Raw genomic sequence first — 57,671 nt, 5'->3', positions numbered from 1 at the left:
CGCTCAGGCTCTAGCATCTCGCCCTTACTATCGCGGCAAAAAACATAAGCACGCAGATCGATAAACTCACGGTGCGCTACCAGTCGCGCTTCGTCATCGTTATCTAGCACCACTGTCATGCGCTCAATTTCATCATCCGTATATTGACCACACTTATCGGTCAGAGCACCTACTGACCCAAAGCTTTTAGATTCTTTAGCGCGCGTCTTAGTCAAGTGTAGACGCTGAACGTGATAGATGAATTGCGGTATCTCAAGGCTGGCAGGGAGCGGTAGATAGTCAGGTGGCATATTGGCCGCTGGATAAAAATCCTTTGCCCGCTCAAGCAGATTTTGCCAACGTTGTTGATAGGTTTGGATTTCGGCTAAGTTGCCTTCATAAATAGGCATATCACGAATTTGGCGCAAAATATCAGGTGGAAACTGTTCATTACGAAAGTTTGCAATGTCTTCTTGCAGCGTTGATAACAAAACTTTGGCGTGTTTTTTGCCATCTTTTGATGCAGGATCATCGATATAGTCTGGGGCGACAAAGGGTGCTGAGCGTCTAGACATAGTGTTGTATCATCAATAGATAGAGTGAAAATACCAAAAAGTATGATTATAAAAATTAACTGGGGTGCTAAACAAAACTTTATAATAGTTATTATAACCACATAAGCCGATTTGAACTTAAGTTTTTTGAATGGAATAAAGCAAAAGTTTGTCGCAAATCACGACTGTCTTAATGTGATCTAGATTCTAGTTCTAATTCTACGTAACTTTTAGTATGAACCAGTATCAGATGCCTATACTTGTATTTTCTAGGTCGTGTTTCAAGTTATTGACTTCTTTATTCAATCACTTAGCTGAAAATGTATCGTTAATGATTATGACCAATATGACTATTACCATCAGGTAGATGTCCCGAAATATCACAGACCAATGCATCGCTATGTGAGTTATTCTGCGGATGAGACGAGCTTTCGACCTGAATAGTAGCATGGTGAATACCAATCTCTAGCAGTCTTTGCTCGAGACTGGCAATTAGAATATTTGATTCATGGATACTCATTTCACCATCGACCACCACGTGACAAGAGAGTGCATTGAGACCGCTAGTAATACTCCAGACATGTAGGTCATGTACTGTTTGTACTTTAGAGTCTTCGAGTAATTTTTGCTCCACATCGACGAGCGATATATTGGCAGGCGTTCCTTCCATCAATATATGTACAGAATCACGTACGACGCGGTAGCCACTGATTAAAATAAGTACGGCAACGATTACTGATGCCACCGCGTCTGCCCATACCCAACCAAAACCCATCATAAGTAGCGCAGCGATAATCGCAGCCACTGACCCTAATAAATCGCTCAATACGTGCAAATAGGCGCTTTGCATATTGAGGTTAACGGGTTCTGCATTATAAGGTTTCTGCTCTGCGACCTTGGCATCATCCGTACCATGATTATGGCTGTGTGGCTCGCCACCTTGACTACCTCGATGCATTAGCCAAGCGACCAAAATATTGATCAGCATACCGATAGTCGCCACGATAAGCATGCCTTGGGTCGCAATTTCTGGCGGTGAGTTAAAGCGTTTAATCGCTTCATAAAAAATCATCAAAGCAATTATGACAAGTGTCGCGCCATTTACCGTAGCAACTAATATCTCAAAGCGCTTGTAGCCGAAGGTTTTCTGGTGAGTGGCCGCTTTTTCGCCGATTTTAAATGCGACCAAAGTGGCGCCAAGCGCTATCGCATCGCTTAACATATGCCCTGCATCGGACAGCAAGGCCAAACTACCGGTAAGCCAGCCACCAATGGCTTCGATAAACATATAACCGGTAATGATAATAAAGCTGAACAGCAACGTACGCTGATAGCCCTTGGTATCTCGTGCTGTAGTTGTCTGCTCTAGATGCTCATCATGATCGTGATGGCCTTGGTTTTCTTGAGTGTAGTTATTTTCTTCATCTTCGCGAACGTACTTAGGCACATTCGTATTATCATGCTGTTGGCTATGATTGTGCTCGTCAGAGTTTGGATTATTTGAATTCATAATAATACTCAAATTCGCTGATAGTTGCGTTCGATAGATGATGTTTACTGATAAGTGACGTTTACTGATAAGTGATGCTTGCTATGGGTAGAGTAGGCATAGAGCCTTGATCGCATATCATTTGATAGTTATAAATTTAACATAGCCAAGCATGAGAAGCTGTAACGACGAAGTAAACATGATGAGGAGATGAGTAGAAAGATATGCACCCATTTGTTGAGAGCTGCGTGAGAACTACCAACCGACAGGATCAATGTCCAAAGTAAGCTTAAGGTATTTAGCGCTTGGTAGGGCAAGCACTGGCTGCCACCACTGTCCCAACACATGGTGCAATTGACGACGGTCTTTGGCCAGTAGCAAAAGCTGTGCATGGTAGCGGCTGTTCTTTTTACTCATGGGCGCATCAATAGGACCGAGAACAGCGAGGTTATGAGCATTCGGCAAATGCGCGATAGCATCCTTGAGCGCTTGAGTAGTGGCTGCCAATGTTTTGCCTTCACAGCGTATCAATGCAGCATGTCGATGAGGAGGTAAGCCCATCATTTGACGCTCTTGCAGTAGCTCGCGTGCAAATGACAAGTAGCCGTCTTTGACCAGTTTCAATAGTAACTCGTTATCAGGTTGCAACGTTTGAATCAATACGCGGCCAGCTTTGTCACCTCGACCAGCACGGCCTGCCACCTGAATCATGAGCTGTGCGGTATGCTCTGGTGAGCGAAAATCTGCTGACAGAAATCCACGATCGGCATTGGGTAAGCAAACCAGCGTGACATTGGGGAAGTGATGACCTTTAGCAACCATCTGTGTGCCGACCAATATGGCAGGGTTGCCTTTATTGATTTGCTCATAAATATTTTCCCAGCTGTCTTTGCGTCTTGTGGTATCACGGTCTATTTGAATAATCGGATAGAGCTCTTTGCTGGTTTGAGGATTGGCAAAGATTGCGTGTAGATTCTCGCTGAGCCTTGTCGTTCCCATACCTTTGGCGTCTAGGTTCTGACTGCCACAATCAGGGCATACGGTAGGGATATAGGCTTGCCAATCGCAATGATGGCATTTTAAGTAAGAGTTGCTTGAATAATTGTTTCGCTGGGCTTGGCTATTATAGTGAACGGTCAGATGAGCGTCACAGCGTGGACAATCTGCTTGCCAGCCACAAGCCTCGCACAATAGAACAGGCGCATAGCCACGACGGTTCAAAAATATTAGTACTTGATCACCAGCTTCTAGCGTTTGCCGTATCGCCCCGATCATGGCATCCGTCAGCCCTGTATCATAGCGCGCACCGTCATCTTGGGCTTGTTGATGGGTGCTTTGCAAGCGAGCATCGATCAGTTGCATGGTTGCAGGCTTGGCATTACCTGGACGAGTAAGCAGTTGGTATTCTGATAGCTTGCCATCATCGACCAGTTTTAAATGCTCAAGAGAAGGTGTGGCAGTGCCGAGTATGACAGGGATTTTGTACTGCAAACCTCGATAGAGAGCGACATCAGCGGCATGATAACGCAATGTGTCTTGTTGCTTGTACGAGCCATCATGCGCTTCGTCAACGACAATCAGGCCTAAGTCTGCGAAAGGATATAGCACAGCCGAACGTGTACCGATCACGATTTGTGCATGACCCGTGCGGCAGTCTTGCCAACCTTGCAAGCGATGGGTATCAGTCATGCCAGAGTGTAATAGCACAATGTGGGCTGCGAACCGACTGGCAAATCTTGCCCGCGTTTGCGGTGTTAGTCCAATCTCTGGTACCAAAATCAACACCTGTTTGCCAGCCTCTAGTACAGCTTGCATCGCTTGCAGATAGACTTCGGTTTTACCACTCCCAGTAATACCGTTGAGCAGAAAACCAGTATAAGTATCAGATTCGTGTGCAGCAATAATAGCGTCGACAGCAAGTTTCTGCTCATCATTGAGATCAAGTGGCATTTTTGCCAGTTTAACTGGAGTAGGCGCTTGTTTTGGCTGAATATAGCGCTCGACTAACCCTTTATCTTCTAGCGTCTTTAAAAAGGCTCGTTGCATCCCTTCTAGTAGCAATACATCTTCACTTGCGCCATGCTGACCATGTAGCTTTAGCATGTCGAACTGCTGCTTTTGTTTCTTGGCATTGGCTCGAAAATCATCATCAGTGATATGAGGCAAAATGCGCCAATGGGTAATCAGCAAGTCTAATGGTTTGCCTTGACGGACAAGGCTTGGCAAGATAACTGCTAACACGTCGCCAAGTGGATAGTGGTAATAGCGCGCCAGCCAGTAGGCCAGCTTGAGCATGTCCGAGTCCAAAATAGGCTCAGCATCTAGACATTTATTGATGGGTTTGATCTTGTTAACAGGTACGCTGCTATCGTCTTGTGAAATATGAGCAATCACAATACCAATCAGAGTCTGACGACCAAATGAAACCTCAACACGGCTGCCGATTTGCGGTATCGCACTGTTTGGCAAAGCAAGCATATCAGCTGGTAATCTATAGTCAAACACCCGATAAAGGGGTACGGGCAGCGCAACTTGTACCAACATAAACGGCTTCGCAGTCTTATCAGATTAATATTGATGTGAAATAAAGAAAAAGAGGCAGAGACCAATAAGCTTAGCATGATGCTAAGCTTATGATGGATTGACTGTTATAGGATTATCTAAATAATAGAACTATATAAACAAAAATTACTATCAGTTTTGGTCAATATATAAGATAGATTCGATTTCGACCACGCCACCTTTAGGTAGGGCTGCGACTTGTACTGCAGCACGAGCAGGATATGGCTCGTTTAAGTTCGACACAAATACTTCGTTTAAAACCGCAAAGTCACTTAAATCAGTCAAAGACACATTAAACTTAACCACGTCATTGATACTACCACCAGCCGCTTCACAGATCGCTTTAATGTTTTCGAACACTTGCTCAGCCTGTGCTTTAAAACCTTCTCTTAATTCCATGGTTTCAGGGTCAAAACCAAGCTGACCTGAAATATAAACGGTGTTGCCAACTTTTACGGCTTGTGAGTAAGTGCCTACAGCTGCGGGAGCTTTATCTGTTTGGATCGTTTGACGAGTCATATTATGTCCTTTTCGTATTTTATTGGTTGGTCTGTTGCTCACTGACAAGCAACAGTGCCTATTATTGTTTTAGAGGTTGTCAAAACCTCAGCGCGATGCGTTCAAATCTGACTAGACAAAGAGTTTGCTAGACAGGCAGGGTTATTATAATTGATATAGCCGTATGATGTTAGGGAAGCCGAGTAATGAACGCAGCTCACGAATGCCTTGAGCCAAGTGATTGCGACTGCGTACGATGATATGGATGATAGTATCACTATTACGCACGTCAACGGTCTCAACCCCCATATGCAGCTGGCGCAAGTGATAGATAACTTCACTGATTTGCTCATCACTAAGCGCAATAGAGAGCTTCAAATAAGCAGGAAAACGAATCTTGCCGCTGTTTTTCAGGTCATGCTCGCCGATGTCACCTTGTTTGACCGCATTGTCATTGCGCCAACGTAATTGGATCACCTGATAAGGATTGTCCTTACGGATATCATCCAGTGAAAAACATTTATGACGATGAACGACCAAACCATGACGTGATAAATGCCCTACGATAGGGTCGCCATATATCGGATGACAACAGTTGGCAAAATCAAGCTCGACGCCAGCAGCATTTGCAATCAGCTGTTGCGGTTGGGTCATATCATCGCTATGTACTTTTGCCTGTAGATCGCTCAGTTCATCGCTAAACAAACGTGTCACGACTAGCTGAGGAAGTAGCATACCTGAGCTTATTTGTTCAAATAACGCATCTTTTTCTGTCAGACCGCGCCATTCAGTCAGGTCTTTCCAATCAGCATCTGTCAAGTCATCAAAACTTTTCTGATGCGTTCGGAGCGCACGATCCAATGCCTGTCTACCATGGTGTTGTTTGTCAGCGACAGATAAATCTTTGAACCAACGTAAAATTTCTTCACGGGCTTTGTTAGTCACTACAAATCCTAACCACTCCGCTTTTGGTTCTGAGTGGCTGTTTACTTCTATCTCAACGGACTGTCCATTTTTTACCACGGTGCCGAGCTTTGCAGCTTTACCATCGATATTTGCACCAACGGCAACGTTACCAATCATAGGCCCGACCGCGTAGGCAAAATCTAGCGCCGTTGCACCCTGTGGAAGCTCGTAAGCACGCCCTTGAGGACTGTAGCAAATGATTTTACTAGAGTGCAGATAATCCATCAGCTCATTAATGGTAGAGACTGCTGCTGAGAAATCAGGACTGTTTTCATTCAGATTGTCTTCGTCGACCAAATCTTTCATGTTACGCAAAGATGCTTGGATGACCGATTGACTCACATCAGATGCGTGCTCTGCCCCGATGACACCAAGTCTCGCAGCGCTTTGCATTTGCTTAGTCAATATAGTGACTTTTACCACGTCGTTGTCACGCTCATAGATGAGGGTGAGGGACTGGTTACCGCCTGGTAGCGGACGACGAATATTATCCGCAATATGGGTATCATCAATCTGATATTTTTTGATTAGATAATAGGCCAGTTTGTCACAGGCTTCGATATTATCAAGGACGATTTCAAACGCGTAGTGACGCAGTAGCGCGTTAATCTCACCGCGATTGCGGAAAAACTGACGATATATGACCACACGATTGTCTAAGACTTTGACCAGACCATTGAGATCCAAGTTGTTTAGCACGATACTCAAATAACGATGAATCGACTCTCTTTGAAAGTTTCGTCCAAGCCCATGTTGTAACAGTTTATCAGACAGCTTGTTGTACATATCAGAGTCTAAATTGCGATAACACAATACTTCGATATAGTCAGCAATATCATTCAGACCCATTAATCGTGCAAATGGCACATAAAAATCCAAGGTTTCTTGAGCTGTGGTGCGCTGCTTCTCAGGACGTACCGCGTCTAGCGTAGACATATTATGTAGACGGTCAGCAAGCTTGATAATAAGTACACGCGGATCAGCGAGAGTGGCGGTCAAAATCTTATGAAAGGTGGCCGCTTTATTTTGCTGCTTGTTATGTGAAGAGGACTTTAGCTTGGTCACACCATCGACCAATCTTGATACAGTTTCACCATAACGCTGCTTGATTTGCTCATCACTAACTTCGGTGTCTTCGACCGTATCATGCAGGATTGCTGCAATGATGGTATCTCGATCTAAGCGAAAGCCCGCTAGTATCTCAGCGACAGCGATTGGATGCGTGATATAAGGTTCCCCTGATTTGCGCTTGTCTTTAATGTGCGCAATATCTCCGAACTCACAAGCATCAACAATATCACGGCGCTCAGCAGCAGTGAGATAACCTACCGAACGTAGTAAATTATATTGAGCATCATCGACGAGGTGATGACTGAGTTTGGGTAGGGTTTGACTCATAAAATAATGATCCTATTTTCCATGACCTACTTGTTGGGCCACTTACCGAAGCAAATGGAAGCTAAATAATGACCTACCATACAAAACTTAAGGATGAGTACGCCATTCTCTAATTAATCGCAAATCGCTTTCAATGTCAACTGATAAGCGTGTGGGCGATGAAAAAATTTCACTCAGTGGTCTATTTTGGAGATAAATGGTGACCAAAATAGCCAATACATTATTATTACAACCAAAAAACCACAGCCTATGCTGTGGTCTCTATAGTTGATCAAGATGTGTATTTATTTTATAAAAACACGATTGGCTTTATAAAATACATCTTACCAAAACAGCTTATTAGAAGCTGTGGTCGCCTGACAGTGCTAAATCTAATGAGCTAGTAGCAAAATTATGCTCTGGCTGATTTAGGATGTCGCGTGTGATTTTGCCAGCGGCAATTTCACGTAGTGCCAATACTGTAGGCTTGTCGTTATCAACGTCAACCAACGGCTCGGCAATACCTTTGGCCAATTGACGGGCGCGTTTGCTTGCGACCAAAATTAGCTCAAAGCGATTATCAACATTATCCAAACAATCTTCAATCGTCACTCGTGCCATAAATAGCTACCTCGGTTGTTTCTATTAGTAACGGACCTTGCCCGCCACTCAATAAAAATAATATCAAAAATATAAAGGGGGATAGCTAAATATTATAGCATTTTTTGCCAAGTCGCGTAGTTGCTTTTTATATCTACTTACGAGATTAGCTGCTTGTGCTTAGTTTACTCTTCTACTTGAGTGTTTAGCAAGTTGCTAATCGTGCGATGATAGCGCTGCTGCTGACGACTAAGTGTCTGCCTGTCGGCCACGATGATGGCTTTTAGCTCAGCTAAGGCTACATCAAAATTATCATTGATCACTACATAGTCAGCATTCACATATTGTGCCATTTCGGTGACCGCGCCAGCTAGACGGCGCTCTATAACTTCTACAGAATCCTGCGCGCGGGTTGAGAGACGTTGACGTAATGTCGCAATGCTGGGTGGTAGAATAAAAACCATAGTAGCATCGGGAAAGATATTTCTGATTTGCGTCGCGCCTTGCCAGTCAATCTCCAAAATCACGTCAATACCCGCCGCTAGCTGGGTACGGACACTTTCCTCTGACGTGCCATAATAGTTACCAAATACTTCAGCATGCTCTAGAAATAGACCTGCATTGATACCATTGGTAAAACTATCGGTATCTGTGAAATGATAGTGCTGACCATCAATCTCGCCTGGACGTGGTGCGCGAGTGGTATGAGAGACGCTGACAGTCAAGTCATTGGTGGTCGCAAGCAATTGCTTGACCAGTGAGGTCTTGCCAGTACCTGAAGCGGCAGTAACGATGAATAATGAACCTGTCATACAATTTATCCTAATAGAAGGTGTCTTAGTAACTCGTAAAATGTATTGTAATAAATGCGTGTTGATAAAAAGTTAAGCAGTGCCTCAGCCAAAAACAAAGACTGGAAAAAATAAAAAACGCCATCATGTATGGCGATAGAAATTATAATAGATGCATTATTATAAACTGCTTTTATACAAGTTAAAGCTGGTTTTGCAATATGTCGTAAGTATGCTGAGGTTTGCCTATAAAATATTGCTATGAGTAGACAGCTATTTTAGAGAGCGATAAAAGCAAATTATGCTAAAGTAGAGCATTGATTTCGCCCCAACTTTTGAATAAAAAATTCAAAAATACGTTTTAACTATAAATTATCCAATGATAGGCCTTTTTATGCAAATTTATCTTGCCAATCCCCGTGGATTTTGTGCTGGTGTGGACCGTGCAATTGCGATTGTTAATGAAGCATTGACACGTTTCGAGCCGCCTATTTATGTCCGTCATGAAGTTGTGCATAATAAGTTTGTGGTGTCAGACTTGGCCAATCGTGGTGCGGTATTTGTTGAAGAGCTTCATGAAGTACCAGACGGCTCTATCGTTATTTTCTCCGCTCATGGGGTTTCTAAAGCAGTCGAAGATGAGGCTGAGCGCCGAGATTTGACAGTGTTCGATGCAACATGTCCGCTGGTAACTAAAGTACACATCGAAGTGGCAAAGTTTGCGCAAGATGGGATGGATGCAGTGTTAATAGGACATGCAGGACATCCAGAAGTCGAAGGCACTATGGGACGTTTCAATCGTCGCCATGGTGGGCAGATTCATCTGGTCGAAGATGAAGGTGATGTGGCCGCATTGACTGTACAAGACGCCGAACGTTTGGCATTTGTGACTCAGACAACTTTGTCGATGGATGATACTGCGCGAGTCATCGATGCGCTGCGTGAAAAATTTCCTAGTATTCAAGGCCCTCGCAAAGACGACATTTGCTACGCCACTCAAAACCGCCAAGATGCGGTAAAAGATTTGGCCAGTCGCTGTGAAGTAGTCTTGGTAGTCGGTTCGCCAAACTCATCAAACTCTAATCGCTTGCGTGAGCTGGCTGAGCGTATGAATTGCCGAGCGTATTTAATCGATAACGCCAGTGAGATGGACAAGTGTTGGTTAGATGGCGTGCAAAGTATTGGCGTGACCGCTGGTGCGTCCGCACCCGAAGTATTAATCCAAGAAGTATTGCAACAGTTGCAAGACTGGGGTGGCGATCTACCTAGTGAGCTATCTGGTATTGAAGAAAATGTGACGTTTAGTCTGCCAAAAGCGTTGCGGATACCTGTTACTCAGGTTGGTAAGTAACTAATATTCGTGTTTATATTTGTATGAACCATCATTGATATGGATAAGGTCGCATGAAAGAACCAAAAGCCAGATTTGTATTGGCAGAGGCCACGCTCGCTGAAGTCAACAAGCAACTAAAGCTCAATATGCTAGTGATGGCAGCAGTAGTTTTTGTATTGTTTATGAATATCATGAAGTTTATGGCAGAAAAAAGTTTTTTCTATGCGATGCTCGCAGTAGTTATGATCTGTTTACTATTTTTCTTACAAAAAGCTCGCCGTATTCTTACGCTAAGAAAACAAGAGCTTATCCATAAATAGAAAGTACAAGCCTAAATAAAAAATACAGATGAAGGTACCAAATATAGGATAGCTATGACTGCTTATTACAAATTTATTAAACGAGAATTACAAGAAGACGGTGTCAGTGTGGCGCATTATCAGCCAACCAAGCATGCTCAAGGTGCTTGGAATGAGCATGAGCAGCACATGGCGCCAGCAACAGGCCTATTATCAGCCGAGATTAACAGCTTCGCGCCACAACCTAATACTCGTATCGCACGTGTGAGCCTCGATATCTTAGGGCTAATACCGCTTGACGATTTTACTATCACTACTCGCTGTATCCGACCGGGTAAGACTATTGAGCTGGTCGAAGCGGTCATGAGTAGCCGTGGCCGCGATGCTATCATTGCAAGAGCATGGCGACTTATTACTCAAGATACCAGCGAGATTGCCGGACTTGAAGATCAACCAGCAGAGTATAAACCTGAAGAGTTGCCAGTTTGGGAAGGTATGAAAGGCTGGCCGGGCGGCTTTATCGAAAGCGTAAGTCTAGTAGCGACAGAAGACCGTCGCTCTGGTCGCGGTATGGTATGGATTACTAATGATCTCGACATGATTGAAGGCGGGCCGACTGATGACTTGGTGCATCTGTTAGGTATGGTCGATACTGCCAACGGTGTTGTACCAAGATTGGGTCTTGGTTTATCCAAGTTAGAATGGATGTTTCCCAATACTGATTTGCAAATCCATATGCATCGCTCGCCAAAAGGTCGCTGGCTCGGTATCGAGGCTGTACAACAATATGGCGATGATGGTATCGGACTGACCAGTGCGGTATTGCACGATGTACATGGGCCATTTGGTCGTAGCGAGCAAATTCTCACCATTCGCCCGATGCCACGTTAAGAAACTAAGAGTCAGCCAGCCTATAGTTTTGAAAAATGAAATGATACGTTGTAATCAATTAATTATACAAATAATAGAGAAATAGTTTTAATAGTAGCTAACAAGACAATATTACTAAAAAGATAATATTACTAACAAGCCGATGTTAATCGACATAGAGGTTACTATGAAAACCCATACTCAATTTTCAAAAAAGCTGACGACTCTCTGGGATATATTGATAGAAGCATATTCAGAGTAGTTGCTGTTGTTTGCACTTTGATTGCTATATCAGAAAATGACTGAGCAAATAAATAACTGATACCAGAACACCGCCTTGGTAAACAAGCGCGGTGTTTTTTATTGAATAGGGCTTTTGAGCTTGAATTTTTTCTCAATGCCCCTATTAGTATAGACAGTTTAACGGTATTGCATACGGTAAGTTCTCTAACATTATGAGAACGGCTTTAGTGAGTATATCGTTATCTGATAATAGGTCTTTCATAGAATTTAAAGGAGTTTTTATGAGTGAAGCAACTCAAGCTGAAGGTCTGAATCCAGAATTAAAAAAACATACGTTTGAAGCGGAAGTGGCGCAATTACTGCATTTGGTAACGCATTCACTATATTCTAACGCTGATATTTTTGTCCGCGAGTTGGTATCTAATGCGTCGGATGCTTGTGATAAGTTGCGCTTTGAAGGCACAAATGATGATAGCCTCTATGAAGATGATGGCGAATTAAAAATCCGCATCGCCGTCGATGAAGCTGCCAAAACTATTACCTTTACCGACAATGGTATTGGTATGAACGAAGTCGATGCAATCGAAAACTTAGGTACGATTGCTAAATCAGGCACCAAAGCATTTTTAGACAAATTGTCTGAATCACAGAAACAAGACGGTCAATTGATTGGTCAGTTCGGTGTTGGTTTTTACTCAGGTTTTATCGTGGCTGATACCATCAGTGTTGAATCGCGTAAAGCGGGCGAGCCTGCGGATAAAGGCGTGCGCTGGGTGTCAGATGGTACTGGTAGCTTTACTGTTGAACCTATTACCAAAGACACGCGCGGTACGGCGATTACTTTGCACTTAAAAGAAGAATATAGCGAAGGCGAAGATAACTACTTGGATCGCAGCAAAATCAAGCGCTTGGTTAATAAGTACTCTGACCATATCAGCTTGCCGATTCAGATGCGTAAAGAGATCTGGCAAGAAGATGTAAAAGAAGACGAAAACGACGACACGCCTGCTAGTGGCGAGATGGTACTCACTGATGAGTGGGAAACAATCAACAAAGCCAGTGCACTATGGACTCGCTCTAGCTCTGAAATTGAAGATGATGAGTATGTCGATTTTTATAAGAATATCTCTTATGACATGGATGCGCCGCTTACTTGGACGCATAACCGTGTAGAGGGTCGCGTACAGTATACGCAGCTACTATATATCCCTAAAAAAGCGCCAGTTGATCTATACACTCGTGAGCAGCAGCATGGTCTAAAGCTGTATGTGAAGCGCGTCTTTATCATGGACGAAGCTGAGCAATTGCTACCGATGTATTTGCGTTTCGTGAAAGGTGTGATTGATTCAGCAGACTTGCCATTAAACGTGAGCCGTGAGCTACTACAAGAGTCACGTGATGTAAAATCTATCCGTGATGGTAACGCTCGCCGTATCTTGACGCTGCTTGCAAGCCTTGCGAATAGCGAAGACAGTGACAAGCAAGAGAAATTTGCCCAATTCTATGCAGAGTTCGGTGATGTCATCAAAGAAGGTTTAGGCGAAGACGCAGGCAATCAAGAACGTATTGCTAAGCTATTGCGTTATGCAACTAGCACCCAAGACGGTCTGGTAACAAGCTTTGAAGATTATAAAGGTCGTATGAAAGATGGCCAAAAAGCCATCTATTACCTCACCGCTGATAACCTAGCCGCTGCGAAAAACAGCCCGCAACTTGAGCTATTCAAGAAAAAAGGCATCGAAGTTATCTTGATGACCAGCCGTGTTGATGAATGGGCAATGAACTTCTTGACCTCATTCGATGAGACACCGCTGCAAAACATCGCCAAAGGCGCAGTAGATTTAGGCGACTTGCAAGATGATGAAGAAAAGGCGGAAGCAGAGAAAGCCCAAGAAACGCTCAAGCCTGTTGTTGATAAACTAAAGGCTGCATTGGGCGAACGTGCTAAAGACGTCAAAGTGTCTACTCGTTTAGTCGATAGTCCAGCTTGCTTGGTTGTTGGTGAAGGTGAGCTATCACCACAAATGATTCAGATGCTACAGCAAATGGGTCAGGACGTACCAGCAAGTAAGCCAACGCTAGAAGTAAACCCTGACCATCCACTCATCAAGAAGCTTGAGAGCAGTGAGCAATTCGATGATTTAGCGCAAGTCATTTTTGATCAGGCATTATTGGCAGATGGCGGTCAGCTAGACGATCCAGCCGCTTACCTAAAACGCGTCAATGAGCTATTGATGAGATAATGTTTAGTAATTAGCAAAAAAGGGAGGCTTTATATAAGAGGCCTCCTTTTTTATTTGAATTTTTAGTCAAATTTAAGTGAATTTTACAAATCAGCCTTATCCTCTTAACCGACAATCCGTTACAATCGCGATAGATTAGCGAGCTAGAATATTAGGCAGTGCTAGTCATCTTCTATAATCACTCCATCGTGAATTCAATATAAATCGATGTCTGCATGCTGTACAAAAAATCGTCAATTGATTGCACCGCGCGGCTGTTACATTAAGATAATTATCATTGAGTCATTTTATTTTTCTCGACTGGCTAGAGGTCTAAGTCTTTGTCACTTACGTCGTTAAAAACCGTCTCGCTTCAGCGTTTTTCGCTCAATTTCGCTGCCAATATTATTGCAACCTTGTGGATGCTAGTGGGCTCAACACGGGCTTTTTCTTGGGTTAAACCCACTTTTGTACAGTTTGCCGTATTTGCACTATTGGCGCTTGGTAGTAATGTCTTATTTTCATGGTTAGCTGCTGAAAGTGGCAGCATATTTAATGAGCAAGGATTGGTCAGTTATTTGATCTGGCCGATGATTATTTTGCTTGGTGGTATTATTTTGGCTCGGCGAGCGAGCAACCAAGCATTGGTATTTGTACCAGTAGTATTGTGGTTGGTCGCTGATACATTATCAGCCCTATTGCAGAGCTTAGTGCAGTTTTTTGGTAGCTACGGTTGGTTGCCAAATTGGAGTTATTCGTTTTTACCAGTACTGTTTTTAGTATTGTTCTTATGGCAGACGCTAGCGTTACTTTGGATTTTCTCCCGTCGTCTGCGTATACCATGGTGGGAGCGAATCATTGTATTGGTTGGCGCGGTAGCGTTGCTGACTATTTGGCAACGTAATGTCGCTGACCAGCCAATCTTTAAGCAAATACCTGTAGAGCCTGTATTAGAAGAGGCGGCATTGTATCAGCAGCCACGCCTATTACAGCAAGCATTGGATAGTATAGACCCAAGTATCGATGGCAAAACCGACTGGTACTTTATGGGAGTTGCAGGATTCTCTGATCAAAACGTTTTTCGTTCCGAGATTAATAAAGTGCGCGAGCTGTTTGATGTACGTTTTGGTACCAGCGGGCATTCACTATCGCTGATTAATAATACTTATAGTTGGCTCGATGAACCAATCGCTACTAAGACCAGCATTTTGCGCGGTCTAAAGAAAATCGGTCAGCAGATGAACGCTGATGAAGATGTGTTGTTCCTGACGTTGTCTTCACATGGTAACCAAGATATCGTCCAATTAGCAAATCCACCGCTTGCGATGGATAATTTAGATGCCACCTGGTTGCGTGAGGCGCTAGATGCATCGGGTATTCGCTGGCGTGTGATTGTGGTGTCTGCCTGCTATTCAGGTTCGTTTATTGACGAATTGGCATCGCCAACCACGGTAGTGATTACTGCATCAGCCGCTGACAAAGCATCGTTTGGCTGCACCAACACAGCTGAGATGACCTATTTTGGTCAAGCGTTTTTTGCTGAAAGTCTACGAGGGAATACCAGTTTTGAGTCGGCTTTTAAGGATGCCAGTATACGGGTCAATGAGCGTGAGAGCGCCATGGGCTTTGAGCCATCAGAGCCGCAAATGGTGATTGGTAGCTTAATGGAGACAGCATTGCCTGCGTTTGAGCAAGTATTGTTTGATAAGGCGCGTCCATCCGTTGCTAGTATTACAAATAATGCTACTTCTACAACGGTTAATATTCTACCTGACAGTGCTACTAATCTGTCAGTAGACGAAGTAGAGATAGCCGCTGAATAGCTAAATAAATATAAAGTATGATTTGGCATTTTATAAATGCCAATATTAGATTTACTATTAGATGATGAGCATTTATTAAACATCGTCATTGGTTCTATTTTGAATAAAAGGATATCACTCATGCAAAATTCCTATAGTCATAGTTTATCTACCAATAAACAGCTTACTCAAAAAAGTGTGAATCGTTGCTTTAACGGTGAGCAGCATTATTATAGTCACGAGTCGACGTCTACCAAAACCTCTATGACGTTTAGTATTTATCTACCTGACGAAGCCTTGGCTGGACGACGTTGTCCTGCGATATTGTACCTATCAGGTCTGACGTGTAATGCTGATAATGTCACTCATAAGGCGCATTTTCAGCAAAAATGCAGCGAGCTTGGTATGATACTTATCGCACCTGATACTTCGCCCAGAAGTAGTGAAGACAACGATGTTCCAAACGACGATCGCTATTTTGTCGGTCAAGGTGCAAGCTATTATGTTGACGCGACCCAAGCGCCTTGGTCAGACAACTTCAATATGCAAAGCTACATCGTTGATGAGCTATATGACTTACTACGTTCAGAGTTTCCCATCCACAGTATCGGTGTCACAGGACATTCAATGGGTGGTCATGGCGCACTGTTGCTAGGGTTTAAGTTCCCAAGTAAGTTTGTCAGCGTATCGGCTTTATCGCCAGTATGCGCAGCCAGTGAGTCTGCATGGGGGCAAGCTGCTTACACAGAGTATTTCGGTGATGATAAGTCTCTATGGGCACAAGCGGACGCTTCACAGATGATTGAAAAGGTCGGTCAGCAGTATTCGAGCATTTTGGTTGATCAAGGCGCGGCTGATAACTTCTTAGCAGAAGGTCAGCTACAGACTTCTAAACTACAAGACGCTTGTGCAAGAGCCAAACAGCCCTTAACATTACGCTACCAAGCGGGGCATGACCATAGCTATTATTTTATCCAAACGGTGATTAATGACCATATCGAACATCATTGGCACATGGCTCAAATGAGCTAAGTTGTCATTCAGATGATCGTGATACATTTTTCGATATTCCATTCATGCTTAACAGGTGATTTTTATGGCAAGTTATCAAGATTTGACCGCTTCTAATCCAAAGAATAAGTCAGCAGATACGAGCTCTACAAAAGCGACTATGCAGGCTGATATGGATGCTGCTCTACAAAACAAACAACGTAACATTGATTGTAGTGATGAAGTGTCTCAAGTTAAGTCAGACGAGCTGATTGCAAAAACCGTCAACGACGCTGGCGATAGAGTACTTGATGACGTGCAAATATCTCGCGTGATAGAGATGGCGTGGGAAGATAGAACGCCATTTGGTGCTATAGAGCATAGCTACGGTCTCGATGAGACTGGGGTTATCAAACTCATGCGCCAAGAGCTAAAGCCGTCATCTTTTCGCTTATGGCGTCAGAGAGTGAGCAATCGCGCTACCAAGCATGAAGCAAAGCGCTCTTTTGAAGTTGGCCGTGCTTATTGCAAAACTCAATATAAGCAACGTTAAATAATTAAGTATTTAACATCATTATATAAAAGGCTCTCAGCATATGTGAGCCGATTAGAATTTTCTTTTTAATCTATCCATATCTTATATAAACATGAATTAGGTAGCTCAATTATGAACAGTCCTGCTAAACCTTATCTTATTGCACCGTCGATACTCTCAGCTGATTTCGCGCGGTTGGGCGAAGAAGTGGAGAAGGTACTAGAGTCGGGTGCCGATGTGATTCATTTTGATGTAATGGACAATCATTACGTACCCAATTTGACGTTTGGTAGCATGATTTGTAAGGCGTTGCGGGACTATGGTGTTAAAGCGCCAATTGATGTGCATCTGATGGTTTCACCTGTCGATAGTATGATTGAGCAGTTCTTGGAAGCGGGTGCTAGTATTATTACCTTCCATCCAGAAGCCAGCGCTCACATCGATCGCTCACTTCAACTGATCAAAGATGGCGGTGCAGAGTGCGGTTTGGTATTGAACCCAGCGACCCCGCTGCATTATCTTGATTATGTCATGGATAAAGTAGATCAGATTTTATTAATGAGTGTGAACCCGGGCTACGGTGGACAGTCGTTTATCGATAGTACTTTAGATAAAGTCCGTCAGGTACGTCAGCGTATCATTACTAGTGGTCGAGATATTCGATTGGAAGTTGATGGCGGTATCAAAGCCAGTAATATACGTGCGATTGCTGAAGCGGGCGCTGATATGTTCGTTGCGGGTTCTGCAATCTTCAATCAAGAAGATTATAAAGCGGCTATTGATGAGATGCGCGCAGAGTTGCTATTAGCCAACAACAGCTAGCTAGTGTTGTATGGTTAATAAACGCTATTAGCCATACAATAACAATATTAGAATGTGCTGTATAACTTATGACTAGATAACGGTCAGTCACGTAAAGGTGAAATATGGACACAAACAATTCTAGCAGTTCAACAGAACCTTCTGAGCAAATAAACTCTCATGAAGCGTTGAATCAGCAGGCTAGGCAAGCACTTGAAAGTGAAACACCGCAGCGCAGTTTGGTACCTAAAGGTATCACCATTGGCTTAGCGATGTTTGCACTTGTACTTAGTTTGGCAGGTTATGGCTTTCGCCTGATGGTGGGTGATGATGTTGAAACAGTGCTACGTCATGCTGCAGTCATTGTGCCTGCATTTATGCTAGGCATTCCGCTGTTCTTTTGGGTAGGCTCTCGCATACTTAATAAAGTTAAAGGCCTGCATATCGAAAGTTGGAATGCGATTAGTTTGGGTTATTTGACCTCTTGTATATCGATGCTATGGCTGATGGGTACTTACAGTTAAGTAGTTTCGCTGTAAATATAAGTCTTTTTCGCGCCTGTATCGTTTATTCGCATCTATATTGTTTATTCACGCCTATACAGTATCGTAATATTTTACATTTTTAATCATTAAGCCATGTTCTACAAGCATGACTGGAATTTTATATGAGAATCGTACCAGCCAGTATTGCTAAAATTATCTATCCTAAAGACTTACCAAATGGCTTATTTACCAGCTTAATTGTCGCTTGTTTATTAATGGGATTGGCGTCACTACGTCACGGAACCGATTTACAAGGTTGGCTAAATGTCATTGAGAACTGGCTACTCATGCTGCTGATATTGCCCACTGCGACGGCCACCGTTGCACTACCATTTAAATACCGTGATCCTAGCCTTGAGCTAAAGCTGGTCTATTACCTTGGGATGTTTGTGGCTTTCTTATTTACATTAGCCAAACTACGTTATTGGCGCTAATTTATATAAACGTTATAGCATTCAAGTTGTATTTATAACGAAGACTTGTGCGGTAGCCCTTGAATTCGAGTGTTAAAGCGTCCATTGTATGAGTAAGACAGATTTACCCGCGTTACTGTAAGACGATAGATTTGCCAGTGAGTTTACTTTTAAGAAATGACTACTTTGCAATGACCAGTTTCTCTACCAGTACTAAACGGGATAATAAGGAACACATTAATGCCATACGATATCGATAATGATATAGAAGTAGATAACGAGAGTAGCGATCAGTTTGCAGGATTTGCCAAAGAAACCACGTTAGAACTGGTGGAAGCAGATGATGGTAGATTGTTGTTGCGTGATGCTGAACAAGATGAAGCGCCGCTGATGACTATTGATTTTTCTGACAAGCTAAAAGAGCTACTTGGTAGTGACACTCAAGCCATTGGTCAACACATGATTCATGCTGCGATTCAAGTCATTATGCAAAAGCAAATGAGTAAGTGGCATGCGCATGTATATGATAAAGAACCAACACACTACAGCTAATATTTGGTTATTTTTGAGTACCAGTTAAAGTAAATACTGGTCAAAGCGAATAATTGAAGATATAGCTTAGCAACATGAAGCTACAGCCATAAAAAAAGGGTTTATCAATTGATAAACCCTTTTTTTGTTCAAATAACTTCTTTATAGAAAGTATTTATAAAAATGCCTTCTACAAATGATGGGAGTTATTTGATTTTAGCTTCTTTAAAGATCACATGCTGGCGTACTTTTGGATCAAACTTTTTGATTTCCATTTTGCCAGGCATAGTGCGCTTGTTTTTAGTAGTGGTGTAGTAATATCCAGTACCAGCTGTTGATACTAATTTAATTTTATCTCTCATGATAGCTTTCCTGTAAATGAGGGGTCTTCAAACGATAGGTACGTGTCTCAAAGAGTGAGTTGCCACAATTAATGTAGCAAAACAGCAGCTTAAATGATGAGAGTCATCATCCAGCTGCTATTTTTAACTTAAACTTTTTGACCTTGTGCGCGTAGATCCGCTAACACTTTATCGATACCAAGTTTGTCAATGATGCGCATACCTTTGGTAGACACACGTAGACGTACAAAGCGGTTTTCAGACTCTACCCAAAAACGATGGTTGTGAAGGTTTGGTAGAAAGCGACGACGGGTTTTGTTGTTTGCATGCGAAACATTATTACCCACCATAGGGCGCTTTCCAGTCACTTGGCAAACTCGAGACATGGCGAACTCCTAATCTATGAGGTATGAGTTTTTCTCATACCAGTCTGGGCAAGTTGCACGTTTTTGCGGCATGGACACAGCAAGCGGCAGCTTTGCACCAAACAAAACTATATGAAGGTTGAGCTGGTTTTGCTGTTATCTAAAGGCAAATAACAGGCTGACCAATTCAGAAAATTTTAAAGCCGACATTTATACCATAAAACAGATGAATACTCAAATATTTTTACAATAACTGTTGGATTAAAGGAGGGCTATTATACCCTGAAATGAGCGCGCTATGTTGTTGATTGTTTAATAGTAAAGATTAATTTTTAGTTGTAAGTTATAACAAAAGTCAGTAAAGTTGCTGTTATATATTTAATACAATCTGTTAATACATCAGTATCACTGTAAAACTATCAATCATTATCGTTATTTTATGATTCTACGTAATGGTTTACTGCCTTTTTGCTCGAATAAATTACTGCTCATGCGGAGTCAAAAACATGTCATATCCCTCACTATCTACTTATAAACTGTTTCAACTGACAGCGCTAACCTTATCATTGGCCTTGGCGGGTTGTGGTGGTGGAGATGGAACGGATACAGTTGCGCCAGAGCCTGATTTGGGTGTGCAACAGCCAGGTACGGGTAATGGCGGCGGTACAGAAGTTCCAGTGGGTGCTTTAAATATTAGTAGTAGTCAATTGGTAGATGCAGACAATAACCCAATAAATGCTATTGGTCTAGAAGGGGCTTACTACGAAGTTTTAGTAACTGACGATAATAGTGAGCCTGTTATTGGTGCTAGAGTAAGCTTTTCAATCGATGCCGAAGGCATTGCTTTGTCACAAACAACATCAGGATCTACTCTAACGAACAGTGATGGCGAAGCTCGTATATTTTTAAAGCCTAATGCTCCTGATGTTTCGGGCGCTTATATTATTACTGCGAATGCGAGTAATGGTAATAATACCGCGATTGATAACCTGACTTTTTCAGTGCAGGCGACTAATGTGAGTTTGAGTGCATTGCAAGTTACTGACTCACAACTGAATGCAGGTGGACAGACAGCTGTATCTTTAAAAACCACTGATACAAATGGTAACGCCATCAGCGGTGTGCTGGTTAACCTAAATGCTGCTTGTGGTCAGCTACCTGAGCAGGTCACTTCTGATGAAAATGGTATGATAAATTTTGTGTACAAAGCCATTAACATCGATAACACTTTATGTAGTGGTGCCGTGCGAATCTCAGCCAATACCGGTAATGTTACTCAATCGGCTAGTATTTCTATACAGGCTCCTGAAGCGACTTCCATTGTCTATACAGCTAATGATCTAACGCTAGGTATTCAAAATAGTGGCTCCTCAGCAACAGGCGCAGTTGAGTTTACTGTATTTTCAAATAGAACGCCGCTTGCCAACGCCGATGTAACTTTGTCCTTGGAAAAATCTCCGTTAGGGCTAACTTTTGGTGTACTTGGCAATACATCTAATATACCTGCTACTACTGATAGTAATGGTGTTGTATCAGTTAATATTTATCCAGGCACAACGCCTGGACCCGTAGAAATAAAAGCTACTTTGGATAGTGATCCTCGCATCAATGCGCTATCAAAAAATATCTCTATTGCAAGTTCAAGGGTGACTCAGACGGGCCTTAGCCTATCATGGGAAAAGAATGTTTTGGATTGGTCTTTAGATGGCGATACTAGTAATATTACAGCGCGTATGGTCGATCGTAATGGCAATGCAGTACCTGATGGTACGGTCATTAACTTTACTGCCGAAGGTGGCAAGGTGACTTCAAGCTGTCCAACTAGCAATGGTGTATGTTCGGTCACTTTCTCAACGCAAAATCCACGTCCAGGTGATGGGCGTGTGAGCATTCTAGCGGTAGCGGAAGGTGAAAAAGAGTATATTGATTTGAATCAAAATAACGCTTGGGACAAAGATACCGATATTTTAGTTCATAATATTGGAGATACTTTCCGTGATGACAATGAAAACGGCACTTATCAACTTGGTGAGTTTACTTATCCGTTAACGACGAGTGCTAGCGAGTCATGTGATAGTAACCTTGATCGATATATTAATCTTAAGTTTCCATCGTTATCTGATTTGAAAAGAATGCAGTATAAGGCAAATTACATTGGTGAGTTTGTCTCGCCAAATAAAGTTAATACCTGTAATAACGATTTGGATGCTGTAGTACGTTATCAGGGTATTACTTTGCTTGCTGATAAGGATGCTAGATTCACGATAATCGCCCCCCAACTCAATGCGCAAACGCAAGAAGTCTATGCTAATAACAGCCTGATTTCGATAAGAATGAATAGTGATGGTTTTTATGATCTAAACCCTATGCCTTCTGGCACTACGATTAGTGCTACGGCTACCGATAACACTGATTCAAGTTCAGTCGATATTAAGATAACTCCAGCAGGCAGTGATTCACAAGGTAGACCTTTATACCAGATCATATTCATAGGAGATATCAACGGCGATACTCTAGAATTTACTGTAGACGATGCATCCTACATAGCACAAAAAAATAGTAATGGTAATTTTGCATTTAGTAATCTGCAAAGAGATATCCCACCAACAGCTGATGATATTCAAGTAGAGAGCGAAGATGGCTCTTGTTCAGCTGAAGTACGATCTGGTGTAGAAGAAGTACCTGCTAACGTTGCTACTGGTAGTCCTGGAGATAATTTAGGAACTATTACTACGTTTAAGTTAAAAGACTGTTCAGTTGGTGATGAATTTACAGTGATAGCAACTACTCCAAGAGGCAACGTCACGAAACTTACTTATCCAATCACTAATTTATAATTTGCAGAGAAGCTCTAACCATAAAACCCCCAACCCTACGTTGGGGGTTTTTAGTTTATTCTTTAAAAAAGCCAAATCACCTTAAATAACCAAAAACAACCAACTCGCTCAGCAAAGCATCGCAAAAAAGATTAAAATAACCGGTTTACTCCGCTGCCAGCAATTTTTCAGCGATAAGTCATCATTTTTTATATTGGGCGAATTATGTCAGACAACACTAAAACGGTTTCATTATCGACCATAGCTTCTCAGAGCAAACAGATACCTAGCGCTATTGATACAGCCACGCTGCTCATCAAATGCAAAGATCAGGCTGGTATCGTACAGGCAGTCTCTGAATTTATTCATCGTTATGGTGCTAATATCATTACGCTTGATCAGTATTCAACGGCGCATGAAGGCGGTCAATACTTTATGCGTTTAGAGTTTGCCTTGGCAGGATTGAGCGATATCATCGATAATTTTGAGGCCAGCTTTGCGCATACGGTTGCTAAGCGTCATGATATGGATTGGCGTCTACATAACAATGCAACGAAGACCAAAGTCGGTATTTTGGTATCTAAGTTTGATCATGCGTTGTTAGATTTATTATGGCGACATCAGCGTGGACTGCTCGATTGCGAGATTACTTGCGTGGTCAGCAACCATCCTGATTTAAAGCAAGCAGTACAGAATTTTGGCATTACTTTCCATCATGTGCCAGTGACCAAAGACAATAAAGTAGAGGCAGAAGAACAGATTCATAAGTTGATGGCAGGTAACGACTTGCTAGTATTGGCGCGCTATATGCAAATATTGTCATCAGATTTTGTCAAACGTTGGCCGATGCAGATTATTAATATCCATCATTCATTCTTGCCTGCGTTTGTGGGTGCAGATCCTTATCGTCAAGCTTATGATAAAGGCGTTAAGCTTATCGGTGCAACTGCGCACTATGTCACAGCTGAGCTTGATCAAGGGCCTATCATTGAGCAAGACGTACACCGTGTGACGCATCGCCAAGGAGTGACAGAGTTGCGTGCTATCGGCCGTGATATCGAACGCAACGTATTAGCACGTGCTGTAAACTGGCATGTGCAAAACCGTGTGATTGTGGCGGGTAATAAGACAGTGGTATTTAACTAAGAAGAATTAGTAGTGAGTCGGCTAAAAATGTAAAAAAGGCGGTCAGTAGCAACAGTTACTGACCGCCTTTTTTTGAACATATATTTTATAGGAGCATTTCTAAGACGAACTTGCTACCAACAAAGCCAATGGCTAATAGGATAAAGGCATAAATAGTGATATTGGCCGCACGTTTGCCTCGCCAGCCTGCACGCCAGTTACCGAATAGTAGCACACCAAATAATAACCATGACAGTAGACTAAAAACAGTCTTATGCACGATATGTTGCGCCATTAAGTCTTGCACATAAATAAACCCAATCCCCAGTGCGATACTGAGCAATACAAAGCCAACCAACAACATATCGAATAATAAACTCTCCATACTTTGCAGGGAGGGTAGCTTATTGACCCAAAATCGATGAATGGTATGATGCTTGAGCTCACGTATTTGTAGACGTAGAAATAGCGCTTGTACCGCCGCCATCAACAGCACACAATAGGCAGCCAATGATAATATGATATGGATTTCAAGTCCGATACTGATATCAGTCAATGGTTGATAAGGGGCGCGGCCGAAATAACCGACAGTCATACCTATTAGCGCAGTGGGTGCAGCCAAAATACCAAGGCTAAGAATAGGGCGGTATAAACAGAACAACAGATAAAAGAATAAGAAAAATAAACTGGTCAGACTGATGATGTTAAATAAGTTGAAATTTAAACCATACAGCGTCACAACGTATGGATATAGCAGTGCCGCATGTGCCGCCATGCCGACCAGCAATAAGCTCAAACTGAGGCTTTTGTGGATAGGTTTGTCCTGAACCAGCGCCCAACCAATATGGATGCTGACTAAGATATAAGCCATGCTAGCAAGTAAGAATGCAAAGTGCACAGATAAAAAGCCTCATCTTATACTGAGCATAAACTGCCGCTCAATGTGTCGCTAAAGTGGTATTATCAGAATGATTAGAATAATCGTCCAATTTATCATAAAATGGGTGCCAATTGAGCACCATCTTGCTTATAACTTATAAATGATCGGTAGTGCTGCATAGCGCCAAACATAAAATATGTTATCTATAAAAAGTTAACTACAATTATAAGCGCTGTGTCCTTTGCGAAACGACTATAAGTTTTGAGCCGTGTTAATGCTATAGTATTGATAATATAATTCTTTTATCATGTCCCTTGTCATGCAATATCCTAATATCTTATAGCGTATCCTAATATTATTTATGAACCATTTTAATGGTTTGATTTAGAGTTATTTTAATTGCGTATTATTTAATTGAAAACCATTTTAATTGAGAGTTATTTATGTTTGATACCTTAACAGAACGCTTATCGTCGAGCCTACGTAACATCGTCGGTACCGGACAGTTGACCGAAGACAATATCAAAGACACGCTACGTGAAGTGCGTATGGCGTTGTTAGAAGCTGATGTGGCGTTGCCTGTCACTCGTGATTTTGTAAAACGCGTAAAAGAACAAGCGCTTGGTGCTGAGGTGCTAAAAGAGTTAGCACCAGGTCAAGCGTTTGTCAAAATCGTACACGACGAGCTGACTGAAATGATGGGCAGTGCCAATCAGCAGCTAGAGATGACAGGTAAGCCGCCCGTTGTCTATTTGCTAGCGGGTTTGCAAGGTGCGGGTAAAACGACTACAGCTGGTAAGTTGGCCAAATATTTACAAGAGCGCCAAAAGAAAAAAGTCATGCTAGTCTCTGCCGACGTTTATCGTCCAGCGGCTATCAAACAGCTTGAGCAAGTAGCCGGTCAGGTGAATGCTAAGTTTGTGAACTCAAGCACAGATGAGAATCCAATTGATATCGCAAAGCGTGCGATAGAAGAAGCCAAAATCCAATATCAAGATATCCTGATCATTGATACCGCTGGTCGTCTACATATCGACGATACCATGATGGATGAGATTAAGGCGCTAACGGCTGCGGTTAACCCATCTGAGACGCTATTCGTCGTCGATGCAATGACTGGTCAAGATGCCGCCAATACCGCAAAAGCCTTTAATGATGCATTGCCATTGACGGGTGTTATCTTAACTAAGACTGACGGTGATGCTCGCGGCGGTGCGGCGCTTTCTGTACGCGCTATCACAGGTAAGCCAATTAAGTTCTTGGGTCGCGGTGAAAAACTAGACGAGCTAGAGCTGTTCCACCCTGAGCGTATCGCGCAGCGTATCCTTGGTATGGGCGATGTACTGAGTCTGGTCGAAGAGGTTGAGCAAAAGATTGACCGTGATAAAGCCGAGAAAATGGCGAAAAAGATGCAAAAGGGCGGTGACTTCGACCTTGAGGATCTATTGACTCAGTTCCAGCAGATGAAGAGCATGGGCGGCATGGCAGGCTTCTTAGATAAGATGCCTGGTATGGGCGGCTCAGATATGCAAAAAGCCGTCGAAGATGCCAAACCAGAAGAAAAAGTACGTGAAATGGAAGCGTTAATCAATTCAATGACGCCATTTGAGCGTAAAAACCCTGACAAGATTAACCCAAGTCGTAAGCGCCGTATCGCTGCAGGTTCAGGACGTGAGATTCAAGACGTTAACCGTTTGCTCAAGCAGCACAAGCAAATGGCAAAAATGATGAAAATGATCTCAAAGCCTGAAGGCATCAGTAAAATGATGAAGTCTATGCAAGGGCTCATGGGTGGCGGTAGTGCTGGCGGTGGCGGCGGTCCATTGTTTGGCGGTGGCGGTCAGCAAGGTGGCGCTAAGGACGTGAATCCAGAACAAATGGCCAAGCAAATGGGACTGGATCCAAATAACATGCCAAGCACCGAAGAGATGCAAAAACAAATGCAAGAAATGCAAAACCAAGCACCAAAGAAGTTCAAAACCCGCTTTTAGATAACAATTAGTTATTTTTAAGAAGTTTGATAAAAGCCCCGAAGCCAATGAAGCTTTGGGGCTTTTTACCATTATCAGTTGCAGATAAACACTGATGGATAAAGTGTGAAAAATATAGAAATTAATAAAATTCGTGTATCCTAAATGCTATGATAGGCGCTGCTTCACTCTGTCAGTATTATTACAGGACATGAATGATAGATCGTTATAAAAAATTAGTAAAATCTGACAAATCAATTTAGAACGCCAAAAGTAAAAGCCGAGGTTGTGATGTTTTTAGCAATGGATACCGTGTTCGATCAGTGTTCGATCGCGATTTTAGATTCGAGCGGACAGGTATTGTCGAGCCATACCGAAACAGGAAAGCGTCAGCAGACTCAGCAGATTTTACCGATGATTGATGCTGCATTGTCTGAGGCGCAGCTACGTCTTGCTGATATACAGGCCTTGATATTCAATCGCGGGCCAGGTGCGTTTAGTGGTATTCGCATCAATACTGCAGTGGTACAGGCTCTGTCTGTAGCGCATGATTTGCCTTGTGTTGGCGTCTCAAGCCTGCAAGCAATCGCACAATGCGCGTATCAGAAGTATGGGCTGACACATCTATACAGCGCCCTTGATGCTCGTATGCAGCAAGTCTACTTTGGACAGTATGAGTTGGTAACTGACGACCAATTAGGTCAAAGCATTATGCAGCCAGTCTTGGCTGCTGGTAGCGATAGCACTGAGCAGCTATTAGATTATGATAGCCAAACAGAGCTCAACCTGCCTATCGTTGGTAATGGCGCGCCGCTATTGGCACGACATGATCAGCAAGACTGTCATGAAGATGTTTGGCCAGATGCGGTTGTCATCGGACAGCTTGGTATTGCTCAGTTTGCAAACGATGGTGGTACGGAAGCGTCACAGGCATTACCAAAATATCTACGTAATCAAGCTTGGAAAACACTTAAAGAGCAACGCAAAGCATAGCTTTATAAATATGCTTTTTGCAGCGTCAATTGATAGCAGCCAGCTTTCTAGTGTTTAGCAAGCGCATACCAATATAAAATCAACGTTAATATAGGACAGCCAATCGGTCTGTTTTTAGGCCAGTTTTTTTAGGCCAGTCTGTTTCTAGGAAAGTCACTGTGGATATAGTTTTATTCGTTCAAGCTGTCATCATGGGTATCGTTGAAGGTATCACTGAGTTTTTACCCATTTCTAGTACGGGATATTTGATCTTATCAGCAGATGTGATGGGTTTCTGGACTAAAGAAAAAGTTGATTTATTTGTTGTTGTTGTGCAGCTTGGCGCTATTTTGGCAGTGATTTATGACTATTGGGGTAGATTGTGGCAAGCGTTGATGGGCTTACTGACTGGCAAAGCAGAGGGCATGACCAATCCTAGACAACTGGGACTGAGTCTGATTGTTTCTACTATTCCTGTGATGATTGTTGGTTTTACCTTTGCCGATGAAATCAAAGCTTATTTGTTTAATCCTATCGTCGTTGCCATTATGCTTATCATCGGCGGTCTACTGATATTTTACGTGGAAAAGCGTCCTAAAACGGTCATTGCAGAAGAAGCGGAAGATGTCAGCATAAAAACTGCGCTGATGATTGGACTATTCCAATGTTTAGCTCTTATACCAGGGACGTCACGCTCAGGTGCCACTATTATTGGTGCGCTGTGGTTAGGTGTCTCACGTAAGGCTTCTGCTGAGTTTTCTTTCTTTTTGGGTATTCCTGTCATTGTAGGGGCAGCACTGTTGGATTTACTCAAACATGGTGACGTACTGACCAACAGTGAAGACTGGCTGGTGCTAGGTATCGGAACCATCGTGTCATTTGTAGTGGCGCTACTCTGTATACGTTTGCTAGTGGCATGGGTAAGTCGCCGTGACTTTACTATTTTTGCTTGGTTACGCATTATCACGGGTGTTATCGTGTTGGTCGCCGCTTGGGGCTTTGGTTATCAAATGGCTGGCTAGATTTGCGTTATGATTTAACACGCCAGTAATTTATAGTGAAAATAAGCAGCAAATAGGATGATGGTTATGACCGATGTGCCCCAAACGTATGACGAGACAGGTGCTGTTGTACATTGTCAGTTATTCTACGTCGATAACAGCCAGCAAGCACAGGTTGAGCGTTTACAGGCATTGGTAGCTGAGCATACATTACCAATTCTCTTAGATGTAGAGGTCGCTACAGAGAAAATAACTCAAAAGCGACGTCAGAAATTGAGCCAAGCATCTACTCAGCCTATTCTATTATTAGATGATAAAGACAAGCTATCATGGCTAAGTGATGGGCTCAGTGTGGCACCTGAATGGGACAAGTTGCAGCGCCGTATAGTGAGTGCTGGTCGTAAGTCTGAGTTGCTATTACAAGCCGCCAAAATCACATCAGATAGTCACGTTATTGATGCAACTGCTGGCTTTGGGCATGATAGTTTGATATTGGCCAGTACTGGTGCCCAAGTCACTATGCTTGAGCAGCAGCCTTTGATGGCATTGCTGTTACTTGCAGAGCAGCAGCGTATGAGTGCGCAACCCAATTGGCAAAAGCTCATGAGCCGTCTACAGATTATTAATGCTGATGCGCTCAGTTATTTTGCGAATTTAGAAGCAGGCACCGTAACAGATAATACTATGGCAATTGATGTCGTCTATTTAGATCCGATGTTTCCAGAAGATAGCTATCAAGATAGCAAAACAGGTAAAGGGGCAAAAGTCGGTAAGCATATGCAAGCACTGCATCAATTGGCTCGTCCAGCAACTTCAGATGAAGAGCGACAGCTGCTAAGTAGGGCGCAGGCCGTTGTCAGACGAAATATGCAAGGCCAAGGTCGCGTGATCGTAAAGCGTCCACAGTTTGCACCGCTGCTTGCTGATGAGCCAGCTAGTGAAAGCTGGCATAATGAAGCCGTGCGCTTTGATGGGTATTTTGTCTGACAGATACTGTTTGCGATAATGAATGTACGAGTATAAATGTACGCAATCAATCAGCTTATATATGCAGAATTAATGGATTTAGGAGCAAGGAATGTCAGCGTTAATCATTTGGGTTATGGGTGCAATTCTATTGTTGATTAATATCATGCTGCGTACTCGCATTCTTCGGCTTGAGGCACGGTTAAAAGAGCTGAGCAATCCACAAGAGCAACTGGCATTTTTACGTCAACAAGCAGCACAAAAAGACAAAGTCCCAGCGTTAAAAGCCTTGCGCAAGCAATATCCTGAGCTATCACTGATCGAAGCGAATAAATTATGGCAACAAATTTAGTAGCCAGACCATTAAACTTAGTAATTAGTCCATTAAAACTAAGCAACCAGCCCCTTCAAAAATTAATTTAGTTGTTCTGAGCGAAGTATATAAGCGCACATAAAAAGTATTCAAACAATGATAATAAAAAGCCATGACATTTAAAGACAAGCTACAAGCCTACATCCAGCTAACCCGTTTTGATAAGCCAGTCGGCATTGAGCTGCTCTTATGGCCAACGCTTTGGGGCGTACTACTCGCTGCAATGGGTCAAGCGCAGCAGCAAGGAATGACGGCAGCGTTGCCAAGTATCGAAGTATTTGCGATATTTGCCCTTGGTGCAATATTTATGCGAGCGGCTGGTTGTGCGATTAACGACTTTGCGGATCGTAAAGTAGATGGTCATGTGACTCGCACTAAAGGTCGCCCATTAGCAGATGGACGCTTATCTGGTAAAGAAGCCGTCGCTGCATTTTTAGTACTGGTGCTGTTAAGTGCTAGTCTGCTATTTTTCTTGCCCATAGCTGTGTTCTATTGGTCGCTTGGTGCTGTTGTATTGGCGTTTATTTATCCATTTATGAAACGCTATACGCACCTGCCGCAAGTATTTTTAGCAGCTGCTTTTGGATGGGCGATACCGATGTCCTATGTGGCAGTGCAAGGCGCTCCCGATGTTTGGTGTTGGCTGCTATTCTTAGCTTATATGTGCTGGACAGTGGCCTATGATACCCAGTACGCCATGGCTGACCGTGAGGATGATTTAAAGATTGGCGTGAAATCAACAGCGATACTATTCGGTCGTTATGATGTGATTATCATCTCAATATTACAGATGCTCTTTTTGCTAATGATGGGCGTGGTTATGTGGCATTACTTTGCTCCGACCACATTAGGCGTAACACCGGTATTTGGATTGGCGCTAGTTGCGATGATGTTTGCCAAACAAAACAGCGCTTGTGCCAGTCGCAACCCTTTGGCTTGCTTTCAGGCGTTCTTGGCCAATATCTGGGTAGGGCGCTATGTCTTTGCGCTCATCGCAATCACTTGCATATGGACGACGCTAAATGGATAAGTTCGATAAGTTGCCGAGATTCAAATCAAAGAAACTGTCTGATACGAATGCGTCAGTTACGGACTATCAAGCTAAACTTGCGGAGCATGGTCTGACGCGTGAACAAGTTATCGCAACTGAGCGTAAGTTGGCGAAGTTTGCTAATACCATGGATTCGCTAGTGCGAGTGCCTTTTACCAAGCAAGGAATGGGTGCGGATGCGGCGCTTTCGACCATTCCACTAGCAGGAGATTTGGCAGGATTGGCATTGACCAGTTATGCATTTATATTAGGGCGTCAGTTAGGTGTGCCCGCTCATAAAATGACGCCAGCGGTTAGATTGGCACTTCTTGATATGGTCGTTGGTATCGTACCTGGCATTGGTACGCTATTAGATATTTTCATTCGTCCTAGCCGTAAGACACTGGGTATCGTGCACGAGCATCTACACCATGAATATGGTATTACCGAAACCATGCATATGGATCGACCGTTTTTGCACCAGTCACTAGAAGACAAACAACAGCAAAGCCGTTTTGGATTTTTTTGGCGCAATCCAATCGTTGCTTGGCTGTATTTGCATATCCCTGATTTTCTTGGCCTGCTAGTCATTGTATTTGTCGGTTGGGGGCTGTGGGCATTGATAAGCTGGTTGGTCGGTATGTTTGGGCAATCGACTGGGTTTGGTTAAATACAATCACTCATAACCCATTAGACAGCTTAGTAGAGACAAGTCAGTAGAGAATAATACACAGAAACGAAAAAGGCGGCAATGATAATAACGTTTGCCGCCTTTTTTATGATTTTAAATCGCGTATTGAAACAAAGGCGACCTCAGACTTTATTCAGTGATGACTTCTGCTTCAGCACTGACGGCATCAAAGCTAGTGACTTTATTGTTTCGGATAAAGTCGATAGTGCCACCACCAGCATGACTGACGAGTTGGATGCTACTGTCAGCTGATTGATAGGTAGGATTATTGCCTTGGCCTTCGGGTGCGCTCAATGTCATTTTTGGTTGATTGGGACGAGTAATGATCGCGTTGAGCATACCAGCTGCCGACGTCTCAAAGACCACAGATAGACTCTCACCTGCTGCACTTTTATAACGGACATCAGTGATTTGTGCGCCTTTGATAGCTTGTTCTGGATTAGGTTTTTCAGCGCTAGCATTTGCAGTGAGCGTAGTATCACCAAGATCTTTATCTAACTCTGTTAAGCTCATATCACGTTCTGAATCAGTCTGTGCTACATTTTTAGCGTCATCTACATTGCTATTTTCAGCTTCATCAACATTGATATTGGTCGTTACTGGCGTGGTTTGCGTTGAGGTCTCAGCTGTAGTTGTATCAGTTGCTTCAGGTTCTGGATCTTTTTGACAAGCAGTCAGTAGCAACAGGCTGAAGAAAATAGCAGGAGCGGTAATACATAGACGCTTAGATTTATTTGAGTGTATTACTTTTGAGAGAGAAGTATTCATAATCAGCTTTATCCGTTAATGGCGCTCTACGTAAATGGGGCAATTCGCAAGGGTCAACCTGCTATTTATTGACAGTATATTATTACGTATTTACCGTAATCACCAGCTTACGCTGTCCACCATATACTTGCAGGTTTCTATGCTCACATAAGTAAATACCTTGCCACATGCCTAGACCTAATCCACCATCGACAAGCGGTATAGTCAAGCTTACTCCAAGCATCATGCTTTTTAGATGCGCTGGCAGGTCGTCTGATCCTTCTAAGGTATGGCGATACTCTGGCTGATCTTCTGGTGCGATTTTATTAAGCCAATCCTCTGTATCTAGTCTGACATCTGGATCGGCATTTTCATTGATCGCAAGACTGGCTGACGTGTGCAGCAAAAACAGATGAACCAACCCTACCTTGGCAGAGTGAGGTAACAGCTGAGAAATAGCTTCTTCAATCCTCGGAGTGATGATATGAATGCCGCGCGCATAGGCGGGTAGAGTAAGGGTTGTTTGGTGATAGCTCATGGGGTATATCTCATTATTAGAGTCGACACTAAATTAAGATATCATAAGACAGAATAAACCGTAGAGAGCATTGTTGTTATTTACACAAGAGCCATTTATTCTTAAACAAGCGGCGTCTGTAGCCGTGTACGATTGGGCGATAAGCGTGCGAGCATCGTCTCTGACAGTGGTGCGAATGACCCTAGCATCATATCTGCTAATGCTTCAGCACAAATAGGTGCCAATGCATAACCTTTTGCGCCCATCGCACTCATTGTCCATATCAGCTGACTATGTGCCAATTGTCCAACGATAGGATGGTAATCAGGCGTTTGGGCGCGAATGCCAGCTCGTCCCTGCCACAGACTCGTATCTGCCGGCATGACAGATGCCATTTCAGGAATGGCGGTAATGAGCTTATCACGACTAATTTGATGCTCTTCAGGACGTATGTCAGTACTTGTGTCATTGCGGATAAAACTTGCGCCAAGTAATAAATAGGGCTCGTCAGCGACGACTGTATTTAACTCATCATCTCCAGTTTGTGCGTTGAACCGTGCACAGTAACCACTATATTTAAGCGGTATTTTTGGCAGTTTTGCAAGTTGCTCCGTCGAAGGAGTAAACCAAGACAGCTGCCCACGAATTTTACGGCAATCAAAAATACGCTGATCCAATTGATGACTTTCAAAAGCCGCACAAATGACAACATTATCAGCAGTCATAGTGACAGTGTTACGGTTTCCATCAATACCTTCGATACGAACTTGCTGCTCAGTCTCGGTGATTTCATTCACTTCTAACTGTTGAAAGTGAATGAGTGGATGAGTCAGTATGATGTTTTTTAATGCTTGCGGATTGACCAGACCAGACTGCGGTAAGTACAAGTTCTCTGATAAGTTCTGCTCTTTTAAGCCACTAGTAATCTGTGCTTGCTCATGCGATAGGGTGGTCGCCATCTCATCAGGATAGTCGGCAATTTGTTCTGTACCGATATTGGCTTTTATAAGCAAATCAAGGGCGCCAGTCAGTTCAAGTACCGGTGCTGTATTAAGCTGTACGGCTGTTTGATTAAGGTCTCGATATAGCCTGCTGCTATGGAGATAACCTATGGTATGCAGATGCTCGTCAACATGGTGAAGTGGCGTCATTTTGGGCGCAAGTAACGCTCTAGGATTGCCTGATGCGCCTGCTAAGGGCGCTGATTTATCTAATAAAGTGACAGTAATACCGCGATTGGCAAGCGACCAAGCTGTGAGCAACCCTGAGACACCTGCACCAATGACGACAGTATTATCGAATGTGCTATCAGTTGTTTCCTGCTTTGCCTCGTGGCTTTTATTATCACAACTTTTATTATCGCTAGTAATGTCACTACTGTTCGCATCAATCATAATGGCTGTTAGCATTTCTCGCTTTCGACCAAAACCTCTGACTTTTTTAATTTGAAAGCCATGTTGTTTTAGTCCACGCTTGACGATACCTGCACAGCTATAAGTAGCGGCAGTCGTATGAGGGCGTGATAGGCGCTGCATTTGGGCAAAGATACTGTCAGCCCACAAGGTGCTATTGCAAGAAGGCGCAAAACCATCTAAAAACCAAGCATCAATATAAGGCGTATGCTGGTTAGAATGGTCTAATGCCAGTTTGCTTAGACTTTCTGCTGCATCACCAAACCACATATCGATGGTTAAGTTATCATGAGAAAAACTTAAACGATGACAGCCTGCAATTAGGGGCGGATATGCAGCCAAAAGTGGCTCAATAAATGCCATTAGCTCAGGCGCGCGCTCACCCCATAACGCAAGTATCTGGGTCAGATCTGCTAGCGGTATAGGGAACTTTTCAGTAGTAATAAAGTGCAGACGAGCCGTTGCTAATTGCGGATTGGTTTCACGTAATTGTCGCCACAATTGCCACGTTGCTAGTAGATTAAGCCCAGTTCCGAAGCCTAGCTCAGCAATCGTAAAGCATTGCTTTGGTGCAAGGTGTGCTAAACGCTTCGGTAACTGATTGTGCTCTAGAAATACGTGACGCGTCTCTGCCAAACCATCCGCATGAGAAAAGTAAACATCCCCAAACTCACCTGATACTGGCACCATATTGCCAGTATCATCCGTTTGCCAGTCAATCTTGGCAGGCGTGATAACGTTTAAATGTTCAGGGTTTTGATGATTAGCGGTAGACATGAGGCACTTCTTAGAAATATCAGTAACGGTAGCTCAACGATCAATTGTGACGGATCAATGATATCGACATTTGGTCAGACGCAGCGAAGTAGAGTAATGCAAGTCAGTGCGAGCACAGCATATGCTACCAGCGTTCACGACGGACAAATACTAACCACGAGACAAAAATACCGACTAATAAGCTAATCAAAACGGTAAACGCACCGTATAGAAATAACTGTCCTTTACTTTCGTAAACCAAGACATTTACTTGAGTCTGTAAGTCGTTCACTTGACGCTGCAATTGTGCATTACGGCTAAGCAGTTCTTGATTGGCAGCTGACAATGCTTTAGTAGATGGTTGCAACTGTGCCGCCAAGGTATCATTGATATCTAGCGCTGAGTTTTTCGTTGGCAAAGCGCGTGCCGCTACTGGCCCAGTCAGCGGCAGCACTGCTGTCGGATCGGTTGCATCGACAGCAGGTGTTATGGGCGCAGCAGGTGCAGCTTGTGCCGACACGGCTGTCACTAACATGAGACCAATCAGGGCATTTTTGTAGAAGCAGTTAGGTGAAAAAGAGACTCTCTGGATCACGATGCAGCTACTTGATTGTTGCTATCAGTTGGTGCTGGCAATGCTTGAACAAATGGTTTGATATCGACATGACTATACACGCCATCACGTAAGTAAGGCTCATCGTTTGCCCATGCTTGAGCCGCTTCGATAGAGTCAAAATCTGCAATGATTAAGCTGCCTGACATATCACTTTTGCCATGCTCGATAGGCGTTGGACCTGCGATAACGAGGCGTCCCTCTTGGTGCAGCGCTTTTAAGCGTTCAATATGTTCAGTACGAGTGATCAGACGTTGTGCACTGCTATTAGCCACGTCATGACCAATGATTGCAAATAAAGACATGAGACTTCCTTAGTGAATAATAAAAAAGTAATGATGAGCTTATATGGGCTTAGTATAAACGTCATAGTAATAAAGTGGTTGCGGCTATGACAAGGCAACAGAAACTATTTAGTGGCTTTGTCTGTTAGGGCAGGGTTTAGATGCTTTTTCAACACGGCAAATTGAGCCACGACAAACACCAGCATAATCGGAATCCAACCATAGGTCTTAAAGTTGATCCATGCTTCATCTGACATTGTGAACGCTGTGATATAATGTAGTACAGCCATTAGGGCAAAAAACAATGCCCAAGCAACGGTCAGCTTTTTCCAGCCGCTAAGCGTCAGGGTAAATACCTCTTTCATAGCAAGCTGCATCAATGGCTTATTAATAGCGGCACTGACGAATAGCGTCAATGCAAAAATACCATTGATAATAGGCGACTTCCAGCGCAAATAAATATCATCACGCAGCAGTAATGTACCGCCGCAGAATAAAATTGTTAATAATAAGACAACCCATTGCTGCTTATCAAACTTACCTTTTTGACGAATAAAATGAATGGCGTAAACGATAATAGTAGCGACGAGCAAAGCCCCTGCCGCTGCTAAAATACCGTTATAACGCGCCGCGATAAAAAAGGCAATTAAGGGAATAAAGTCTAATAATGCTTTCATAGCAAAGGGTATGTCCAACAAAAACGTATGGGGTAGTTTACACGTCTACCGCACCAAAAAAAAGCAATCAACACGATAATCATGCGATATACGCGACCTACAGAGTAATACTTTATCATTGCGCCTGATGACCATGCTACTGGCCAAATATAAACACGAATACAGTAATGATAACTGCTAAATCTACAGAATCATCAAGACAAACTACAACGCCCATAATCGTAACAATGACTGTCTGCTCACTAGCTTTTATTCTACTTCTATTTTATTTAACACTTTAAGGCTTAGCTTATGAAAATCGACTTACATTGCCATAGTACTTGTTCAGATGGTACCTATGCACCGACTGAGGTCATACAACGTGCTCATTCAGCGGGCATCAACGTATTAGCATTGACTGACCATGACACGCTAGCAGGGATTGACGAGGCAAGAGTCGCTGCCAGTGCCTGCGATATGCAGATTATTAATGGCGTTGAAATCAGCTGTGAACATATATTAAGCGGTGGTTACGGAAAGAATAAATCCACTAATAAAATTATTCATGTACTTGGACTGGATTTTACTGATCGCGAAAAAATGCATGCAACGTTGCATCAACTGCAAGACAGTCGAGCCACTCGTGGTCAACGTATCGCTGAAAAATTGAGTGAGCTATTAGATATTAATTATGATGAGCTATGGCAAGCAGTGCTCGATAAGGCAGGCGGCAACCCACAAGCAGTCGGGCGCGCCCATATTGGACAGGTATTGTTTGAGCGCGGTGAAGTCAAAACCGTTCAAAAAGCCTTTGATAAGTACCTAGCAGATAATAAACCTGCTTATGTAGCAATCGAGGCATTGACGATGCAGCATGGTATCGAGCTGATTCACGCTTGCGGCGGCAAAGCGGTGCTCGCACATCCCACGCGATATCAACTATCAGCGACACGCGTGCGTAAATTGATCGAAGAGTTTGCGCAGCTTGGCGGAGATGCTTGTGAACTACCAGCCACTAGTGAGCCGATTAGTACCCGCAGAATGGTCGACCGTAGCCTTGCTGAGCATGGTCTTGCGGCATCTATCGGTAGTGATTTTCACGGTAGCAACATGCCTTGGCGACGTTTGGGCGATGTTCCTACTTTAAATGATGATCAGCAAGGGGTTTGGGAATCTTTTGCAACGCTTGCTTAGTGAGTAAGATTGAACTTTTTACAGTTACTTCTAATAAGGTTACTTCCAATAGCGACAGGGCCTTATTTATCATGATCAATAAGGCTAAAAATGGGTAAGTAAACAAAATTGCATTCATAGAGAAATTATTGGGAAATAAATGCGTAAAATAGATTGATAATAAGGCCAGAACTTGTAACACTTGATATGGAAGTTTCAGAGCGAATAGTATGCTTTGGCTTTGATTCTAGCGCTCATATATTCAACGCACTTACATCTTTTAATGTATTTATACTCTCTGCGGTAGCCCTTCTATGGCTGTATCGATATCCCATCTAGGTTACAACAAAATCTCTCAAATGATCTTTGAGTGGCAGGCTGCTGACCGAACATCGCTGATGGCCTTATTTATCGTGTTAGAAGTGTCATTGCATTGGTTCTGGTGCTTGTATGTCTGGTGGCAGCAAGATGCGTTAAACACCTATGTGAACATACATTATTTATATCCATTATGGCTTGGGATTAGCTTCGTCGGGCTATTCTTTTTATGCATGGTCAAAGGCTTATTTCATTCGAGCAATGACAATGAAATTGTTTTAAGTCGATGGCAGATAGCTTTGGTTTTGGTTTACACCGCCTACATTTCTACTGTTATTGTGATGATAGGGTACAGCAGTTTGTTTGCAGGCGTGTCGCTCGTCGGCGCTGCTATGCTAGGTATGATGTTGATCAGGCGCCGCTATGCTTGGCGTATGTTTTGGCTGCATATTATCTTGATGCTATTAGCGATCATGTCACCTTACTTTGGTGTCAGTCTGCCTAATTTACGCCAATTGACCGTCATTCATCCTATGCTTGAAAGTCATAACTATCTAACTTACAACGAGATTATGGCTGCTGAAAATGCGGTTGCTGCGTTGGCTTTTGAGAACAACGTCTTAAATTGGGATAGTATCAACGAGCTACAGCGCTCATCCGCATTTTTTTGGCGGTCGACGCATTTATATTTAGCGCTGCCAAAAGCGATTTTTATCGTTTATATGTTCCGTGCTTTGCTATTGGTATTAGATGATAGTCGGTTTGAGACCTTACGACATGCCAATCAGGACGAGCTTACCCAGCTTAAAAATCGTCGCTACGGTCTGAAAAAGATGAAGTATGCCTTGGCTACTGTGCGAGAATATCAAGATTTAAGCGTCATGCTGTTAGATTTGGACTGGTTCAAACAGATTAACGATAACTATGGTCACGATGTAGGTGATCAGGTTCTAATTGAAATCTCACAGACGCTATCGCAGTCATTAACAGATAAGACTATTATCAGTCGCTATGGCGGCGAAGAGTTTTTAATTGTCCTACCAGACACGAAGCATGATAGCGCTATGATGATTGCCGAGCAATTACGGCTAAATATTGCTGAACATGTCATGAAGATTGAAGGTCTGGCTGATTTTAATGTGACAGCAAGCTTTGGGCTATATACCTTAACTCATGAAGAGCGAGATTGTATCGCGCAAGGCTATAAAACGATCACACAGCAAAAGACTGTCGCTCGAACGTCACCTCTTATCAAGCCAATTGCTACTCAGCGCGCGGAAAGCCAAATAGCCTCAATGCAAAAGCTGCCTAGTGATATCTGCCAACGTCTGATTAGTACAGCGGATAAGGCCTTATATGAAGCCAAGCACCGTGGTCGCAATCAAGTTGTCAGTGCAAATGAGATGTGGGCTGAAAAAGAAGGCGGTAAGCAATTGCTTTATAAGAGTCGTTAGCCATTAATTATTAGCGATCAGCCATGCCGCTAAGATTGTGTAAGTATTATCGGTATGGCTGATATTCTATTGATTAGTCCAATTTAGATGCCAGTTTCATTAATCCCTCCAATCAAGAAGCTAATTGCTGTACCAAGCTTGCGAGCACACTTGTGGCAAAGCTACCCGTCGTCAAAGTAAAGTTTAATACCAGCGTCTGATCGTCCGACCATTCCCAGCTTAACGCCTCAATCGGTAGGCGTAGCGCTCGTCTTTGCGCCTTAATATCACGCTGCTCTAATCCAGTTGCTAGTTGCATAAGTAGGGGGCTGTGTTGTACTACCTCGGTCTCTAAATCTGCAGCGCTACCGGTGACTTTATCGTTACCCGTGCCCCATAGCACGGCAGTTGGGTGAATATCGCCACTGTCAAGACGAGCATGCAACGTATCATCTAGTGTCTCACTAGTGAATATCGATCCTGAACCATCCAAATTAAACACTTCACCTGCTAGGCCAGTGTCCCAGCTACCATCACGTACCCGTGCTGCCAATATCTCATTAAATATCAAGCTACGTGCAGCAGACAATTCCATCGTATTTTGCTCGCGCGGGGCACGCTTACGTTTGCTCTTTTTTGGCTGCGGGCGAGGCTCTCGCGGCGGACGAGCAAACAGTGATAATGCCTCTCTGACGTTATTACCCTGACGACCAAAACGCTGTGGACCAAAATAATTGGGTACACCATTTTCACCAATGCGCGTTAAGTGCTGCTCGACGGCCTCTTTTGCAGATAGTAGTTGCTCGGGTGATGCGTTACTTCCGTCATCAACATTTTCGTCACTAGCGCTCGCAAACTGGATATCACGTAAAGTAATAACAAACTGATTGGCACGGTGCGTACCGCGATTGAGTTTTTTATTGTGCCAGTGCTGCGCAAGGATAGTGACAGTCTCATTTTCGCCAATGTCCACTGGTGCAAACTCAGTAGGTGGCAATTGCTTCTTTGGTATGCGCAAACTAAACCACTGAGTCGTCAACGCGTGACGGTCTTTCAACCCTGAGTAGCCAACATCACGTAATGGAATGTCTGCCCACTCTGACAGTAGTTTCGCCAGATAAGTAGTATTCATGCCTGATTTTTCGATATGTAGCCATAAATGCTCACCTTCACCAGTGAAGTCTAATGGCAATAGCTCATTAACGATAAAATCAGTCGTATTGGCTTTATAAGTCGCTTGCTGTATTGGCTGAAAACTTGGCTGAGGCAAATTTTCAGTATCTGTAATAGTGGCAATATCCATATGAGCTAGGTCAATTTGCTCACTGGCTGTTTTCTCACTAGCTGTTCGTTCATTAGCGTTTTGAGCAACAGTTGTTCGATCAAGAGTAGCAGCTGGGTTATCTAAACTATCTTGAGAAGTAGTTATTTCGTTTTGGTTGTCTTGAGAAGTCATAAGGTCGTCTTTTATTTTGTTTATTAATAATGATTAGAAGTAAAAGGAGTGCGGAAAGCAAAGTCGCATAATTACGTTTTGCAACGCAGCAAACATACAAAAAAACATCGTGTGCACGGCGCTCTTGCTACTATCAATGCATAGCATATTAAAAATAATAGGATAAGTTGAATTTGTCTGGTTGGTTACGGTCATTTTCAACCTGCTGTCATTAGACATCATTATAACTGTTAAGGAAGCATTATGACCGACGCAACGATCAACACAGTCACCATCAGTAAAGCGGATATACCAAGCGGTGGCATGAAATCATATAAGCAAGAAGACGATAGTATCATTTTAATCACTCGCGATGATGATGAGTTCCGTGCATTCGATGGCAAATGTCCACATGCGGGCGCAGACTTGGGTAACGGATTACGCTGTGGCAATCGCGTAGTTTGTCCTTGGCATCATGCGACTTTTGATAGTCGCGATGGTTCACTATTAGAGCCGATAGCGACTAAAGGATTGACCCAGTATGAGCTGACTCATGATGGTGATAATTTGACAGTTGATACCTCAGCTCAGGTAACGGGGCAGGTCGAAAATGATAAATTAACTGACACCCATACTATTATCGTTGGTGGTGGCGGTGCAGGATTTATGACGGCCGACCAGTTGCGTCAGGGTGGCTATGGCGGCAAGATTACGTTGATTAGTAAAGATGACAAAGCTCCTTACAATCGTCCTTTATTATCCAAAGCGTTTTTGGCAGGTAAGATGGACGAGGATAAGCTGCTATTGGGCGGTGCCAATTGGGCGGATAATAACAATATTGAGTTACGCCTCAACCAAACGGTTAGCGAAGTGCTACCCAATGAAGCGACCGTCGTCATCGAAGATGATGATGGCAACAGCGAACGTCAAACGGCAGACTTCTTGGTCGTCGCCACTGGTGCTAAACCAAACTTACCACCTATTACAGGTGCTGACATAGATGGCGTATATACGCTACGCAGCATGACAGATGCCAAACTAATTAAAGCGGCCAGTCATGATCAGCGTGTGGTGATTATTGGTACAGGTTTTATCGGTATGGAGACCGCTTCGGCATTAGCGCAAGCAGGCACGACCGCTTCTATCACAGTGATTGGGCAAGGTAGCCGTGTGATGGGCAATATTGTCTCTGAAACGGTGAGTAACGCCTTAATTAAGTTACATGAAGAGAAGGGCATTAACTTTGTGTTTGACGCAACCGTCAATGAAATTACTAAGGTTAATCGTCAAGTGGACAAGGATGGAGATAACAATAACCAAGCTTTTTCAAATGTAGGCGGTGTCACGCTGGCGAATGGTGAACATATTGATGCTGATATCGTGATATTGGGTACTGGCGTGTCTCCACGTACAGAGATATTGAGCGCAGTTAACGATCCAGATGGCGTACAAGTCGATGCGCATTTACAGCTGCGCGAAGGCGTCTATGCGTTGGGTGATATTGCAAAAGCTAGCAACCAAATGGGTCGCATGCGTATCGAGCATTGGCGCGTGGCGCTGCAGCATGGCATGGTTACAGCTGCTGCGATATTAAATGACGACAGTGTTGACTCATTAGAGGCGCGTATCCCTTTCTTTTGGACCATGCAATATGGCAAGAGCCTACGCTATAGTGGTCATGCCGAGACACCAGATCACAATATCCTATTTGGTACGCCAGATACGCACGATTATATAGAATACTACTTCGATGATGACGGCGAAGATACACGGGCTAGTGCAGCAAGTACGCTTGGACGTGACAAAGAGCTGGTCGCTTTCTCTGAGCTATTACGCCGTGGTCATGCACCGACGCGCGCACAGCTTAATGCAGGGCTCGATATTATTGAGCAAGCGCATGCATTATCGCGCTAGTACTATAAAACAATAAGTATTAGTATTTAAGCTGACTTACCGATCTAAGTCAGTTTTTTTATATGAGTGAAAAAGGAAAAATTATAATATGAGCGAAAACAATATAAATAGCAGCAATATAAAAACAGACCACTTTAATAAAGAGTCGGTATTTTTGCGTGAAGCGACATTAGAGGATATTGGCGCACTTGAACAATTATTGAACTGCTGCTATCGCGAGACAGCAGGTTGGACTAATGAGGCTGACTTGATAGGCGGTATCAGGACTACATCAGCAGAACTCGCTGCCGTTATCAATGATCCTAAGCACTATTATTTCGTTTATCCAAAAACAACAACAGGCGACCGTGATGGAGAAGAAACAGGTGAAATACTTGGCTGTATCGCTGTCGATATTAAAACTGATGCTGACTCAAATAAAAAAGCCTATATCGGCATGTTTGCGGTACATCCTATACTGCAAGGTCAGGGAGTCGGTAATGTAATACTACAAGCGGCCGAGACCTTTGCAGATCGTCATTTACAGTCACTGAATCAGCCTAGCCGTCTGACCATGTCTATCTTAAGTCATCGTCCTGAGCTTTTAGCTTACTATCAGCGCCGTGGTTATCAGTTCAACGGTAACAAAATGCCGTTTCCAAACGATGGCAATAATGGTGAGCCAAAGCGTGATGATTTAGAGTTATTAGAACTCGAAAAATTCGTTAGCTAATCAAATTGGCTTAGTAAAAAACACTAAAAAATATTCTATCTAAATTAACCCCAAAAATGTCCAAAGGTCATAAACAGACCAATACTCAGAAGCATAAATGCCACAATAATTAAGCGCTTGAACCAGTTAAATGCTGGCAAGCGCGTGGTATTATCATCCGACATGAGATAAGCGAACAAAAACAATAGGCTTGCTGCCAAGGTCATGATACCAAGCCCAATTGGTAATATAAATAAGTACACCTGCCACACAGTCATCTCTCAACGGTCAGTATTAAGCGCATCATAGCAGCAACAGGATTGCGCTGTCTGTATGAACGTGACTTCACTTAGACTTTTTACAGCTATTCAAACAGAAGTGATTCGATTATAGAAAAACAAGATTAAATAAAAATAGGCAAATATCGAGAAATAAGTTGGCTTCTAAGATATAATTCTATATAGTTCTAGTAACTTTATAGACACATTAAGAACGAGGGGATTAGTGGTAAAAAATCAGCGAAAACCTTACTTACATATTCATATAGATGTCACATATCAAATGACTATTACTGATAATTGAGGTACTTGCAAAACCAGTTTTAAGGTTTATCAAGCGAGTGACGAGTTGGTTTTGACTATTGAAACTGAGGTATGTCTCTATAATTTATTCATCATAAAGTCATTAAAATATATTAAACAAAACTATCCTTATTCTTAGAGAGATAACATGCTAAAAAGAATTGCTTTTCTAACGGTTACATCAATACTATTTGCTGGTTGTGCGTCTGTACCCACTGAAAATGTTGAAGTATCTAATGTACTCAAGCAAGTTAAAGCACCAAGTACAGATAATGCTGGTCTATATATTTACCGTAGCAATAGTGTGGTGGGTGCGGCTTTGAAGAAAGATATCTGGGTAGATGATGAGTGTATTGGAGAGACTGCGCGTGGAACATTCTTTTACCATGAGGTGCTAGGAAATAAAGAGCATAAAGTTTCAACAGAATCTGAGTTCTCACCAAATGATTTAATGGTAATGACTGAAACAGGTCAAAACTACTTCGTCAAACAGTATATTAAGCCCGGTCTTTTTGTCGGTGGTGCTGGTTTGAAGTTAGTACCTGAAAGTGAGGGCAAAGAAGCGATAGCTGACCTTGAGCTCGGTATTAAAGGCAATTGTAGTAAATAGCTAATTTTATCATCCGAGTGGTTCGTAGTATTAACGACATTTAGCTATTAACTCACTGAAAAATAGGCTGAGATTGGATTGAACACGAAAAAGAGGGTGCTTATAAAGCACCCTCTTTTTCGTGTTCAGTCTGCGTAACTAACGCATCGTCACAAACTCTTCCGAGCCAGTTGGATGAATGGCAACGGTATTGTCAAAGTCAGCCTTAGTCGCGCCCATTTTGATAGCGACGGAAAAGCCTTGAATCATCTCATCGACGCCAAAACCAATACCATGCAGGCCAATAACTTTTTCATCATCGCCCAAGCATACTAGTTTCATGGTGCATTTTTGACGATGTTGAGTGACCGCGCTATACATATCGGTAAAGCTTGAGGTATAACACTTGATATTTTCTTTGCCGTAGCGTTCCACCGCGTCGATTTCAGATAGGCCAATCGTACCGATAGCAGGATGAGTAAAGATTACGGTCGGTATCAACGAGTAGTCCAAATGCTCATTTGGCTTATTGTTAAATAAACGCTCAGATAAACGACGACCAGCGGCAATCGCTACGGGCGTTAGATCTACGCTGTTCTCGATAATATCGCCAACCGCATAAATACCATCGACATTGGTGTTTTGGAACTGATCGACTTTAATTTTACCCGTCTCGGTTGTCTCGACCCCTGTCACTTGCAAATTAATACCGTCAGTCGATGGTGCGCGACCAATTGCCCAAATCAAGCAATCGACAGTATCGATACAGTCTTCACCGCCATCGTTGGTGGTCAAATCGAGACTGTCATCGTCATTTTTATTGACTTCACTGATCACCGTATTAGTGTGTAATTTGATGCCAGCTTGTTCCATTTCTATCAGCAAAGTCTCTACGATAGTATGGTCAAACGTACGGAGTGGTGAATGTTTGCGCACATACAAATGCACTTCGGCACCCAGACTGTTTAACACTCCTGCGATCTCGACAGCGATATAGCCAGCGCCCACAATCGCCACGCGTTTTGGTAAATGATTCAACGCAAAAAATCCGTCAGAGTCGATGCCGTATTCTGCGCCTTTGATATCTGGCTGAATCGGGTGACCACCTGTGGCAATCAAAATATGGTCAGCGGTAATCAGCTCGCCATTTACTTCTACGGTATTGGTATCGACAAATTTGGCAAAGCCTTTGATCACTTCGACGCCGTTTTTGGCCAAATTATTATCATAGGCGCGGTGAATGTTTTCGATATATTGTTGACGGCTCTGTACCAGCTTTTGGAAGTCAAAACCTTTTAACTCAACATCAAAACCATAGTCTGGCGCATATTTATGGATGGCTTCAGCGACTTGCGCGCCATACCACATAACTTTTTTGGGAACACAGCCCAAATTTACACACGTGCCGCCCAATTGATTGGCTTCGATAATGGCGCATTTTTTGCCATAACTGGCTGCACGGTTGAGTGACGCGATGCCGCCGCTACCGCCGCCAATAGAGATATAGTCATAATGTTTGGTCATAATACGGTCTCTTTATTAAGTTGTTATTGGTGCTGTTTCCGACTCTACTGTAATGGGTCTTGTCATTCATCTTACAAGTTTTTTATAGTTAGCGTATGTTGAATCGCTTGACTATAAACGCTGCTTGGTTAAGAAAAGCCTAGCATTTAGATATTTAAATCTACTCAAACCCATTTATACAATAGGACGACGTCTATAAAATAACAGTCCCGGAATAGACAAGCCAAGTACCAATCCTGAGGTGACAAATAGTGCTTCAAACAAATACACCATCATTTGGCTAAACAACTCGTCTGAAAAGCCAAAGTAACCTATCTGTACCATACTGACCATCGCCTTATAAGCGGCGATACCAGGCATCATACAAATGACGCTAGGCGAGATGAGCGCTTTGGGCGGTAGGGTATATTTCTTAGAAAAGTACACACCCAAAAAGCTGGCAAGCATCGCCCCAAAAAAGCTAGCAACCACGATATGAATGTGCTGATAAACGAGAGCTGTCTTTAACCCAAAGCCAAACGCTGTCATCAGTAAACAAGGCAAGATATAGCGTTTGGGTACGCTAAACATTAGCGTCCAACCAAGGGTGATGATACAAGACAGTACGACGGTTTTAATAAACCACATCTTAAAACCCCCAGTGCTGTATGCGAAGTAAAACCAGCGCCATGACGATACCGACGCACGCGGATAAGGTGAGCATATAGGTAAAGACCGCACGCCCAACGCCAATATTGACATAGCCTTTTAAAATATCGGACAAAGAGTTAATCAATGGAAAGCTGGGCACCAGTAGCAATACGCTAGAGGCAACAGCGATATCGGCATTGTTACCAATATCAAAATAGTAGGTCGTCGCGCCAATGAGCGAGGCAATAAAAGCCGTCACAATGACGGTGATAAAAGGGTTAAAGTGGTGCTTGGATAGATATATACGGGTAAACATCGCCACCATACCCGCGATGAATGTCACCGCCGTAATCGACCAACTACCTCCATTCAGATAAGCAAACGCCGCACAAGAGGCACCAACAAACACGCTTACTAACCATGTTGGATATACGGTCTTATCCAACTCATCAAAGGCAAGGGTAGTGCGGTCAATCAAGTCATTATGATCGACAGTGGCTTCGGTTTTATTGACGATTTGCTGGATTTGTACCAACAGATTGACGTTGATGCTCTGATTGATCGTGTCTCTAGTGGTGGTGATACAGCGCTCGTCACAGATAGTCGTCAAGGTAATGGCGTTAAAGTTCAGCGAACATTCGACGCTATTCATTCCCAAGGCAAGCCCCAAGCGTTTGGATAAATCCACCACCACGGCAGACTCAGCGCCATACTGCATAAGGAGTAGTCCGCAGCGCACGCATAGTCGGGTAATGCGCTGCTGCTTTACGTAGCTGATAGAGGTCATGGGCGAGATACGCAGGTTGGTTGGTATTGATACGCTATTATAAAGGGTATAGATGCTGATGCGCAGGCATTAACGGATATTATATTGGCTGCTATTGTAAAATTTTTTGATAAGGAGCATAAAATGCATATCGCTATTTTGACGCTGACATTTTCATTGCCCGGCTGTGGCTCGTTAAAAGAAAAACGCCACCGTATGGGCGGCTTGCACGCGCGCTTTGGCAATACGCCAAGCATCGCGGTATGTGAGAGCGGTGAGCGTGATCGGCATGCCGCCAGCGAGTGGACGTTTGTGATCGTTGGTCTGTCGAAACGTGAGGTCGAGTCGCAATGTAGTCAAATTGAAGAGAAGCTAGAACGTACGGTGGATGCACGGGTGATGGATGTTGAGCGGGAGTTTGTTTAGGAAGTAGCTTTTATAGAAAAACAACACCTAATCTGCCATTTTAATCACGTCCAAATTATGCTCTGTGAACACGATGTGACCACGTTTAATCTATCAGCATCACCTGAGCCTAATAAAAAATATATTTCTGAAATCATATAAGGAAATTTAGATAAATTATGTTGAGTTTTATAGGGATAATCTGTATTGTATCGTAACAAAATTTATACATTATAGTTCAAGTAAAGAGATCGCATCAGACGTTTATATATTATAAATCAAGCGTCAAGATAATAATGAGTTACATGGTCTAAGGTTTGATTTCTCTATGGTAAACCACAATGTTATTAAAATTTTGTCAGTCAGATAAACTTTATTATTAGAGAAATATTATGCTAAAGAAAATCGCTTTTTTAACCATGACATCAGTCCTATTTGCTGGTTGTGCTTCTATCCCTACAGAGCAAACGCATGTATCTGATGTATTAAAGCAGGTTCAACCACCTTCAAACGATAAAGCAGGACTATATATCTATCGTTCTAACAGTGTCATAGGTGCAAGTTTGAAGAAAGATGTTTGGATTGATGATGAGTGTGTTGGTGAAACAGCGCGCGGAACATTCTTTCATCAAGAAGTGCAAGGAAATACGACGCATAAAGTCTCTACTGAGTCTGAATTTTCTCCAAACGATTTGATGGTAAATACTACTGCGGGTCAGAACTATTTTATCCAGCAATACATTAAGCCAGGTGTGTTTGTCGGCGGGGCTGGACTGAAATTGGTTTCAGAAGCTGAAGGTAAAGAAGCGATATCAGATCTTCAGCTAGGCGTAAAAGGTAAATGTAGCAAATAATAGGCCTTATTCTATTATGAGCTAAACTATAATAAGTTCTTGTTAATGTATCGAAAAAGCATCAGCAATTAAGCTGATGCTTTTTTAATGGTTCAGAACAAAAGGGTTTTTTAATTTGACTAACTATTACTGTTAATCTAATCACTAACATGAGGCAACTGATTCTCCAAATCTTGTTTCAAGTGAGGTGCATTGCTATTTGTCCACGTCTCATCACACCAATCACAACTACTGTATAAATTGCCAAGCCAACAAGGGTAGTATGAAATGTTATCAGGTAAATCTCTCTGAGCATCCATAAAACCACAGTCAATATTACTAATTACTCTACAGATATCTAGAGGAGTAATTTCATCATTTAAATATCTTTTAATTACATTGATCAGGTATTTAGCCACTAATATTTCCGCACTCAATGATTGCGGTGAAAAATTTAGTTCTGCTTCTATAGATAGTCTAAAAAGAATATCCTCAAAATAATATTTAGGTGAACAAAAAATTTCAAACACGAATACTAAAATAGAAATTTGTTGATTAAATAAATTATATTTAAGGATTAATAGAGACATAAAGGACTGTCATGACCATTACAACCATCCAGCTATTCACTTTCATCATTGCTGTATTCATATTTATCATGACGCCGGCCCCTGGTGTGTTTGCCACGATTGCCAAAGCCATGACGCAAGGTTCTTGGGCGGCGCTGCCTTTAATTATTGGACTTGCCGCAGGCGACACTATTTATATGGTGTTCTCAGCTTATGGACTGAGCGTGTTAGCAAGTAATTTCAATACACTGTTTACTATCGTTAAGTTTGTGGGTGCAGGTTATTTATTTTACTTGGCGTACAAGATGTGGACGACTGTGCCAAGTGAAATTATTACTGGAAATATAGTGCTAAAGAACAAGAGTGAGGGGTTGAAAAGTGTGATGTCAGGCTTTTTGGTATCTATTAGCAATCCAAAAGTTATTTTATTTTATATCAGCTTGTTACCGAGCTTTTTTCCAGTTACTAGTCTGACAGGCGTAGACATTACGATTTTATGTCTAGTGATTTTTAGCTGTGCCATTGTTGCCATGATGATGTATGCCTTTATGGCGAGTTATGCGCAAAAACGTCTAAAAAGTTCTAAAGCGCGTCAAAAATTTAACCGAGTAGGGTCTTCATTTATGGGATTGGCTGGCACATGGTTGATAGCGAAGGGTTAAATTTACTAGATAGCATTTAATACAAAGTGCGACTCTCAACAGCAACAGCAACAGCAACAGCAACAGCAACAGCAACAGCAACAGCAACCTTGGATTCTATACATTAAAAAAAGCCACCCTATAAAGAGTAGCCTTTTATCAATTATCACTAAGGGTATTAGCTGACTTCTTTCATGCTTTGTTCAAGCATCGGCTTTAAGAATATACCCGTGTAGGATTCTTTGACTTCAGCCACTTCCTCAGGCGTACCTTCAGCGATGATCATACCACCACCTTTACCGCCTTCAGGGCCTAGATCAATCACCCAGTCTGCCGTCTTGATAACATCCAAGTTATGCTCGATGACCACGATGGTATTACCTTTATCGCGTAGGGCATGTAGGATATTGAGCAGCTTATCGATATCATGGAAATGCAAACCAGTGGTTGGCTCATCCAAGATATACAGCGTCTGTCCTGTATCACGTTTGGCAAGCTCACGTGCCAGTTTGACACGTTGCGCTTCACCGCCAGATAACGTCGGCGCAGACTGACCCAAGCGAATATAGCCAAGACCCACATCCATCAGAGCTTGCAAACGACGATAGATCGCTGGTATTGCAGAGAAAAACTCAGTCGCGTCCTCGACCGTCATATCGAGCACATCAGCAATGCTCTTGCCTTTATAGTGAATCTCTAGCGTCTCGCGGTTGTAGCGTTTGCCCTCACAGGTATCACAGGGCACATACATATCAGGTAAGAAATGCATTTCAACCTTAATGAGACCATCACCTTGGCACATCTCACAGCGTCCGCCTTTCACATTGAAACTAAAGCGACCCGGCTTATAACCGCGGGCACGCGCTTCTTGGGTCTGGGCAAACATCTCACGCACAGGGGTAAACACGCCAGTATAAGTCGCTGGGTTTGAACGCGGCGTACGACCGATTGGGCTTTGATCGATGTCGACCATTTTGTCCAAATGCTCAAGACCGCTAATGCTTTCAAACTTGTCAGCAATCAGCGTTGAGGCATTGTTTAACTGAGTCGCTGCCAATGGCATAAGCGTACGGTTAATCAAGGTTGATTTACCCGAACCTGAGACACCCGTCACACAAGTCATGATGCCAACAGGAATGGTCAAATCCACATCGTGTAGGTTATTACCTGACGCGCCTTTTAGCTCGATGGTCATCGGTACTTTTTTGGCTTTGACCTTACCTTTGACTTCCACATCGATGGTTTTGGCTTTATGACGGACAGTTGGAATCTCGATTTTTTTCTTACCAGACATATATTGTCCAGTCAGCGATTCTTTGTTTGCCATGATGTCATCGACCGTACCTTGAGCGATGACATGACCGCCATGTACGCCTGCACCGATACCGATATCGATGACGTGATCTGCTTGGCGAATCGCATCTTCATCATGCTCTACGACCAGTACCGTATTGCCTAAGTCACGCAGGCGCGTTAGGGTTTTTAGCAGGCGATCGTTGTCACGTTGATGCAGACCGATTGATGGCTCATCAAGTACGTACATCACACCCATCAGACCAGCACCGATTTGGCTAGCCAGACGAATACGCTGTGCTTCACCGCCCGATAGTGTTTCGGCAGAGCGAGCAAGGGTCAAATAATCAAGCCCAACGCTCACAAGGAAGTTTAGACGCTCATTAATCTCTTTAAAGATTTTTTCGGCAACTTCGCCTTTGTGACCGCCAATCTTTAGTGTTTTATAATAGTCAGCAGCGTCCCCAATAGAGAGCTTAACGATTTGAGCGATGGTTTGGTCATCGACACGGACATTGCGCGAGATTTCATTCAGACGCGCGCCGTCACAGACGTTACAAGTAGTATCTGCTAGATATTTTGCCAACTCATCACGAACGAGGTTACTTTGCGTCTTAGCATAACGACGCTCTAGGTAAGGAAGCACGCCTTCAAACGGTATGGTCTTATTGGTCTTGCGACCGCGCTCATCGGTAAAGTTAAAGGTGAGCTTTTCTTTACCAGAGCCTTGCATAATGAGGTCTTGCTGCTCTTTAGACAGATCTTGCCACGGCGCATCCATATCGATTTTAAAATGCTTGCAGACCGTGCTAAGCAAACCGAAATAATACGCATGGCGTTTGTCCCAACCATTGATAGCGCCTTGATTGAGCGACTTCTCATGATGAGTAATCAGTTTTTCAGCCGAAAAATATTGGCGTTTGCCAAGACCATCACAGCTTGGGCATGCGCCATATGGATTGTTAAAACTGAACATACGTGGTTCAAGCTCAGGCACTGCACGGTCACAGACAGGGCAAGAGTGCTTGGCTGACATGACTTGATTGTCATCGCCGCCTTCTTTTGGATTGCCATCCATAAAGTGCAGCGTGACCAGCCCTTGACCCAAGCGTAGCGCCGTCTCTAAGCTCTCAGCGACACGGTTGCCCAAGTCGTCACGAACTTTAAAGCGATCGACCACCACTTCGATGGTGTGCTTTTTCTTCTTATCCAGTGTCGGTAGCTCGTCAGTGTCATAGACATCACCATCGACGCGCACACGGACAAAACCTTGCCCAATCAGCTGCTCAAGCAAGACGGTATGTTCACCTTTACGCTCACGAATCACCGGTGCCAAAATCATAATCTTAGTATCATCTGGCAATGCCATGACCTGATCGACCATCTCAGTGACCGACTGCGCAACCATTGGCTCACCGTGCTCAGGGCAATATGGCGTACCGATGCGTGCATAGAGCAGGCGCAGATAGTCATAAATCTCGGTAATCGTACCGACGGTCGAGCGTGGGTTATGGTTGGTGGATTTTTGCTCGATAGCAATCGCAGGGGATAGACCTTCGATACTATCGACGTCAGGCTTTTCCATCTGTGAGAGGAACTGACGCGCATAGGCCGATAAACTCTCGACATAACGGCGTTGCCCTTCGGCATACAGCGTGTCAAATGCCAATGAAGATTTACCAGAGCCAGATAGGCCAGTGATTACCACGAATTTATCTCGTGGAATGTCTAAATCGATGTTTTTTAAATTATGAGTACGTGCGCCGCGTATTGCGATATGGTCATGTGCCATCGGTTACAGGTTTCCTATTTGCTAAAAGGGGATTGGGAAATATCTCAAGTCAAAAAGTAAATACAGATCAGTAAAGTGGTTGGTTAAGACGTGAATAATTCTAAATTTATGATGTCGTTATAAGTAGTATTGTTATAAAAGTTATCGTTATAAATCATGTCGTTATTAAGAATGCTGTTATAAAGGGTACATATATTGATAAGGCAAAATTTGTGCCAGCCTAGTTATTCATTTTCTATTATTGTTTGGCTTTGTATTGCTTGTCGTTCCTATGACTATTTTTTATAGGACTCAGCAAATCTAAATCAAATCAGTGTTAAGTAACAGGCATCGTTTGTTATGGTTTTGACCAAAAATGTCATTTTATAGAAGCGTTCATCGTTACGTAGATATGTTGAGTTAGCCATTAATTGTGCTGACAACGTTTTACTTTATTGTCATGGTGATAGCATTATTCAAGGCATGACTGTGCATCTGATGCACTTGGTAACAAAATAATCTCGTAATATGAATGGCTTGGGTTAAGGGCGCATACATTGCTGCACCAGTAAGACAAAAGTCTCGGCAACCAAACGGCGAATGTCTTATACTAGGGGGCTTGATTTATAGGCCAGTGCCTTGATAAACCAGTAGTGATAAATCATGGTATGGCGCAGTGTTAGTCGCGAAAGATAGCAATGAGCAACCAGCAATGATCAACCAGTGAGGCAAGTATGAATAGCGTAGAGAAACGGGCAATCCTCGGAGTCGGTGGCATCTTTGCCTTACGTATGATTGGCTTGTTTATGATTGTGCCGGTATTTTCTGTCTACGGTGATAATTATGCACACGCGACGCCGTTTTTGATTGGTTTGGCCGTTGGTATTTATGGCTTAGGGCAGGCTATTTTTCAGATACCGATGAGTTTGGCTGCTGATAAGTTCCCGCGTAAGCCTATTATCTTTCTGGGATTGATACTATTCGCCGTCGGCGGCATGATTGCAGCAAATGCGACAGATATTTACGAAGTGATCATTGGTCGAGCGCTGGCGGGTAGTGGTGCGGTCTCTGCTGTGCTGATGGCATTATTGGCTGATGTGACTCGTGAGGAAATGCGTACCAAAGCGATGGCCACGATGGGTCTGACGATTGCTACCTCTATTATGCTGGCCTTTGCCTTTGGTCCATTATTAGTCGGCTCGCTCGGTATCTCTGGGCTGTTTTGGCTAACTTCAGGATTTGCTATATTGGCGATGCTGCTATTGGTGGTAGTACCGACGCCTATGCGCGTGCTCAAGCACAATCTGGATAATAAGACCATCGGTCAACAGTTAGCCACTGTCCTCAAGATTGGTGATCTTAACCGCTTACATATCGGCATCTTTGCGCTACATCTGACGATGACGGCGATATTTGTGATATTGCCGCACCAGCTCAGTGACGTACTTGGCTTATCAGTACGTCAGCAAGGCATGGTGTATTTGCCGCTGTTATTCATTGGTTTCGCCATCGCGATACCTTTTATCATCATCGCTGAAAAGAAACGCAAAATGCGTCAGGTGTTTTTGGGTGCGATTGCACTGATGACTGCCGCTTTAGCATTGCTAGCACTTGGTAGTCAGGTCGGTGTTGGTATCATATTGGGTTTGCTGCTGTACTTTATGGGCTTTAACTTACTTGAGGCGACGATTCCCTCATGGATATCTAAGCGCGCACCAGTCGCCAATAAAGCGACCGCGATGGGGCTTAATTCCTCTAGTCAGTTCTTTGGAGCATTTGTAGGTGGGGCAATGGGTGGTTTGTTATTAAGCCAGCCTAATTTGTTGGCGTGGGGCATACTGGCTCTTATTATGGGTGCCGCATTGCTTATCATCATTCCCATTTCTCAACCACCTTATTTATCGAGCACGACCATTACTATTCCCAAAGACATCAATATCCAAGACTGGTCACGGCAGATGTTGGCAGTAGATGGTGTTGATGAGTTGGTCGTAATGGCAAAAGAGCAAGTCGCCTATTTAAAGTTAGATAAGACACAGTTGACGGATGATTCACGTCAGCAGCTATCGAGTTTGGCGCAAAGTCCGCTAGATATATAATAGTTTTGTACTAGTAGTTGTATATGAAAAAAAAGCCAAATAGCAAAAATTGCACAGACAGCAGTCTCATAAACCACCAGTATCAATAAGTAGAAACTAACTATTTATCTCTATTTAAAAGGAATTAATATGAGTAAATTTAAGATGTTGTCTGGTAGTGTCATTGAGGGTAAAAAGAAGGCGCATCGTTCAATAGCCAAGTTAACCGTAGGTCTTGGTTTATCAGCCATGCTGCTGACCTCTGGTTGCGCTACGCAAAATATTCAGGCATATCAGAATACTACACCGACGCTCGACATGCATGAGTTTTTTTCGGGTCAAATTGATGGTTGGGGTATGTTCCAAGGTCGAAATGGTGAGGTCAAAAAACGCTTTTATGTTGATATTGATGCAACCCATGAGGGAGATGATGTCATTGTCCTAAACGAGAAGTTCTCGTGGGCAGATGGCACGAAATCGCAGCGTATATGGCGTCTGACTGAGCAGACAGATGGCAGCTGGAGAGGTGTGGCAGGTGATATTATTGGCGAGGCAACAGGGCAAGTGGTTGGCAACACGTTGCACTGGAATTACTTATTAGAGTTACCTGTCGAGGACAAAACCTATAAAGTAACGTTCGATGATTGGATGTATCTTATCAATAAGGATGTCATGCTCAATCGCTCAGTGATGAAAAAATTTGGCGTAGAGCTGGGTAGCGTGACATTGAGCATGCATCGCAAGCCTTCTGATGCTAATTAGAAATCTCTAAATCACTTAATAATAAGTAAGGTGCTATGCAATATCGATAAAGGTAGACGGTGTTCTTTAGCGTCTTAAAATGGCAAAATAGCAGCATATTTATCTATTACCTGTTATTTATTGGACTCTACAATATCGACTAGTATATCAAGATAGAGTATCTAAGCGACATAGACTGACGTGCACCATAGGTGGCCTATAGATATTTCGATAAAAATTGGTTAAAGTAAAATTATACAATTGATAGTATCAACTGACGCTATCAGATAACGATTAAAACAGTTTATTAAATTATTCATAAGTAAAAGGACGGTATCATGCGCGGAGTCAATAAAGTTATCATCATCGGTAATCTCGGAGCAGATCCTGAGGCACGCCAATTCAGCAATGGCGGTAGCGTAACCAATATCTCGGTTGCGACATCAGAGCAGTGGACAGACAAACAAAGCGGCGAAAAAAGAGAAGCGACAGAGTGGCATCGTATCGCACTTTTTAATCGTCTAGGTGAGATCGCAGCGCAATACCTGCGTAAAGGCAGCAAAGTCTATATCGAAGGTAGTTTGCGTACACGTAAATACCAAGACCAAAGTGGTCAAGACCGTTATATTACTGAGATTCGTGCTGAACAAATGCAGATGCTTGATGGTCAAACTGGCGGTGGTCAAGGTGGAGATAGCTTTGGTGGTCAGAACCAAGGTCAAAGTGGCGGCTATAATAATCAAGGTGGCCAAAACAACCAGAATAACTTTGGTCAGCAAGCAAATAACCAGATGGCACATCAAGGCGGTTACAATCAACCAGCGGCTCAAGGTGGTCAGAATAGCTTTAACAATCAGGCGCCTGCTCAGCAAAACCAGTTCAATCAGCCAGCACAGAAACCTGCACAATCTAAGCCTACAGCAATGCCAGATGGCCCTGTAGATGATGACATTCCGTTTTAGGATATACCTTAGACTTAATGTTAAAAAAGCCCTGCAACTGCAGGGCTTTTTTAATGCTTGCTATAGTTAATTCAATTTAAAAGAGATACAAGGCAACTGAGTGCAGATGTAACTGTGATACTTCAAACGAGGTTAACACTGTGGCTCTCTTATAGAGGGTTAGCTATATCCAAAAATATAATTCAGTTGATGCTTTTTAACGTAGCTAAACTAATTTTTTATTAAAGAATTTTTAATTTATTTAGTACGCTCTTAATATGTAAACGAATAAACTTAAGTTTAATTAGTACTGGTTTAATACTGTTAATTATTACATTAGCTAATATGCTTACTATAGTTAAGTCTTTATAAAATCGATACAGCCCATATCATGAAACAGTTTAGGTAGATTATTCTCCATCCATCCTTG

54 protein-coding genes (1 of these 54 running past the window's edge) are annotated in these 57,671 nt (G+C 43.0%); 31 read left to right on the top strand and 23 right to left on the bottom strand.

Annotation, left to right across the window (positions count from 1 at the left end; all coding sequences use genetic code 11):
- The 7 genes from I3254_RS02740 to gmk all read right to left on the bottom strand — a co-directional run.
- Positions 1-554 carry the 5' portion of a hypothetical protein gene (locus tag I3254_RS02740; RefSeq protein ID WP_238050965.1) on the bottom strand. 151 nt of this gene lie to the left of the window's left edge, so only the first 554 of its 705 coding nucleotides appear in the window; the start codon lies at positions 552-554; its stop codon lies off the left edge, out of view.
- Between the two features lie 307 nt (positions 555-861).
- Positions 862-2,043 (bottom strand): cation diffusion facilitator family transporter, encoded by a 1,182-nt coding sequence (locus I3254_RS02735; protein ID WP_238050960.1) that lies wholly within the window; start codon positions 2,041-2,043, stop codon positions 862-864.
- A 234-nt stretch (positions 2,044-2,277) separates the two neighbouring features.
- Positions 2,278-4,566: a primosomal protein N' gene (locus I3254_RS02730; RefSeq protein WP_238050956.1), complete on the bottom strand. Its 2,289-nt coding sequence runs from the start codon at positions 4,564-4,566 to the stop codon at positions 2,278-2,280.
- Positions 4,567-4,716: 150 nt separating this feature from the next.
- A complete protein-coding gene (locus I3254_RS02725; RefSeq protein WP_238050955.1) occupies positions 4,717-5,103 on the bottom strand; it encodes a RidA family protein in 387 nt (128 codons plus the stop codon).
- A 144-nt stretch (positions 5,104-5,247) separates the two neighbouring features.
- Positions 5,248-7,446: an HD domain-containing protein gene (locus I3254_RS02720; RefSeq protein WP_238050954.1), complete on the bottom strand. Its 2,199-nt coding sequence runs from the start codon at positions 7,444-7,446 to the stop codon at positions 5,248-5,250.
- Positions 7,447-7,785: 339 nt separating this feature from the next.
- The gene (gene rpoZ / locus I3254_RS02715) at positions 7,786-8,046 is read right to left on the bottom strand and encodes a DNA-directed RNA polymerase subunit omega (RefSeq protein ID WP_057761396.1); all 261 of its coding nucleotides are present in this window, start codon (positions 8,044-8,046) and stop codon (positions 7,786-7,788) included.
- 164 nt (positions 8,047-8,210) lie between these two features.
- On the bottom strand, positions 8,211-8,837 hold the full coding sequence (gene gmk, locus I3254_RS02710; protein ID WP_238050953.1) for a guanylate kinase: 627 nt from the start codon (positions 8,835-8,837) through the stop codon (positions 8,211-8,213).
- 373 nt (positions 8,838-9,210) lie between these two features.
- On the opposite strand from gmk, the gene ispH reads away from it, so the two are divergent.
- The 11 genes from ispH to I3254_RS02655 all read left to right on the top strand — a co-directional run bounded on the left by ispH (position 9,211) and on the right by I3254_RS02655 (position 19,421).
- Positions 9,211-10,167, top strand: coding sequence for a 4-hydroxy-3-methylbut-2-enyl diphosphate reductase (gene ispH, locus I3254_RS02705; protein ID WP_238050952.1), 957 nt, complete (start codon positions 9,211-9,213; stop codon positions 10,165-10,167).
- Between the two features lie 53 nt (positions 10,168-10,220).
- Positions 10,221-10,469, top strand: coding sequence for a hypothetical protein (locus I3254_RS02700; RefSeq protein WP_102092783.1), 249 nt, complete (start codon positions 10,221-10,223; stop codon positions 10,467-10,469).
- 54 nt (positions 10,470-10,523) lie between these two features.
- The gene (locus I3254_RS02695) at positions 10,524-11,339 is read left to right on the top strand and encodes a thioesterase family protein (RefSeq protein WP_238050951.1); all 816 of its coding nucleotides are present in this window, start codon (positions 10,524-10,526) and stop codon (positions 11,337-11,339) included.
- Between the two features lie 503 nt (positions 11,340-11,842).
- Positions 11,843-13,804 (top strand): molecular chaperone HtpG, encoded by a 1,962-nt coding sequence (gene htpG / locus I3254_RS02690; RefSeq protein WP_238050950.1) that lies wholly within the window; start codon positions 11,843-11,845, stop codon positions 13,802-13,804.
- Between the two features lie 320 nt (positions 13,805-14,124).
- Positions 14,125-15,606 carry a C13 family peptidase gene (locus tag I3254_RS02685; protein ID WP_238050949.1) on the top strand — a complete coding sequence of 494 codons (1,482 nt, stop codon included), beginning with the start codon at positions 14,125-14,127 and terminating at the stop codon, positions 15,604-15,606.
- 120 nt (positions 15,607-15,726) lie between these two features.
- Positions 15,727-16,617: an S-formylglutathione hydrolase gene (gene fghA, locus I3254_RS02680; RefSeq protein ID WP_238050948.1), complete on the top strand. Its 891-nt coding sequence runs from the start codon at positions 15,727-15,729 to the stop codon at positions 16,615-16,617.
- A 226-nt stretch (positions 16,618-16,843) separates the two neighbouring features.
- Positions 16,844-17,128, top strand: coding sequence for a TIGR03643 family protein (locus I3254_RS14360; RefSeq protein ID WP_257019949.1), 285 nt, complete (start codon positions 16,844-16,846; stop codon positions 17,126-17,128).
- A 114-nt stretch (positions 17,129-17,242) separates the two neighbouring features.
- The gene (gene rpe / locus I3254_RS02670) at positions 17,243-17,932 is read left to right on the top strand and encodes a ribulose-phosphate 3-epimerase (protein WP_179797645.1); all 690 of its coding nucleotides are present in this window, start codon (positions 17,243-17,245) and stop codon (positions 17,930-17,932) included.
- Between the two features lie 104 nt (positions 17,933-18,036).
- On the top strand, positions 18,037-18,435 hold the full coding sequence (locus I3254_RS02665) for a hypothetical protein (protein WP_238050947.1): 399 nt from the start codon (positions 18,037-18,039) through the stop codon (positions 18,433-18,435).
- A gap of 143 nt (positions 18,436-18,578) precedes the next feature.
- Entirely contained in the window at positions 18,579-18,890 is a 312-nt protein-coding gene (locus I3254_RS02660; RefSeq protein WP_101205797.1) for a hypothetical protein, read from the top strand.
- A 219-nt stretch (positions 18,891-19,109) separates the two neighbouring features.
- A complete protein-coding gene (locus tag I3254_RS02655; RefSeq protein ID WP_101205798.1) occupies positions 19,110-19,421 on the top strand; it encodes a hypothetical protein in 312 nt (103 codons plus the stop codon).
- A gap of 185 nt (positions 19,422-19,606) precedes the next feature.
- Here I3254_RS02655 and rpmG read toward each other — a convergent pair whose 3' ends face one another.
- Together rpmG and rpmB are read right to left on the bottom strand one after the other, a co-directional pair.
- The gene (gene rpmG / locus I3254_RS02650; protein ID WP_010201403.1) at positions 19,607-19,762 is read right to left on the bottom strand and encodes a 50S ribosomal protein L33; all 156 of its coding nucleotides are present in this window, start codon (positions 19,760-19,762) and stop codon (positions 19,607-19,609) included.
- A 128-nt stretch (positions 19,763-19,890) separates the two neighbouring features.
- Positions 19,891-20,127 carry a 50S ribosomal protein L28 gene (gene rpmB, locus I3254_RS02645; RefSeq protein ID WP_057761372.1) on the bottom strand — a complete coding sequence of 79 codons (237 nt, stop codon included), beginning with the start codon at positions 20,125-20,127 and terminating at the stop codon, positions 19,891-19,893.
- Positions 20,128-20,612: 485 nt separating this feature from the next.
- Here rpmB and I3254_RS02640 point away from each other — a divergent pair, with 485 nt between their 5' ends.
- Complete coding sequence (locus I3254_RS02640) at positions 20,613-22,943, top strand: hypothetical protein (protein ID WP_238050946.1); 2,331 nt, start codon at positions 20,613-20,615, stop codon at positions 22,941-22,943.
- A 204-nt stretch (positions 22,944-23,147) separates the two neighbouring features.
- Positions 23,148-24,068 (top strand): formyltetrahydrofolate deformylase, encoded by a 921-nt coding sequence (gene purU, locus I3254_RS02635; protein WP_238050945.1) that lies wholly within the window; start codon positions 23,148-23,150, stop codon positions 24,066-24,068.
- Positions 24,069-24,153: 85 nt separating this feature from the next.
- Here the strand turns inward: purU and ccsA are convergent, their stop codons facing one another.
- The gene (ccsA, locus tag I3254_RS02630) at positions 24,154-24,945 is read right to left on the bottom strand and encodes a cytochrome c biogenesis protein CcsA (protein ID WP_238050943.1); all 792 of its coding nucleotides are present in this window, start codon (positions 24,943-24,945) and stop codon (positions 24,154-24,156) included.
- 425 nt (positions 24,946-25,370) lie between these two features.
- Here ccsA and ffh point away from each other — a divergent pair, with 425 nt between their 5' ends.
- From ffh to I3254_RS02595, 7 genes are all read left to right on the top strand, one after another.
- On the top strand, positions 25,371-26,918 hold the full coding sequence (ffh, locus tag I3254_RS02625; protein WP_101205801.1) for a signal recognition particle protein: 1,548 nt from the start codon (positions 25,371-25,373) through the stop codon (positions 26,916-26,918).
- A 270-nt stretch (positions 26,919-27,188) separates the two neighbouring features.
- The gene (gene tsaB / locus I3254_RS02620; protein ID WP_238050990.1) at positions 27,189-27,890 is read left to right on the top strand and encodes a tRNA (adenosine(37)-N6)-threonylcarbamoyltransferase complex dimerization subunit type 1 TsaB; all 702 of its coding nucleotides are present in this window, start codon (positions 27,189-27,191) and stop codon (positions 27,888-27,890) included.
- A gap of 158 nt (positions 27,891-28,048) precedes the next feature.
- Positions 28,049-28,891, top strand: a complete 843-nt coding sequence (locus I3254_RS02615) for an undecaprenyl-diphosphate phosphatase (protein WP_201570570.1) — start codon at positions 28,049-28,051, stop codon at positions 28,889-28,891.
- Between the two features lie 66 nt (positions 28,892-28,957).
- A complete protein-coding gene (locus I3254_RS02610; RefSeq protein WP_238050933.1) occupies positions 28,958-29,857 on the top strand; it encodes a class I SAM-dependent methyltransferase in 900 nt (299 codons plus the stop codon).
- Between the two features lie 91 nt (positions 29,858-29,948).
- Positions 29,949-30,188, top strand: coding sequence for a hypothetical protein (locus I3254_RS02605; protein WP_238050931.1), 240 nt, complete (start codon positions 29,949-29,951; stop codon positions 30,186-30,188).
- Positions 30,189-30,321: 133 nt separating this feature from the next.
- Positions 30,322-31,239: a 4-hydroxybenzoate octaprenyltransferase gene (gene ubiA, locus I3254_RS02600; protein WP_238050929.1), complete on the top strand. Its 918-nt coding sequence runs from the start codon at positions 30,322-30,324 to the stop codon at positions 31,237-31,239.
- A complete protein-coding gene (locus I3254_RS02595) occupies positions 31,232-31,909 on the top strand; it encodes a DUF4112 domain-containing protein (RefSeq protein ID WP_238050927.1) in 678 nt (225 codons plus the stop codon). The genes ubiA and I3254_RS02595 overlap by 8 nt, the downstream gene beginning before the upstream one ends.
- A 150-nt stretch (positions 31,910-32,059) precedes the next feature.
- Here the strand turns inward: I3254_RS02595 and I3254_RS02590 are convergent, their stop codons facing one another.
- From I3254_RS02590 to ispZ, 6 genes are all read right to left on the bottom strand, one after another.
- Complete coding sequence (locus I3254_RS02590) at positions 32,060-32,698, bottom strand: hypothetical protein (RefSeq protein ID WP_238050925.1); 639 nt, start codon at positions 32,696-32,698, stop codon at positions 32,060-32,062.
- 82 nt (positions 32,699-32,780) lie between these two features.
- Entirely contained in the window at positions 32,781-33,215 is a 435-nt protein-coding gene (locus tag I3254_RS02585; RefSeq protein WP_238050923.1) for a secondary thiamine-phosphate synthase enzyme YjbQ, read from the bottom strand.
- A 101-nt stretch (positions 33,216-33,316) separates the two neighbouring features.
- Complete coding sequence (gene mnmC, locus I3254_RS02580; RefSeq protein WP_238050922.1) at positions 33,317-35,383, bottom strand: FAD-dependent 5-carboxymethylaminomethyl-2-thiouridine(34) oxidoreductase MnmC; 2,067 nt, start codon at positions 35,381-35,383, stop codon at positions 33,317-33,319.
- Positions 35,384-35,507: 124 nt separating this feature from the next.
- Complete coding sequence (locus I3254_RS02575; RefSeq protein ID WP_238050921.1) at positions 35,508-35,957, bottom strand: hypothetical protein; 450 nt, start codon at positions 35,955-35,957, stop codon at positions 35,508-35,510.
- Entirely contained in the window at positions 35,954-36,280 is a 327-nt protein-coding gene (locus tag I3254_RS02570; RefSeq protein ID WP_057761353.1) for a YciI family protein, read from the bottom strand. Before I3254_RS02570 ends, I3254_RS02575 begins: the two co-directional genes overlap by 4 nt.
- Before the next feature lie 104 nt (positions 36,281-36,384).
- Positions 36,385-36,936, bottom strand: coding sequence for a septation protein IspZ (ispZ, locus tag I3254_RS02565; RefSeq protein WP_101205812.1), 552 nt, complete (start codon positions 36,934-36,936; stop codon positions 36,385-36,387).
- 291 nt (positions 36,937-37,227) lie between these two features.
- On the opposite strand from ispZ, the gene I3254_RS02560 reads away from it, so the two are divergent.
- Positions 37,228-38,109 carry a PHP domain-containing protein gene (locus I3254_RS02560; protein ID WP_238050920.1) on the top strand — a complete coding sequence of 294 codons (882 nt, stop codon included), beginning with the start codon at positions 37,228-37,230 and terminating at the stop codon, positions 38,107-38,109.
- Positions 38,110-38,402: 293 nt separating this feature from the next.
- Positions 38,403-39,860, top strand: a complete 1,458-nt coding sequence (locus I3254_RS02555; protein WP_238050919.1) for a GGDEF domain-containing protein — start codon at positions 38,403-38,405, stop codon at positions 39,858-39,860.
- 112 nt (positions 39,861-39,972) lie between these two features.
- On the opposite strand, the gene I3254_RS02550 is transcribed toward I3254_RS02555, so the two are convergent.
- A complete protein-coding gene (locus tag I3254_RS02550) occupies positions 39,973-41,142 on the bottom strand; it encodes a tRNA pseudouridine(13) synthase TruD (protein WP_238050988.1) in 1,170 nt (389 codons plus the stop codon).
- Between the two features lie 396 nt (positions 41,143-41,538).
- Between I3254_RS02550 and I3254_RS02545 the strand changes: the two genes are divergently transcribed.
- Together I3254_RS02545 and I3254_RS02540 are read left to right on the top strand one after the other, a co-directional pair.
- On the top strand, positions 41,539-43,188 hold the full coding sequence (locus I3254_RS02545; protein WP_238050918.1) for an FAD-dependent oxidoreductase: 1,650 nt from the start codon (positions 41,539-41,541) through the stop codon (positions 43,186-43,188).
- Positions 43,189-43,276: 88 nt separating this feature from the next.
- Positions 43,277-43,900, top strand: coding sequence for a GNAT family N-acetyltransferase (locus I3254_RS02540; protein WP_238050917.1), 624 nt, complete (start codon positions 43,277-43,279; stop codon positions 43,898-43,900).
- Positions 43,901-43,944: 44 nt separating this feature from the next.
- On the opposite strand, the gene I3254_RS02535 is transcribed toward I3254_RS02540, so the two are convergent.
- A complete protein-coding gene (locus I3254_RS02535; RefSeq protein WP_238050916.1) occupies positions 43,945-44,106 on the bottom strand; it encodes a hypothetical protein in 162 nt (53 codons plus the stop codon).
- Positions 44,107-44,608: 502 nt separating this feature from the next.
- Here I3254_RS02535 and I3254_RS02530 point away from each other — a divergent pair.
- Positions 44,609-45,070, top strand: coding sequence for a DUF2846 domain-containing protein (locus I3254_RS02530; RefSeq protein WP_201570534.1), 462 nt, complete (start codon positions 44,609-44,611; stop codon positions 45,068-45,070).
- 138 nt (positions 45,071-45,208) lie between these two features.
- Here I3254_RS02530 and gorA read toward each other — a convergent pair whose 3' ends face one another.
- The 3 genes from gorA to I3254_RS02515 all read right to left on the bottom strand — a co-directional run bounded on the left by gorA (position 45,209) and on the right by I3254_RS02515 (position 47,990).
- Positions 45,209-46,573: a glutathione-disulfide reductase gene (gene gorA, locus I3254_RS02525; RefSeq protein WP_238050915.1), complete on the bottom strand. Its 1,365-nt coding sequence runs from the start codon at positions 46,571-46,573 to the stop codon at positions 45,209-45,211.
- Positions 46,574-46,747: 174 nt separating this feature from the next.
- A complete protein-coding gene (locus I3254_RS02520; RefSeq protein WP_160022269.1) occupies positions 46,748-47,200 on the bottom strand; it encodes a threonine/serine exporter family protein in 453 nt (150 codons plus the stop codon).
- Between the two features lies 1 nt (position 47,201).
- Positions 47,202-47,990, bottom strand: coding sequence for a threonine/serine exporter family protein (locus tag I3254_RS02515; RefSeq protein ID WP_101205821.1), 789 nt, complete (start codon positions 47,988-47,990; stop codon positions 47,202-47,204).
- 123 nt (positions 47,991-48,113) lie between these two features.
- Between I3254_RS02515 and I3254_RS02510 the strand changes: the two genes are divergently transcribed.
- Together I3254_RS02510 and I3254_RS02505 are read left to right on the top strand one after the other, a co-directional pair.
- Entirely contained in the window at positions 48,114-48,395 is a 282-nt protein-coding gene (locus I3254_RS02510) for a DUF503 domain-containing protein (protein WP_238050914.1), read from the top strand.
- Positions 48,396-48,766: 371 nt separating this feature from the next.
- Positions 48,767-49,228: a DUF2846 domain-containing protein gene (locus I3254_RS02505; protein ID WP_238050913.1), complete on the top strand. Its 462-nt coding sequence runs from the start codon at positions 48,767-48,769 to the stop codon at positions 49,226-49,228.
- 137 nt (positions 49,229-49,365) lie between these two features.
- Here the strand turns inward: I3254_RS02505 and I3254_RS02500 are convergent, their stop codons facing one another.
- Positions 49,366-49,797 carry a hypothetical protein gene (locus I3254_RS02500; RefSeq protein WP_238050912.1) on the bottom strand — a complete coding sequence of 144 codons (432 nt, stop codon included), beginning with the start codon at positions 49,795-49,797 and terminating at the stop codon, positions 49,366-49,368.
- An 11-nt stretch (positions 49,798-49,808) separates the two neighbouring features.
- On the opposite strand from I3254_RS02500, the gene I3254_RS02495 reads away from it, so the two are divergent.
- On the top strand, positions 49,809-50,438 hold the full coding sequence (locus tag I3254_RS02495; RefSeq protein WP_238050910.1) for a LysE family translocator: 630 nt from the start codon (positions 49,809-49,811) through the stop codon (positions 50,436-50,438).
- A gap of 157 nt (positions 50,439-50,595) precedes the next feature.
- On the opposite strand, the gene uvrA is transcribed toward I3254_RS02495, so the two are convergent.
- Entirely contained in the window at positions 50,596-53,502 is a 2,907-nt protein-coding gene (gene uvrA / locus I3254_RS02490) for an excinuclease ABC subunit UvrA (protein WP_238050908.1), read from the bottom strand.
- A 713-nt stretch (positions 53,503-54,215) separates the two neighbouring features.
- On the opposite strand from uvrA, the gene I3254_RS02485 reads away from it, so the two are divergent.
- From I3254_RS02485 to ssb, 3 genes are all read left to right on the top strand, one after another.
- The gene (locus tag I3254_RS02485; protein ID WP_238050906.1) at positions 54,216-55,580 is read left to right on the top strand and encodes an MFS transporter; all 1,365 of its coding nucleotides are present in this window, start codon (positions 54,216-54,218) and stop codon (positions 55,578-55,580) included.
- Between the two features lie 129 nt (positions 55,581-55,709).
- Entirely contained in the window at positions 55,710-56,321 is a 612-nt protein-coding gene (locus I3254_RS02480) for a DUF3833 domain-containing protein (protein ID WP_238050903.1), read from the top strand.
- A gap of 317 nt (positions 56,322-56,638) precedes the next feature.
- On the top strand, positions 56,639-57,262 hold the full coding sequence (gene ssb / locus I3254_RS02475; protein ID WP_101204383.1) for a single-stranded DNA-binding protein: 624 nt from the start codon (positions 56,639-56,641) through the stop codon (positions 57,260-57,262).
- The last annotated feature ends 409 nt before the right edge of the window (positions 57,263-57,671 follow it).

The sequence above is a fragment of the Psychrobacter sp. Ps2 genome (assembly GCF_022129405.1).
Classification (GTDB): Bacteria; Pseudomonadota; Gammaproteobacteria; order Pseudomonadales; family Moraxellaceae; genus Psychrobacter.
Note: the sequence above shows the minus strand (reverse complement) of the source record. Positions and strands in the feature narration are given on the sequence as shown.

Coding starts and splice junctions, on each gene's coding strand:
- I3254_RS02700 (WP_102092783.1), top strand. CDS start 10,221: ATGAAAGAACCAAAAGCCAGATTTGTATTGGCAGAGGCCACGCTCGCT.
- I3254_RS02660 (WP_101205797.1), top strand. CDS start 18,579: ATGAGAATCGTACCAGCCAGTATTGCTAAAATTATCTATCCTAAAGAC.
- ispZ (WP_101205812.1), bottom strand. CDS start 36,936: ATGAAAGCATTATTAGACTTTATTCCCTTAATTGCCTTTTTTATCGCG.
- I3254_RS02595 (WP_238050927.1), top strand. CDS start 31,232: ATGGATAAGTTCGATAAGTTGCCGAGATTCAAATCAAAGAAACTGTCT.
- ubiA (WP_238050929.1), top strand. CDS start 30,322: ATGACATTTAAAGACAAGCTACAAGCCTACATCCAGCTAACCCGTTTT.
- mnmC (WP_238050922.1), bottom strand. CDS start 35,383: ATGTCTACCGCTAATCATCAAAACCCTGAACATTTAAACGTTATCACG.
- I3254_RS02550 (WP_238050988.1), bottom strand. CDS start 41,142: ATGGATATTGCCACTATTACAGATACTGAAAATTTGCCTCAGCCAAGT.
- I3254_RS02730 (WP_238050956.1), bottom strand. CDS start 4,566: ATGTTGGTACAAGTTGCGCTGCCCGTACCCCTTTATCGGGTGTTTGAC.
- I3254_RS02640 (WP_238050946.1), top strand. CDS start 20,613: ATGTCATATCCCTCACTATCTACTTATAAACTGTTTCAACTGACAGCG.
- I3254_RS02735 (WP_238050960.1), bottom strand. CDS start 2,043: ATGAATTCAAATAATCCAAACTCTGACGAGCACAATCATAGCCAACAG.
- rpmB (WP_057761372.1), bottom strand. CDS start 20,127: ATGTCTCGAGTTTGCCAAGTGACTGGAAAGCGCCCTATGGTGGGTAAT.
- I3254_RS02480 (WP_238050903.1), top strand. CDS start 55,710: ATGAGTAAATTTAAGATGTTGTCTGGTAGTGTCATTGAGGGTAAAAAG.
- gorA (WP_238050915.1), bottom strand. CDS start 46,573: ATGACCAAACATTATGACTATATCTCTATTGGCGGCGGTAGCGGCGGC.
- I3254_RS02610 (WP_238050933.1), top strand. CDS start 28,958: ATGACCGATGTGCCCCAAACGTATGACGAGACAGGTGCTGTTGTACAT.
- I3254_RS02695 (WP_238050951.1), top strand. CDS start 10,524: ATGACTGCTTATTACAAATTTATTAAACGAGAATTACAAGAAGACGGT.
- I3254_RS02545 (WP_238050918.1), top strand. CDS start 41,539: ATGACCGACGCAACGATCAACACAGTCACCATCAGTAAAGCGGATATA.
- I3254_RS02725 (WP_238050955.1), bottom strand. CDS start 5,103: ATGACTCGTCAAACGATCCAAACAGATAAAGCTCCCGCAGCTGTAGGC.
- rpmG (WP_010201403.1), bottom strand. CDS start 19,762: ATGAGAGATAAAATTAAATTAGTATCAACAGCTGGTACTGGATATTAC.
- I3254_RS02585 (WP_238050923.1), bottom strand. CDS start 33,215: ATGAGCTATCACCAAACAACCCTTACTCTACCCGCCTATGCGCGCGGC.
- fghA (WP_238050948.1), top strand. CDS start 15,727: ATGCAAAATTCCTATAGTCATAGTTTATCTACCAATAAACAGCTTACT.
- rpoZ (WP_057761396.1), bottom strand. CDS start 8,046: ATGGCACGAGTGACGATTGAAGATTGTTTGGATAATGTTGATAATCGC.
- purU (WP_238050945.1), top strand. CDS start 23,148: ATGTCAGACAACACTAAAACGGTTTCATTATCGACCATAGCTTCTCAG.
- I3254_RS02515 (WP_101205821.1), bottom strand. CDS start 47,990: ATGACCTCTATCAGCTACGTAAAGCAGCAGCGCATTACCCGACTATGC.
- I3254_RS02560 (WP_238050920.1), top strand. CDS start 37,228: ATGAAAATCGACTTACATTGCCATAGTACTTGTTCAGATGGTACCTAT.
- uvrA (WP_238050908.1), bottom strand. CDS start 53,502: ATGGCACATGACCATATCGCAATACGCGGCGCACGTACTCATAATTTA.
- I3254_RS02520 (WP_160022269.1), bottom strand. CDS start 47,200: ATGTGGTTTATTAAAACCGTCGTACTGTCTTGTATCATCACCCTTGGT.
- ffh (WP_101205801.1), top strand. CDS start 25,371: ATGTTTGATACCTTAACAGAACGCTTATCGTCGAGCCTACGTAACATC.
- I3254_RS02655 (WP_101205798.1), top strand. CDS start 19,110: ATGCCATACGATATCGATAATGATATAGAAGTAGATAACGAGAGTAGC.
- I3254_RS02505 (WP_238050913.1), top strand. CDS start 48,767: ATGCTAAAGAAAATCGCTTTTTTAACCATGACATCAGTCCTATTTGCT.
- ssb (WP_101204383.1), top strand. CDS start 56,639: ATGCGCGGAGTCAATAAAGTTATCATCATCGGTAATCTCGGAGCAGAT.
- I3254_RS02535 (WP_238050916.1), bottom strand. CDS start 44,106: ATGACCTTGGCAGCAAGCCTATTGTTTTTGTTCGCTTATCTCATGTCG.
- I3254_RS02605 (WP_238050931.1), top strand. CDS start 29,949: ATGTCAGCGTTAATCATTTGGGTTATGGGTGCAATTCTATTGTTGATT.
- tsaB (WP_238050990.1), top strand. CDS start 27,189: ATGTTTTTAGCAATGGATACCGTGTTCGATCAGTGTTCGATCGCGATT.
- gmk (WP_238050953.1), bottom strand. CDS start 8,837: ATGACAGGTTCATTATTCATCGTTACTGCCGCTTCAGGTACTGGCAAG.
- I3254_RS02590 (WP_238050925.1), bottom strand. CDS start 32,698: ATGAATACTTCTCTCTCAAAAGTAATACACTCAAATAAATCTAAGCGT.
- I3254_RS02485 (WP_238050906.1), top strand. CDS start 54,216: ATGAATAGCGTAGAGAAACGGGCAATCCTCGGAGTCGGTGGCATCTTT.
- I3254_RS02530 (WP_201570534.1), top strand. CDS start 44,609: ATGCTAAAAAGAATTGCTTTTCTAACGGTTACATCAATACTATTTGCT.
- I3254_RS02665 (WP_238050947.1), top strand. CDS start 18,037: ATGGACACAAACAATTCTAGCAGTTCAACAGAACCTTCTGAGCAAATA.
- I3254_RS02555 (WP_238050919.1), top strand. CDS start 38,403: ATGGCTGTATCGATATCCCATCTAGGTTACAACAAAATCTCTCAAATG.
- ispH (WP_238050952.1), top strand. CDS start 9,211: ATGCAAATTTATCTTGCCAATCCCCGTGGATTTTGTGCTGGTGTGGAC.
- I3254_RS02495 (WP_238050910.1), top strand. CDS start 49,809: ATGACCATTACAACCATCCAGCTATTCACTTTCATCATTGCTGTATTC.
- I3254_RS02570 (WP_057761353.1), bottom strand. CDS start 36,280: ATGTCTTTATTTGCAATCATTGGTCATGACGTGGCTAATAGCAGTGCA.
- htpG (WP_238050950.1), top strand. CDS start 11,843: ATGAGTGAAGCAACTCAAGCTGAAGGTCTGAATCCAGAATTAAAAAAA.
- I3254_RS02500 (WP_238050912.1), bottom strand. CDS start 49,797: ATGTCTCTATTAATCCTTAAATATAATTTATTTAATCAACAAATTTCT.
- I3254_RS02510 (WP_238050914.1), top strand. CDS start 48,114: ATGCATATCGCTATTTTGACGCTGACATTTTCATTGCCCGGCTGTGGC.
- I3254_RS02720 (WP_238050954.1), bottom strand. CDS start 7,446: ATGAGTCAAACCCTACCCAAACTCAGTCATCACCTCGTCGATGATGCT.
- I3254_RS02540 (WP_238050917.1), top strand. CDS start 43,277: ATGAGCGAAAACAATATAAATAGCAGCAATATAAAAACAGACCACTTT.
- rpe (WP_179797645.1), top strand. CDS start 17,243: ATGAACAGTCCTGCTAAACCTTATCTTATTGCACCGTCGATACTCTCA.